Genomic DNA, 57060 nt, shown 5'->3' with positions numbered 1-57060 from the left:
CTCCAGAGAGATATGATCGGCCTCGACCATCCCCGGCGCACGGATCAGGCGCAAAATGGCGCGTCCGGTCATGGATTTGCCCGAGCCACTCTCCCCGACAATCCCGAGCCGCTCGCGTCCGAGCGTGAAGGACACGCCGCGCACCGCATCAAAGACGCCATTGCGGGTGGGAAATTTCACCCAAAGGTTTTCAACATCAAGAAGCGTGGACATCAGTCACCTGCTTTCGGATCAAGAACATCGCGCAGACCATCGCCCAAGAGGTTGAAGGCCAGCGAAACTGTGAAAATGGCAAGCCCCGGCATGGTGGCAACCCACCAGTGATCAAGGATGAACCGGCGTCCTTCGGAAATCATCGCGCCCCATTCCGGGCTGGGCGGCTGTGCGCCAAGGCCGAGAAAACCGAGCCCCGCCGCCGCGAGGATGATCCCCGCCATGTCGAGCGTCACCCGCACGATCAAGGACGAGATGCACAGCGGCCAGATGTGTTTGGTGATAATCCGCAGCGCGCTTGCGCCCTGAAGTTTGATGGCGGCGATATAGTCCGACGACCGGATGGTGAGCGTCTCCGCCCGCGCAATCCGTGCATAGGGAGGCCATGCCGTCAGGGAAATCGCGATCACCGCGTTTTCGATGCCTGCCCCGAGTGCGGCCACAAAAGCCAGCGCAAGGACAAGACGTGGGAAGGCCAGAAAGATATCGGTGATCCGCATCAGGACCGTATCGACCCAGCCGCCGACATATCCCGACACCGTGCCGACCAGAAGCCCGACCACCGGCGCGATCAAGGCGACCAGAGCCACGATGTAGAGCGTGATCCGCGAGCCGTAGATCAGGCGGGACAGGATATCGCGGCCAAGACTGTCTGTGCCGAATACATGACCCTCGCTGCCCAGCGGCAAGAGGCGCTGGCCAAGGTTCTGCTCGAACGGGTCATGCGGCGACAACCACGGTGCCAACACTGCGATCAGCACCAGCGCCACAAGGATCAGCAATCCGATCATGGCCATCGTGTTCGAACGGAAGGACAACCATCCATGATAGAGCGCCGAGAGTTTCGCATGTCGGCGCGAGGTCGGCGTCTCGGTGAGCAGCCAGGCCCTAAGACTTTGTGTATCTGACATTATTTCGCCCTCGGATCGAAGATCTTGTAGAGCAGATCGGAGAATATATTGAGCAGGATAAAGATCAGGCCCACGACCACCGTGCCCCCCAGAACCGCGTTCATATCCGCACTCAGAAGCGCAGTGGTGATGTAGCTGCCGATGCCCGGCCAGCTAAAGATGATCTCGGTCAGCACCGAACCTTCCAGTAGCCCTGCATAGCTCAGTGCAATCACAGTGATCAGCTGCACGCGGATGTTCTTGAACGCATGTTTCCAGATCACATCCCATTCCGACATGCCTTTGACCCGCGCGGTCGTGATATATTCGGCGCTCATCTGTTCGAGCATGAAAGAGCGCGTCATGCGGCTGATGTAGGCCAGCGAATAATAGCCCAGCAGCGAGGCCGGAAGGATGATGTGGCTGAAAGCATCCTTGAACACGTCGATATTGCTATCAAGCAGACTGTCCACAAGGATCATCCCCGTCACGGTCGGCACGATATCGACATAGAAAATACCCACACGCCCCGGCCCTCCGACCCAGCCCAGAATGCCGTAAAAGATCAGAAGACCCATCAGGCCCAGCCAGAAAATCGGCATGGAATACCCGACGAGCGCAACGACACGGGCGATCTGGTCGATCCACGACCCTTTGCGCACGGCGGCCAGAACACCCAGAGGCACACCGATCACAACGCCGAACACGATGCCCAGAGAGGCCAGTTCAAGCGTTGCTGGGAAAACGCGGGCAATGTCTTCAGACACCGGACGCGCATTCAGCAGCGACGTTCCGAAATCGAGATGCAGCACGTCCCATAGGTAATAGAAAAACTGGACAAGCAGCGGCTTGTCGAGACCGAGCTGATGATAGACAGCGTCATAGGTCTCTTGCGATGCCCGTTCACCAACGATGGACAAAACCGGATCGATCGGCATGACGCGACCGATGATAAAGGTGATGAACAAAAGCCCCAAAAGCGTCACCGCAACGGACCCGAGGGTGCGCAAGACGGTTTTGAGCGTGGGCCACAGGCTATGAGAGAGAGGCGCCCGCTTCGGGCGCCTCCCCTTCGAGATGTCGTTCACGGACATTTACTTGGTCACCTGCCAGTATGCAGCAGCCGTCACAGCCTGACCGGTGGAGAAATTGGTGACATTCTCCTGCATGGCCGATTGTTCGATCTGCTGGAACATGACGACAAAGGGCGACGTTTCGCGGAATTCGGCCTGCATGTCCTCATACATCTTGATCCGTGCCTCGCGATCCGTCTCCGTCACGGCGGCTTCGACCTGTTCGTTCAGATCACCCGGATACCAAGCGGTCCGCCATGCCAGAAGACCCGTGGCATTGGCTTCGTCGCTGTTGTCGGGGTTATAGGCAAAGGTGCCTGCGTTGGTTTGCGGATCAGGATAATCCGGCCCCCATGCGCCGAGGTAGACGTCCAGATCGCGGGCACGGTAGCGGGCAAGGATCTGTTTCGCGGTGCCAACGGTGATGTTGAGCTTGATCCCCACCTGCCCCAAGGTGTTTTGCAGCGACTGGGCGATCTCGATACGCTCCTGCGCCTCACGCACACCGACTTCGATTTCCAGTCCGTCAACACCGGCCTCGGCAAGAAGCGCCTTGGCTTTTTCGAGGTCGAGCGAGAACGGGTTCTCGTTCGTTGCCCCGAGGTAGGTCGCCGGCAGGAAGTTCTGGTGGATCGTATACTGACCGTTCAGGAAGCTGTTCACCATGCCTTCGTAATCAACGAGATATTTGAAAGCTTCGCGCACTTCCGGCTTGGACAATTCCGGGTGCTTGCCATTAAGCGCCAGATACATCAGACGGCCCTTGAGTTCGTCAACGACCTTGATGTCCTCGTTATCGGCCAGACCCGCAATGTCTTCGGGGTTCAGGTTACGGGCGATATCAATGTCACCGCGCTCCAGAAGCAGACGCTGCGACGCGCTTTCCTGAACGTGGCGCACGATCACGCGTTTCATTTCCGGAGCACCGCCGTAATAGTCCTCATAGGCGGACATGGACACGCTTTCGTTGGGCTTCCAGCTGTCCAGCTTGTAAGGCCCCGAGCCCGCAGTATTGGTTTTGAGCCATGTGTTGCCCATATCGCCATCGACCTCATGGGCCATGACTTCCTCTTTGTCGACGATCCCGCCGATGGTGGCGGTCAGACAGTTGAGGATAAAGGATGTGGCGTATTTCTTATCCGTCGTGATCAGGAGCTTGCCATCTTCGACGCGGATCATTTCTTCCACGTTTTCAGGGGTGAAGCCGAATTGCGACAGGATGAACGCCGGTGTCTTGTTCAGAATGACCGCACGCTGGAGCGAAAACGCCGCATCTTCTGCACGCACCGGATTGCCGGACTGGAAGGTCACCCCTTCGCGCATGGTGAAGGTGATTGTCTTGCCATCCTCGGACACTTCCCAGCTTTCCGCCAGATCGGGTTTGTAACCTGCTTCCAGATCAAGCGGGTCGAGATACACAAGGCGGTTGTAGACGTTGCGGCTAATGTCCGCGCCGGCGAATTCAAAGCTTTCCGCCGGATCCAATGTGGTTACATCGTCAATACGGTTCGCAATCACCAACATATTGGCAGGCGTCTCGGCCCAAGCGCCAACGGAACTCACGCTGACGGCAAGGCCAAGGGCCGCACCACAAAGCAATCGATTCATGACATTCATATTTCATCTCTCCTGTTAAATTATATTTAACGCATTCTGATATCTGACTATTTTTTCCAGATTTTGCCCAGAACACGCAACCAGTTTTCATGACACAGCTTGGCAATCAACGCCGCGTCATATCCGTGTTGTGCCATGGCCTGTCTCAATTTGGGCAGGCCCGCACATGTCGTCAGGTCCGGCGGCACAACGGCCCCGTCATAGTCGGAGCCCAACCCCACCCGATCTTCGCCCAGATGTTCAATTAGGTGGTCGAGGTGCCGCAGCATCTGTTCCAGTGGAACATCCGGCACCATACGTCCGTCATCGCGCAGAAACGCCACGGCGAAGTTCAACCCGACCATCCCGTCACTCTCGCGAATGGCCGCCAGCTGTTTGTCAGTGAGGTTCCGGCTGTGCGGGCAAATCGCGTAGGCGTTCGAATGCGTGGCCACAAGCGGGGCATCCGAGAGCTTCGCCACATCCCAGAACCCCGCCTCGTTGAGATGGGACAGATCAATCATGATCCCCATCTCGTTGCAGGCCCGCACCAACCGCTTTCCGGCTTCGGTCAGCCCCGGACCGGTGTCGCCGGTGCTGGGGTAGCGGAAGGGCACGCCGTGTCCGAAAATGGTCGAACGGCTCCAGACCGGCCCGAGCGAGCGCAGCCCCGCCTGATACAGCACCTCAAGCGTGTGAAAATCGGGATCAATCCCTTCTGCCCCTTCGATATGGAAGATCGCGGCCATCTTGCCTGTCGACAGGCACGCGCGAATGTCTTGCACCTTGCGGCAGATTTTGAGCGCCCCGCGCTTTTCCAACTCGAACAGAATCGCGGCCTGCGCCATGACGACGGGAATCGCATCCGCCCAGCCAATCGGGTCGGGCAAGGGCATATCATATGTCGCCTGCGTCATCTGGTCGAACTTCATCTCCCGATCGACCGGAGACGGAACATAGACCGCAAAGAACCCGCCGCCGAATCCCCCCGCCTTGGCGGAGATGGCGTCAATCGCGCCCTCGCGACCGGTCAGAAAGCTGTCGACAGCCTCAAGCCCCCCTGCATTGTAAAGTTTCAACAAAACATCGTTATGTCCGTCAAAGACGGGAGGAGTTGTATCAAAGGGCATATGATTATCTTTTTCTTTTGTCTTTCTCCCATCATAGTAGGAAATGAATTCTCATATAAAACAAAAAAATATATGATAATAACTCATATAATTATGAGTTAAGCGGATATACTTGATGCCCCCAAAAACCTGGCACAGCTTGCCTGAATATCAGGCACTTCGCGCAATGATGGAATGCGGAACAACCTCCGAGGCGGCGAACCGTCTGGGGCTGTCGCAGTCTGCCGTGAGCCGGTCCATCGCCAGTCTGGAGGCGCGCACAGGGCGGATTCTCTTTGAACGTGACGGGCGGATGCTGCGCCCCACGAATGAGGCCGCGCAACTCAACATGCGTCTGGATGCGCTATTCGAAGCCTTGGAAAAGCTGGAAGGGCCGCCGGAACTGGAGCAAGAAACGCTTCAGATCATCGCCCCGCCGACCTATGCGCACCGCTATCTAGTGCATCACATCGCAAGTTTTCTCAAAGCCAATCCGCATTTCTTTGTGGGGCTTGAGGTGGCCTCCTCCGATATGGTGATCCGCGGCATACTCGACGAGCGTTTTGATCTCGGCTTCCTCGGCGTCGAACTGCCGCGTGACGGCGTCAGACTGACCCCGTTTCGTACCTCCCACGCGGTTTGCGCCATGCCGCACGGGCATGTTCTGGCCGATCAACAGATTATCCACCCCGAAGACCTCCACGGACAGGCGCTCATCGCCCTGAGCCCCCGCCACGCACGCCGTGCCGAGCTTGAGAAAGTGCTGCTGGCCTGCCAGAGCGAGCCAAGGGTGGTGGCCGAAGTCTCCACCTCCTTCGCCGCTGTCGATCTCGCCCGCGAAGGGCTCGGGCTGTCCATCGTCAACCCCTTCCCCGTGGTGCATTATCGCGCACAGGACGTGGTCTTTCGCCCCTTCGCCTCCCAAATCCGCTACAGCACCTATTATGTGACCCCGAAACGCCGCGCGACCACAGCAATCGCACGGGCCTTCCTCCAGCACCTGCAACTGCGCACCGCGCGAGACCCGTTTTCCGAAAAGGCCTGACGTCGCCGTGACCCAAGTTTCGGGTGGAACCCGCCACGCCATTCAGGCTATTTTGACGGTCACTTCACCTTGTAAACGGGAAATGTTTCATGAATCTTAAAACACAGATCGCCACATCCTGCCTCGTCTTGGCCTTGTCCTCTGCCGCAGCCTTTTCCGAGGACACGGTCGAATTGAAAGACGAGAATGCCAAATACACCATGCAGCTTGGTGGAAACATCGCGTGGGACGCCGATGTTGATCTGACCGGGCCGCAATCCACCCTCGTCGCGCGTTCTCCCGAAGGGCATGAACCACTCACAGTGGTATCAGGCATGACCTATCTGAAAAAGAACCCGATGGTGATGCTTGGCGATGAGGTCAAGAAAAAGACCACTGAAGGTTTCTTGGAAGGTCTTTGCGAGAACTATAAATGCGCGGATATTTCCGCGCGCAGCTATGAGGATATTGGCGGTCGCATGGCTTGGGTTGTCACGACCAAACTGGATTTGCCCGCATATATCGATATGGGCATCCCCGAGGCCGTCCTGATCGCCGCCTCAACGCCGGACGGGTATATGCAGTTGTTTTCCCTGCATACCGCCGATGGCAAGGCAGACGAGCTCAAACCCATCCTGATCGAGGCATTCAAATCCGTCACACCGTTTGAGTGACGCCCTGTTTGAGTGACGCCATCGGGGCTCTGCCCCGAGGCTCGGCAGCACGATAATACCGGTGGCGCAGAACCCGCGCCACCGGCTCGTCTTACGGCAAGACCGCCGCGATGTCCGGAAGACACCGTGTCGGCAGGATAATCGGCTCTTCACGCGCAAAATTACGGGCATTGACCGCCGTCACCGTGACGAAGGTTTCCGCACTGTCCTCCAGCCCCGCCTCCTTGATGAGATCAAACAGGTCCTTGGCAGAGAACCGCGTCGTCTGCGCATAGGTCAGGTTCTGCCTGGGCGTAATCACGGTCGGACCATCCGGCCCGAGCACAATGATTTGCACAGCCACCAAATAGGCCGCAGCCGGCGTTTTCGGCGAAACCGAAATCTGCGCAGCGCAGGACACGTCAACCAGATCGTTCTCAAAGCTCACCGGCGTGCCATTTTCCACATCCGGCGCAGACTTCAGATAAAACGTGCCTTCGGGCGCGATGTAATACTGGATACAGCCATCAACGCGGTTGAATTGTTTGCCTCCGTCAACCGTGTAGTCGCCCGCGATGACGCCATCTGACTGCACCTCACCGGCAAACGCACCGCTTTGTTCGGTCTGGTCGACAGTGCCGGACCAGCGCCCCGTCAGATTGCCTTCGGTCTTCATACCGTCAATATGGCCGATATTCCGCGTCTGGCAGCCAACAAAGGAAAAGCTCATCTCTCCGGAAAACGCGCCACCGTCCGAAGGAAGCACGAAGCTGATACTGCCGAAGGTCGGATCTTCCGGATTGGACGCGGGATCTTCGAAATACGCACCGTGATAGACATCAAATGACTTGTCATCATCGGCCTGCGCCGCTGTCGAAAAGATGCAAAAAACCAGAATAAGCCCTGCAAGATGTTTCAATTCAAACCTCCTCACTGATGTAAAATATCCGAGGGGCAATATGGTTTTTACAAACTGATTTATAAAGAGAAATTATTTTAAAACGTTCCGGGAAAGACGTTGTCCCCTGCACCTTAGCGATCCTCTATAGCGCCCCGAGACGATGGGAATAGGAATGGCAAAGGGCAACACGCAAAACAGCTATTTCTGATTGTTTTGTTAAATGGTGCCCGGGGGCGGAATCGAACCACCGACACGAGGATTTTCAATCCACTGCTCTACCCCTGAGCTACCCGGGCACCGGGAGCGATTTCTCGCTGAACGACGTATCGTTCGGGTAGCGGGTTTCTAGTCGGGGGGCGCGGGCGTGTCCAGAGGAAAATGAACGCTTTAGTGAGGTTTTTTTCCTGTCGCTTCAAACTCGTCGCGCAAAGCCTCTTCGATCGCGTTTGCGATCTCTTCCGGATCCTCCTCACGACCGCTGGGAACGGCATATGCACCGTTCATCCAGCGTCCCAGATCCACATCCGCGCAGCGTTTCGAACAAAACGGGCGGTATTTCTGAACCGTTTCCCCGCCACAGATCGGACAACTCATCGCAGAACCTCCGCAATCGGCACCCGTTCCCGTTTCTTCTGGATTTCAAAATGCCCGAGCGGCGTCCAGCCGGCCAGAATCGTATCGTGGCCTTCGGGTTTGAACGCGGCCTTGAGGCTATGTTCGAACTGGCGGCGGTCCTTCTTGGCCATCGGCGCGAGATCAAGTGTGATCTGGCCAGCCAGCCCGCGCACACGCAACTGACGCGGCAGGTCTCGGGCGAGCGCGATATTGGCTTTCAGGCCAGACGCGGTGGAGAAATCCCCGCCGGTGTTCACATCGACCGCAACCAGCGCACGGGTCGGTTCGATATACATGGACCCCGCACCTTTGAGCGGCACATAGGGATCAAGGGCGGCATCAATCAGCTCATGGACGCCATGATTGTCAAAGGCCGCATCGCTGTCGTCGAACATATCGGCCTTGGGCCAGTCGCGCCATGCCACTTCCCATGCATCCGCCCCGTCAACCAGAAGCTCCGGCTCACCTGACAGGTCGGCCAGAACAGCCTCGCACAGGCCGCGCATGGCGGCGATGTCTTCGGCGATCACGTCATCCGTGGCACCTTCACAGGAGGAGCGCAGAATCAGGCCGAGCGTCTCGTCGGCGGCCTCCATCCCCTGCTCTGCCAGATCGTGCAAACGGATAAGCTCCTCGTCTTCGGTGATCTGGCGGGAGATATTCAACCCTGGCGCATCCGGTGTGACGATGGCATATTTGGATTTGAACAGCACGCGGGTGGTGACGGGAACCGCTTTGCCTTCTTCGGCAATGTGCGTGACCTGCACCAGCATCGGCGCGCCGGGCTTGAGCCCCTTGTTGCCGCGCAGATAGGCTTTCGCGCCACCGGGCAAATCCAACAACGCGCCCCCCATGCCTTTGAGGCTGCGCCCGCCTTTGGCACGGAATATCGCGCCCGGCGCAGGAGGTGCCCCCTCCCCCGCATCAACAAGGAAATCATCCAGCACACCGTCGCGGATCATTGCCGCGGCCCGTTTGCCTTGAACTTCGCCCAGTGCAATCACTGTGCCCTTCATGTGTGATCTCCATAAACCGGATAGCCTGCGGCCATCAAAAGATTGGCGGTCTCAGCCACGGGAAGTCCCATGACGGCAGAATAACTGCCTTGTATCCACGGGATAAAGGCCCCTGCGGGCCCCTGAATGCCGTAGCCGCCTGCTTTGCCGCGCCAATCGTCAGAGGCAAGATAGCTGTTCAGTTCGATATCCGAGAGCCGCTTCATCTTCACCGTGGTGACGACATCGGCCTCCCAGATACGGTCTCCATGTGCCACGGCCACCGCCGTGATCACTTTATGACGTCGCCCCGACATGGCCAAAAGAAATTCGGCACATTCCTTTGCATCGACGGGTTTGCCCATGATGCGCCGCCCCAAAGCCACCGTGGTGTCGGCGCAGAGCACGACCTCCCCCGCAGCACGCGGCACGGCCATCGCCTTTTCGCGCGCCATACGGGCACAGTAAGGACGTGGCAACTCGCCTTTGCGCGGGTCTTCGTCGATGTCGGGAGAACGAATGTCGTCGGGGGTAAGGCCAAGCTGCGCCAGAAGTTCCTTCCGGCGCGGGCTGCCTGAACCGAGAATAAGCTTCATGTGGAAGCCAATACCGCTCAGCGGAAGCGGTAGTTGATCCGACCCTTGGTCAGATCGTAGGGGGTCATTTCGACTTGCACTTTGTCGCCAGCGAGAACGCGAATGCGGTTTTTCCGCATTTTACCTGCCGTATGCGCGATGATCGTATGGCCGTTTTCCAGCTCGACCAGGAATGTCGCGTTCGGCAGGAGTTCCTTAACGACACCGGGAAATTCGAGCATTTCTTCCTTGGCCATGGTCACTCCGTAATTGTTTCACCCACCAGTATGCAGGCGCGCTAGTAAATGCGCTTTTCACGGTGCAGATTCAAGGATCATTTAGCGCAAATTCAGCGTTTTGACCGCTTTCTGGGGCGTTTCGCTCTCCGGCCAGTGGGTTTTTACGCTCACAGCCCCCCCTTTTCGGGCTTCGGCGACCGACTCGCCCAGTGTTTCGAGCGTGGCGGTGCTCTGGAAATGTTTGGTGCCGGTGGCCAGAATGCCCGTGGCGGGGAAGGCCCCGTCCGGCGGGCCGAAAATCGCGGCCTGACCGAAATTCACGTCGATCACCTCGCAGTCGGGGACTTCGCCGACAAGCGGGGCCATAGCGACGATCATCTGCCCCTCAAGCGCACGGGCGCGACAGGCGATCTCCACCCGCATCGCGCCGTGTTCGGTATCCGTGCAGGACGGCACCAGAAGGATGTCCGCCCCCGCTTCGGCATAATGGCGCGACAGGCGGGGAAACTCGCTGTCGTAACAGATCAGCCCCGCGACCTTCCCGAACCGTGTCTCGAAGAGCGGCGAAGCCTCCCCTGCCGACAGGTCAATGTCGCGTTCATAGAGCGTGGGCGTGCGCTTGTTGATATAGCCCTCGCCCTCGGGCGCACAAAAGAGGGCGCGGTTGATGATGCTGTCGCCCACGCGGGCAAAACCGGACCCGCCCAGAATCGTCGCACCGGTTTCTGCCACCAGCGTGCGGATGCCGTCGCAATAGCTCTCGAAATGATCCGCACCGCGTGTCATCCAGCCGCGCGCATCCAAATTCACATCACCGTATAAAGCCGCCTCCAAAGCGGCATATTCGGGGAAGACCACCAGAGACTCCCGATCCGCTTCCGCGACAGACAGTGCCGCGCGATAGCGATCCAACCAGTGGTCTGGTGTTTGCGCCCAATCAGGCTGCCACGAAAAAGCAATCAGTTTCACAGTGGTTTTCCCCAGAATTGTAAGGACTTGTCAGAGATTTCCGCCTCATCCACGTCTTTCCACGCAAACCGCGCCACAACGCCCTCAAGGGGCCGGTATCCGCGTTTGCGCCAGAATACATCATGACTGCGTGCGGCTTCGGGACGCAAGGGGTGATTTTCAGGACGGATCACGGAGCAAAAGGCCGAATAGCCCACCCCCAGAGCGCGGGCATGGGCTTCGCGCCCGTCAAAAAACGCATGTCCCGCGCCTTGGCCGCGATATTCCGGCAGGAGCACGGATTCCGCACAATAGAACACGCGCTCCAGCGGCAGGTCGCTGCCGGAGAAAGCTGCGGCGAAGTCTTCCGCGTGATCGGCCAAGGGCGATCCCGTGGCTGCACCGACAAGCGTTGCGCCCTCGAATGCAGCAATCAGCACCGCACGCGCATTGCCGATATAGCTGGCCATATAATCGCGCTCATAGTCCAGCGAGCCGTCATAGAGATAGGGCCAGTCCCGAAACACCGAAATGCGCAAACGGGCCAGATCGTCGAGCGCCGCTTCGATCTCGGCGCCGCGCAGCGTGCGAAAGGTCAACGCCATAAGTCCGCCTTCATAGGTCAGTCTTCATACATCAATCCTCACGCGGCGGTCCGAAACGGGCCTGCATCCGCGTGATAATCTGGTCGCGCGCCTGACGATAGGCGTCGAGCTTGGCCTCGCGGCTCTCCCCGATCCCTGTCGGGTCCATGATCGGCCAGTATTCCACATCAAGGTGGTAATAACGGGTGAGTTCGAGCGCCTGACGTTGCGAAGCCGGCGAGAGCGCAACGATCAGGTCATAGGAGGAAATATCATCACCCCAGTCCTTGAGGTCTTCAAAGGAACGGGCGCGATGGCGATGCAACTCGACCCCCATCTCGTCACAAACCGCAACGGCAAACCCGTCCACATCGAGATCGGAGCGCACGCCTGCAGATTGCACATAGACCTCGCAGCCGTAGAACTTTTTCATCAACCCTTCGGCCATGGGCGAGCGCACCGCGTTATGGTCGCAGCAGAACAGAACCGAATGAGGGAGATCTGCCGCCACGCATTTACCTCCAGTGCAACACGCATATCAGGGTAAACAGACGCCGCGCCGTGTCGATATCCACATCCGCCTTGCCTTCAAGACGTTCCTGCAAGACCCGCGCACCTTCGTTGTGAATACCGCGCCGCGCCATATCGATGGCTTCGATCTGGCTGGGCGGCATTTTCTTGACCGCATCGAAATAGCTTTCACAAATCTGGAAATAGTCTTTCACGACCTGCCGGAACGGTCCGAGAGAAAGGTGGAATTCCGCCGCTTTCTCTCCCGTCTCGGAGGTCAGGTCAAACACCAGCCGCCGTTCGCGGATCGCCAGACCCAGCTTGAACGGTCCCTCCGGCACCGTACGATCCTCGCGTGCAGGCAAGGAAAAGGAATTGTCTTCCAGAAGATCGAAAATCGCGACTTTGCGCTCCTGTTCGATCTCGGGGGTCGGCGGGGCCAGCCCCGTGTCGTCAATCTCGACAGAGATCAGTTTACTCATCACACGCCCCATCCGCACCTGCGTTCAAACGATCCAGCCGCGCCCGCACGGACAGCCCGTGCGCTTCGAGGCTTTCCGAGGTCGCCAGACGCTCCGCCGCCGGACCAATAGCCTTGAGCGCCTCCGGAGACATCTTGGCAAGTGTTGTGCGCTTGAGAAAGTCCAAAACGGACAGACCCGACGAAAACCGTGCCGAGCGCGCCGTGGGCAGAACGTGGTTCGGGCCGCCGACATAGTCCCCGATGGCCTCCGGCGTCCATGCTCCGAGGAAAATTGCCCCCGCGTGATGGATTTTCGCGGAAATCGCATCCGGATCCTCGACACAAAGTTCAAGGTGTTCCGGCGCGAACCGGTCCGACAGCATCGCCGCCTCGTCCAGATCGCGCACGGTGATAACAACGCCGAAATCTGCCCAGCTTTTGCCCGCAATCGCACGGCGCTCCAGCGTCTCCAGCCGTTTCTCGACGGCCTTCACCACGGCAGCACCGAACTCCGCGTCATCGGTGATGAGAATCGATTGGGCGCTCTCGTCATGTTCGGCCTGAGACATCAGGTCCACAGCAATCCAGTCCGGATCATTGTGCTTGTCGGCAATCACCAGAATTTCCGACGGGCCCGCGATCATATCGATCCCCACCTTGCCGAAGACGCGACGCTTGGCAGCGGCGACAAAGGCATTACCCGGTCCGGTGATCTTGTCCACGGGCGCGACCGTCTCTGTCCCGTAGGCCAGCGCGGCAATCGCCTGCGCGCCGCCGATGCGGTAAATCTCGTCCACGCCCGCAATACGCGCCGCCATGAGCACCAGAGGATTGGCCACCCCGTCCGGTGTCGGCACACAGATCGCCAGACGCTCGACGCCCGCGACCTTGGCCGGAATGGCATTCATCAGGACAGACGACGGGTAAGAGGCCAGCCCGCCCGGCACATAAAGCCCCGCCGCAGACACAGCCGTCCAGCGCCAGCCCAGCGTGGCCCCGTCGGGATCGGTCCACATCTGGTTGTCGGGCATCTGACGCACATGATAGGCGCGGATGCGTTGGGCGGCGAGTTCCAGCGCCTCGCGATCCGCCGCAGACACTTGCGCACACAGGGATTCGATCTCACCTTCAGAAAACCGCAAGCCCTGCGCAGTCAGCTCCAGCCGGTCGAATTTCGCGGTCAGTTCCAGCACAGCCGCATCGCCACGACGGCGCACATCCGCGATGATCCCCGCCACGGCCTCGTCCACATCCGGACTATCCTCACGCTTCATGGTCAAAAGCGCAGCAAAGCGGGTCTCGAAATCGGTATCCGTTGTGGACAGGAAATGGGGCATATCGGTCTCCTTGATCCTTTCGCCATACAGCGCCCAAGGGCACCGGACAAGCGCTCAGGCCTCAGTCGTCGTGCGTTGGAATATGTTTGGACGGAGCCACATAGGGCCGTGTCACATCTTTGAGCGTCACGTCCAGCGCCTCGACATCAAGAGCGATCTCTCCATCTCCGGCCAGCGTGATCTCTACCGTGCCCATACCGTCCTCGGCAGGAATAAAGGCGACTGCGAGAATCGACAGGATCATCTCCTTGTCATCCGCAGGCACGCCCGAAGACCGCGCTGCCATCACATCCTCAAAGACCAGCACCGCTTGCACACGTTCAACCGGTCGGCCCCGTTTTTCTGCGGCTTCGACATCTTCCCAACGGAAGCGGTTGACCAGAAGCGCGAAGCGGCGGCGGCTGGCGTCATAAGAGATTTCCCCCATCGGCACGACCGCATCCTGCGCCAGCGCGGAGATCACCGTCAGGTCATCTGCATCCAGCGCCTTGAGAAACAGCGGACGTTCGCCGCCATCTTCGAACTTTGCATCTTCGACCATCAGCTTTTGATCCTTTCGACCTGCGCCCCGATGCCGGATAGTTTGCGCTCGATAAACTCGTAGCCGCGATCAAGGTGATAGACCCGCGAGACCACGGTTTCCCCTTCGGCGGCCAGCCCCGCAAGGATAAGCGATACGGAGGCGCGCAAATCAGTGGCCATCACCGGCGCACCTTTGAGCTGTTCAACACCATGCACCGTGGCATGTCCGCCATGCACTTCGATATTCGCGCCCATACGGATGAGCTCCGGCGCGTGCATGAAGCGGTTTTCGAAAATCGTTTCTTCCAGCACGGATGTGCCCTCCGCCGTGCAGAGCAGAGCCATCATCTGTGCCTGCAAATCGGTCGGGAATCCGGGGAACGGCTCGGTGGTCACATCGACCGCCTGCACCCGCCCGTTCTTGCGTGACACGGTGAGGCCGCGTGCGTTCTCTTCAACCGAGACACCAGCCTGTTCGAGCTTTGCCACAAAACTCTCCACCAAGGACAGCTTGCCGCCCAAACAGGTGACTTCACCACCACAAATCGCAGGGGCCAGCATGAATGTGCCCAGTTCGATCCGGTCGGTGACAACGGGATGGGTCGCGCCGTTCAGCCGGTCCACCCCCTGAATTTCGATCCGCGAGGTCCCTGCCCCTTCGATCTGCGCGCCCATTTTATTGAGGCAATCGGCAAGATCGACGATCTCCGGCTCGCGCGCGGCGTTTTCCAGCACCGAGGTGCCCTTGGCCAGCGATGCTGCCATCAGGAAGTTCTCCGTCGCACCAACAGAGGGAAAGCGCATCTTGTGAACCGCGCCTTTCAGACGCCCCCCCGCAACCTTCGCGTGCAGATAGCCGTCTTTCAACTCGATCTGCGCCCCAAGCGCCTCCAGCGCCGTGGTGTGCAAATCCATCGGACGCGCACCAATGGCACAACCGCCGGGCAGCGACACAACCGCATGTCCCAAACGCGCCAGCAATGGCCCGAGCACAAGGTTCGAGGCCCGCATCTTGCGCACAATTTCGTAGTCGGCCACCGGATTGATCTCACCGTGACACGACATGGCCTGCACCTTGCCCTCCTGCAAAGAGGACACCTCCGCCCCTAATGAGGCCAGAAGCGCCGTCATTGTCTTGATATCCGACAGGCGCGGTGCGTTGGTGAGCGTCAGCGGCTCATCAGACAACAACGTCGCCGGCATCAAGGCCAGACAGGCATTTTTCGCTCCGGCAATCTCGATATCGCCACTCAGAGGCCCATTGCCCCGCACCAGAATTGAATCCATGCCCTTGCCTCACTCGTCTTTATCGGTCTTGTCGATTGCTTTTCGCGCACGCGCCTGTGCCTTGCGTCGCTGAAGATTGGCCTTCAGAGCCGCCTTTAGCCTGTCTTCGCGGGCATTCTCCGGTTTTCCGGGGTTCCGTTTGGGATCAGTCTTGTCTTTCATGGCTCCCCATGTAGCCAAAGCACCGCGCCCCGTCCAGCCTTAGAGGCATGGCACACTAGGGTTTCCCCACGCCACCGCGCACCGGCCAAGACCCGCGCCCGCCCGCTTGGAAACAGGGCGGAAGAAAGAAACTTTGCCCAGATGCAAAATTTTCTCGAAAATCCGCTTGCGCCCCCGCCCGATCACGTCTAATTAGCCGCCCACAGCAACGGTGACACACCAACGCACCCGGCGCTGCTGTAGCTCAGAGGTAGAGCACTCCCTTGGTAAGGGAGAGGTCGAGAGTTCAATTCTCTCCAGCAGCACCACAAAATCCCACAAAAACAGCGACTTACGGAACACAAGATTTTCCGCCCGTCGCAAAATGGCAGAACATGGCAGGAACAAACCCTGCTTTGGCGCGCCATTTGCGTACAAACCCCGCACAGCCCGAGCCGCCCGAGTCGCGTAAGACACGAAAAAACCCCGGTGCGCTGGCGGGCGCAACCGAGGTCAAATCGCTTAGGAAAACGGCTCGTTTTCTGGCCTCAAATTACCGCAAAGCCATTCCGGCGGCAAGCCTTAACAGTAACTTTGTTGGGGAGGTGAGCCATGCATAATGCCGCGACCGTTCACCCGCTGATCTGGCTTAAATTGGCTCTAAGGGCCGATGTAACCGCCACCGCCAAAAATATTGCCTCGGCTATGGCCGTCCAGTTCGCCAACCGTGACACTGGCCTGATCTGCCCTTCTGTGCCGACGCTGGCCGAGTTCCTCGGAATTTCTGAGGCCGCAGTCAAACGCGCAATCAAGGCGCTTTGCCAAGCCCGCTTGCTTCACCGCACCGAAGGCCGAGGGCGGGGCAATCATACCCGCTACAGCCTTCTTATGCCGCGCAATGTCGTGCCCTTCCGCACGTCTAAACCCAAGGTCGAAACTGCCGATGATATGCCCGCAGACACCCCTGAAAAGGGTGCAGAAACGGGCCAGAAAAAAGGGTTCACAAGTGAGCCTTTAAACAGGAATCCGCAGACCGAAAAGGGGTCATTCATGACAAAAAAAGGGGTCACTAGTGAGCTTTCCCGTAATATAACTAAAAATATAACCAATACGCGCACGGATGCGCGCGCGAGGCTCGACAACCCGCCAAGCTCACGGCCAATGGCACACCTGAGGGCGTTTGTGCCTGTCGGATCTGACTTTGAGCGGGAATGGACGCAATGGCTGGAACGCCGTGACCTGCCGAGCCTCTCAGCCTTTGCCGATATCATCCGCCAACACGGCCAAGACGGGTTTGACCTGCCGTGGAAGACACCCCCCAGCGAACACAACGGCACGGCTACGATGATGGCCGAGCGGTTTGTTGCATGGGGTCTGGCCCGCAAGGCGGCCCGTGTTGCCCCGACCTACATCGCGCACAGCGCCACAGCCTAAGAGGATTACCGCATGTCACAGACACCGGACACCACCGAAGCCGAACAAGCCGCGACCGAATTGCGCGCCTTGCGTGATCGACTGCACGCCGATGGGATGCCGCACGCGGCTATCCTCGCAGGGTTTCACGCTGAAATCGTCGCAGCCATGACGGCAACCTATGGGCCACAGGCCACGATTGAACGCATGGTCAACGCCGCTGACAGGCTCGAAGCCCTGCCCGCGCTGGATTTCGTCGCCGCAGTCGTCAGAGGACCGGCAGGGCGGGCCTGATTGCGCTGCGCCGTGGGTCCTTCTGGCGCTGAACGTATGCGGGGGGCGAAGGCGCGACGTGTAAAGCTCCGCAAAAAAATGTAATGGGGTCAAATACCTATGAGAATTGTGCAAGAATTACCGCTAGAAGGTGACGCGCCGGCGCATCGCATTGACGGTGCGGGCCTTTGCGCCTTGCTCGGGGTCACACCCGCAGTTCTCACAGAGCTTAAACGCAAGGGCATTGCGGTGCATTGTGGCCGCGACGCATGGGACCTCACAGCAACCGTGTCGGGCTATTGCGCGCACCTGAGGGGCACCGCCTCAGGCCGGGGCGGTGAAGAACACGTCACCACGTTAACAGCCCAGAGGGCTCGCCTCGCGAAGGAACAGGCCGACGCTCAGGCGCTCAAGAACGCCAAGGCGCGCGGTGAGTTGATCGAAGCCGACGCCGTGACTCGGGAATGGGCTGACGTGCTCAGGGGCGTTCGTTCGCGGGTTCTGGCCGTGTCCTCAAAGATCCGGCAACGGCTGGGGCACCTGACCTCGGAGGACGTGGCCGAGCTTGACGCGCTTCTCAGAGAGGCTTTGACCGAAGCCGCACAGGAAGGGGCAGAGCATGGCACTGATTGACCAGATCCGCCGAGAGGCGCTCAAAGCGTTGATCCCGCCGCAAAGGCTACGCCTGTCTGAATGGGTAGAGTCGGAAATCCGCTTGCCCGAGGGCGTGAGTGCGCAGCCGGGGCCGGTGGAGCTTTGGCCTTTCCAGAAAGAGATTGCGGACTGCATGGGTGATCCGCGTTATGAGCGGGTCACTGTCGTGAAATCCGTGCGCATTGGCTATTCGATGCTCTTGGCGTCAACCGTCGCTTCTTTTGTCTCGAATGATCCCGCGCCGATCCTTGCCCTATTGCCGACCGAGGCCGACGCGCGGGATTTCGTGGTATCCGACCTTGAGCCGACATTCTCCGCCTCGCCTATGGTGGCGTCTGCCCTATCCGAAGAACAGGACGAAGCGGGGCGCAATACGCTTCTAAGCCGCCGCTTTCCGGGCGGTTCGCTCAAGGTGGTGGCCGCCAAGTCTCCCCGCAACCTGCGCCGCCATAACGTGCGCGTGCTGGTGATCGATGAAGCCGACGCGATGGAACAAACGCAGGAAGGTAGCCCGATCACGCTGGCCGAGCGCCGCACCCTGTCTTTCCCTGATCGTCGGATCATCATGGGAAGCACACCGACCTTTGAAGAAACAAGCCACGTTATACGCGCCTACGGCAAAAGTGACGCCCGCGTGTTCGAGGTGCCTTGCCCCGAGTGTGGCACCTTCACGGAAATTCAATGGCGCAACATCGAATGGGACGAAGGGCAACCAGAAACGGCATATTTCCGGTGCCCGCATTGCGCCGCGCGGATCGAAGAACGGCATAAAGCTGAAATTGTGCAAAAAGGCGCTTGGCGGGCCACACGGCCCGAGGTGCGCGGGCACGCGGGCTTTAAACTGAACGCGCTTGTGTCACCACACGCCAATGCCTCATGGGGCAAGCTGGCCACCGAGTTCCTGAGTGCCAAGGATGATCCGACGCTTTTGCAAGTGTTCGTGAATACGATTCTGGGCGAAGGATGGAAAGGCGAAGGCGACGAATTGGCCGAGGACGAGCTTGCCGCCCGTGCCGAGGCTTGCGGGCTTGACCAGATACCCGAGGACGTTCTTGCGCTCACTGTCGGAATAGACACGCAGCACGACCGACTAGAGGCCACGTTTTGCGGCTGGACCGAAGCTGGGGGCATGGTGGTGCTCGGGCATAAAATCCTTTGGGGCAGCTATGAGGACGAAAGCCTTTGGCGTGATCTGGATGATCTGCTGCGCACCCGCTTTGCCCATGCGCTCGGGGGCAAGCTGGCCGTGGATGCCGCCTGTATCGATGCAGGCGACGGCGCGTCTATGAAAGAGGTTATGGCCTTTGCAACGCCAAGACTCCGCCGCAAGATTGTGCCGATCAAGGGCATGGCCGGAAACCGCCCTATCCTTGAGCGGGGCGGCAAAACAAAAACCGGCGGCAGGATTTGGATTTGCGGTGTTGATACCGTCAAAACCCAGCTATTCGGGCGCGTCATGTCACCCTCAGCCGTGCGCTTCTCTGATGATCTGCCCCGAGCATGGTTTGAGCAATTGGCCTCAGAGCGCGCCGTGGTGCGCTACCGCAAGGGCCAACCCGTGCGCAGTTTTGAGCGCGTGCCCGGACGCCGTGCCGAGGCGCTGGATTGCACGGTGTATGCAATCGCCGCGCGGCAGATTGTGAATTTCGACGCCGACCGCCGCCGTGCCGAGCTTGCGCGGCCCGAGCTTGTCGCCAAGCCGCGCAAACCAGTGCTTAAATCAAGCTGGATTGGGCGTTAATCAATTTCTCGGTTTAGTATCCTCTAGAACCGAACCTGAACTTTTTTAGCCGACGCTTTGGGGATTTCTCTCACTACCAAATTTACATCGGGTCGGTCGTCTCCGCTTTCTTTTTCATAAAGAAAAATACGTTCAGTGACTTCGTACGGCCCCTTAACTCCAAAAAATACTGTTTCACCCTTTTGAGGCAAAACAGTACTTGAAAATTCCCATTTTTGAATAGTTTCGCCGTTGTGCTTTTCGCTTGCTACAATTCGCATTGCTTTTCCTTTCGAAAAAAAACGTGGTTCCCTTATAGAGCTTTTTGCGCATCAAATAAACGAGACGGAATACAAAGCTATAGCTTACAAACGCATTCGGTGACGCCAAACCATATTAAGGTATTCTTGCGATAGTATCGAAAGATAGTGACTATTGGCTGAACTACCACAGCACCGAAATCACTCTTAAAATAAACTATAGGTAGCTTAACAACCATCTACCAAAAAAATTGACAGCAGAGACTGCTAGGACAAACACCCCAGCCCAAATCAGGATTTTCAACTGTTCTTTGCGTTGTTCTCTGGATAATGGACGGTTCCCGCCTACCCCCGCTCTTTTATGGAAAGGTAGACCCTTATTCTCTTCTTCAATCTGGCGGTAAAACTCATCCTCGTGATCCAACCGTTCATTTCTATCGCGAATCTTCTCTCTAATGCCCATTGGTCACTCCTGAAAATCTTAAGCAGCAAAAATCAGCCTACAATATATGTATCATCATGGCGAAAAACACAAAAAAATCGCCTTTCAAAACCTGCGCCAAGCTGCACGGAAAATGCGCCAACCTGCACAAACCTGCACGGCAAATGCATAAAGATACAAGGTAAGGAATTTTCCATAAACTATTGTATTAAAAAGATTTATTGACTCATCTTTTGCGCTGATTGCATCTTATCTGCAAGTGATAACACAGATAGGTGTCAGGGCATGTATGCAACGAGAATTGAGCGGAAACTGAACGCCGCGACCATCGCCGCTTTCGGTGGCCCGTCGCGTGCAAGTCAAAGGCAATTTCGTATCGCCGGTATTATGCCGCCGGTCGAAACCAAGCCGCCTCACCCCGCCATGCACGGCTTTCGTGAGTTCTGCCAGATGTTACTTATGGGCAAGGTTTTGGCGTGCGGCATGTCCCGCAAAGGTGCGCGCGATCTGGCCGAGCTTTGTGTGTGGCCGTTGGAACATCGCCTTGAGGCTTTGCCGGGGGTCACAGAGGTGCCGGGGCACGATCTGACTGCCGAGCAAATGCACGCCGTGCGGGAATCTGTCGGGCGTGCGGATCTCGGTCCTCGCTACTGCTACTTTGTATTGCCTGAGGTCGATGCGCCCGAAGTCTCCGCCCATCTTTTTAACGATCTGGCGAACATGCCGAAGGTGAGCACAACCGGCCTTTTGATTGACTTCCAACAAATGGCTGAGGACACCGCCGCGTTGATTGACGGGCCTTTGATTTCTTACCGCCTGTCAGAGTGCGAAGAATGAACCTCAAAGCCCGCATATCCGGCCTTTTCAAGCGCCAGATCGAAGCCGGGGGTGGTGGCTGGCGCTGGCAGGGTGCGCCCATGTTGGCCGCGCCTCAGGCGTCAACTCTGGCCGCGCGTGGTCCCGCCAAGGCCCGCGCCTCTGCGCTGTCCGTGAACAATCCGATTGCAGCCCGCGCCGTGGAAGCATGGTGCGCGTCCCTTGTGGGGCGTGGCTGGCAAGCCCAAAGCCAACACCCCGACCGCAGCACCGCCCGAGACCTTAACGCCGCTTTTGAGGCGCTTATAGGGCCATATCTGCCCATGATTGCCCGCGCCGTGGTGCGCGATGGTGAATCATTTGTTCGACTGCACCCGCGTGTGGACGGGTTCAAAATCACAGTTCTCCCCGCCGACCAGATCGACCCGAGCTTGTCCCGCGACCTTGGCAACGGTGCGCGCATTGTGGCCGGAATTGAATTTGATGCCGAGGACACCGTGACCGCCTATCACGTTCTCAGGGATGCCCCCGGCGCGCCATTTGCGGCCTATGGGGAAACGCTCCGCATTTCCGCAAGTGAAATCCTGCATGTGTTCGACCCGATTTTTCCGGGTCAAGCGCGCGGAATATCTTGGCTGTCTCCGGTGCTTTTGAAGCTGGCAGATTTCGACGGGGCAAGTGACGCTTTGCTCATGAACCTGCGCACGCAATCTCTATTCTCGGCCTTTATCACCGATCCCGAAGGCGGCAACGCTGGATTTGACGGTGAGACCGGCGAAGGCGGAGAGGTCAATCTGGCACTTGAACCGGGTGCAACCCGCATTTTGCCGCCCGGTGCTGACGTGAAATTTGCGCAACCGGGCAGCGGCCTTTCCGATCAGGTGGCTTTCCTGAAGCAGCAACTGCATGAAATCGCCACGGGCCTCGGCCTGACCTATGCGCAGCTTTCCGGCGATCTGTCGCAAACGTCCTATTCATCGTCCCGCGTGGGAATTTTGGAGCACCGACGCCGCGCCGAAATGTTACAGCGCCAATTGATCGAGGGGCAGCTTTTGCGCCCACTCTGGCGCGCGTGGATCAATCACCGCGCTTTGTTGGGCGAAATCCCGAGCAATGCCCTCTCCGATCATCACGCCGTGCGCTTTGTGCGCCCCGGATGGGAGACCATCGACCCGCTTAAAGAGATCAATGCCGAAATCGCCGCGATCGATGCAGGGCTAAAGAGCCGCGCCGAAGTTATCGCAGCCCGTGGCCGAGATGTGGCCGAAGTGGACGAAGAACGCGCGGCCCATCCGGCAATCACAGACGAAGGAAAGCCCGCATGATTCACCTCCGCGCCCTCTCCCCGAAACCTTCCACGCTCAACGCTGAGGCCCGCACAGTCGAGGCCATTGTATCGACCGGAGCCGATGCGCCACGACCGGGCTTTATTGAGCGGCTGAACCTCAAAGGGGCTGACCTGTCACGCCTCATTGGTGGGCCGGTATTGGACGGGCACCAAAACCAAAGCACGCGCGACCAATTGGGCGTGATCGAAGCCGCAGAGGTGCGGCCAGAAGGGCTTTGGGCCCGCATTAAGTTCCGTAGCAATGAAGCCGCCCGCGCCGTAGTGCGCGATATTGCAGACGGCACCCTGCGCGGCCTGAGCGTCGGATACAGCGTGCAGAAATGGCGTGAAACAACCGAGGGCGGGCAAACGGTCCGCACCGCAGAGAAATGGACGCCGGTTGAGGTCTCAATTGTGCCGATTCCGGCAGATCCTGCCGCACACTTTAGAAACGGAGAATACACCATGCCCAACAACGAAACCCAGAGCACGGTTGAAACGACAACCGAAACCGCAACCCGCGCCGATGCAAACCGAGAGATCCGCAGCCTTGCCACACTCGCAAACCTCGGAGCCGAGTGGGCAAACGCTCAGATCGATGCAGAGGCGACCGTTGAGGCCGCGCGTGCCGCAGCCTTTGAGGCAATGGCGCAACGGCAAAATGAGACCCGCACCCGCAGCGCCCGCGTTGAAATCGGCACGGATCACACGGCGCCGGATGTTGTCGCAACACGGGCCGGTGAAGCCTTGTTTGCCCGCGCAAATCCGACCCATGAGATTTCCGCCGCCGCCCGTCAATATGCGGGGCTCACCATCCCCGACCTGGCGCGCGATTGTCTCCGTCGCAGCGGGATTTCCACGACCGGCGCAACCGTTGACACGCTGGTGACGCGGGCTTTGCATACAACCTCTGATTTCCCGTTGATTCTGGGCGATGCCGTGAACCGTGAATTGCGCAAAGCCTATCAGGCCGCACCCTCGGGCATTAAGCAAATCGCACGCCAAACCACGGCCCGCGATTTCCGCGCGAAATCCGCCGTGATGCTGGGCGAAGGCCCCGAGCTTGAGAAAGTAAACGAGGGCGGTGAATACAAATATGGAACGATTGCCGAAGGGGCCGAAAGCTACAAAGTCGAGACCTTTGGCAAAATCTTCTCTATCAGCCGCCAAGCCCTGATTAACGATGATCTCGGAGCCTTCACCCGCGTGCCCGCGATGCTGGGCCAAGCCGCCGCAGCTTTCGAGGCCAAGACGCTGGCCGGATTGATCGAAGCCAACCCAACTATGTCAGACGGCAATGCAGTCTTTTCCGAGGCACATGCCAACGTGACCGAGGGCAGCGTTGTCGGAAAGCTGGGCCTCTCCGCCGCGCGCCTTCTCTTGCGCAATCAAACGGGCCTCGGGGGCGGCAAGATCAACGCCACACCGCGCTTTGTCCTTGTCTCCCCTGAGCGTGAGACAGAGGCCGAGCAGGCGCTTGCAGAGATCACCGCGACCACCACAGACGCGGCCAACCCCTTTGCCGGTCTCGGCCTTATCGTGGACGGATATTTGAGCGAGAGTTCGCCGTGGTATATGGCCGCCGATCCTGCCGTGATCGACACCGTCGAGTATGCCTATCTCGAAGGTGCGCCCGGTCCGCAGATCGAAAGCAAAGCCGGGTTCGAGGTCGATGGAATGAGCATCAAGGTGCGTTTGGACTTTGGGGCCGGTTGGGTGGACCATCGCGGCATGGTGAAAAACCCCGGCGCTGAGAGTTCGGAATGATTGCCGCCGATGAATTAAAGACCATGCGCGATGCCCTGTTAAGGGCACGCGCGACCGGCACCCGATCCGTGGAATATGACGGGCACAAGATCACCTATGCCACGGACTCGGAAATGGCGGCAGCTTTGGCCGACCTTGAACGCCGGATTGCAATTGCGTCCCGCACGCCGTCCCGTGCGGTGCGCCTCATACCTTCTAAGGGGGTGTGAGACGGCAGGTGCCGCCGCGCCTCGGCAGGCAAATGGCACCCCGTTAGTCATGAGTGGGCAAACCATGACAGGGCACGGCGGCAGTATCGACCTTCTGGCCGCGCGGTGCCCGTTTCTGTTTCGATTCGTGGAATGGTTTTGGGCCATGATATTTCAAAGGCGGCATGAAGCGCGTTTAGACGTGGTTTAGTCGGCTTTGAACGTGGCTTGCACGGCAATTTTTTGCACGACAAAACAGGCTGTTAAGCGGATACTTAATTAACAGATACAGTAACTTAACAGGCCGACAAATGCCAGAACAACCGTTGATCCCGAAAACACCGGAAGAGGTCGCAGAGGAATGGCGCGCCTCCCCGCGCCGGATACGCAGCAAGGCCCGCGAGATCCACGCCTTTGCGCTTATTGGCAACAAAATGAGACTTTTCCCAAAGCATGTTGAGGCTTTGGCAAAGGCGTTCGAGGTGTAGGGCAATGGAACAAACCGGAAGCCGTATTCTTGATTACGGGCGCACACCTCAGGAATGGGAAAGCTATTTTTCGCAACGCGGCATTTCAATTAAGGCCGATACGATCCGCAAAAAAGCAAACGAAATGGGTGCGCGCCACAAACTTTTCGGGCAAGTTCTTATCACTGGCGAACAAATGGACCAGATTGCGGAGGACGTTGAGAAATGCCGCTCAAACCATACAAACGAGGAAGCGTCTATTGGGCGCAAGGACGTGTCGAATATAACGGACGGCCTATCACAAAATACATCCGAAAAAGCACTGGCTCACCTACAGAAAGCGGCGCGTGGGACTTCATCAAAGCGTTCGAGGAAGCCGCGCGCCGTCGTTACGTCGTTGGAGACGAAGCATCGGAAGTAGTCACGTTTGAAATGGCGGTTCTCAAATACAAGCCCAAACCGGCAGATGCGAAATTTCTTGCGCGTATCCTCAAGGAAAAGCCGTGGGTCGGAAAAAAAGACATTCGGACAATCACCGGGCGTTTTATCAAGAACCTCGGCCTTGAGCTGATGCCAGACGCAGCCACAGATACCGTATGGCGGCAGGTGGTTACACCCATGCGCGCCGTGATTAACAACATGCACGACCTCGGCAAAGGCCCGCACCTCAAGGTGAAAGCCTTTACCGAGCGCGAGCGCATTGCCCGCGACATAGAGCGAGGCAAGCAAAGCCGCCGTCCGCGCGGATACAGCACAGCCGAGTGGATGGACAAGTTTTGCGCCGTGGCCGATCCATACAACGCCGCATTGGCGCTATTCATGCGCGAAACCGCCGCGCGCATAGATCAAGCCGTTTCACTCCGCCCTAAGGATCTGGACCTTGCCAACCGCCGTGTGCGCCTCAAGGCTCAAAAGGGGCACCCTGAGCAATGGGTCACGATCTCAGAGGAAATGATGGTGACGCTGGCCAACCTTCACCCAAAGCAACCCAAGAACCGCAACACGGGCGAACGCTTGGAGCCGCGCGTGTTCGGATATGCCACGAAAACGGGTTACGTCAAACGCTGGCAAAGAATCTGCAAAGAGGCAGGAATAGAATCACTGACCGCACACGAAGTGGGGCGGCACGGATTCGCCACCGAGCTTTTGGTAAAACAAGGCCGAGATCCTGTCACAGTCGCAAAGGCTGGCCGGTGGAGTTCGCCGCAGTTGGTGCTGTCTACATATAGTCACGCTGACGATTCAGAGGACGAAATCAGACGTTCATTCTACACAAATCGGGAACACCCTGATACAGTGAAAACATCTAACTACTAGTAACCTATAGAGGAAAATGAAAATGCATACGGTCTTGGTAAGGGAGAGGTCGAGAGTTCAATTCTCTCCAGCAGCACCATAAATTCCCCTTATTTCTCAAATACTTCAGAGAAAACAGGCCTTTAATGAGGTTGGCGTGCGAACAAAGGTGTGACACATGGCTTTTGCTATGCCCCATCCCGTCCTACGAAAAAAGTGGTGTCTCGATCTTCGCAATCCTGCGGGTGTGGTAAAGACTGGCCCCATTGATCTTGGTCGAGAGTTCTGAAACGCTGAGGCTCCAAATATAGCGATGAGATGAGTGATTGCTGGCTATGAGGCCCGGCCCTAAAAAGTTGGCGGAGTATTCACCCATAGAATGCGGGTCGTGCCGTCGAAAGTATTCCGGTACCGATGTGGAAGCGCAGAAGCGAAGTAGAAAGAGTCGCCCTGCACCAACGGAATAACCTCACCGTTCACGCAAAGTTCGGCAGCCCCCTCGAGAACATACCCGATTTCTTCGCCATCATGACGAATGTCTCCGCCACTGTCCGCTCCGGGTTCGAGAGTGTGAATATTCGCATCAAGCATTGTGCCTGCATAAGTCGGGGAGAGGCGCTCAATGTAGATAGCCGGTTGGTCACTTTGCCGCCTCACCACGACCGAAGGCCGTTCTCCGTGGCGATAGAGGCTGACATCCTGACCGCCCGCCTCCCTGAACAGTTGTAAAATAGACGTGCCCAGAGCCGCCGTAATCTGATGTAGTGTTTTAAGAGACGGAGATGCCTGTTCTGTTTCGATTTTTGAGAGCATGGAAAGCGAACAGCCCGCCCGGTCAGCCAGCTGTTTGAGCGTAAGGCCTTTATTTTGACGCTCCGCACGCAACCGTGCCCCGAGGTCCTGAATCGGCATTTGTCCTTGATCAGAGTCTTCCATGACTGGCCTTCGATCTTCAGCGGTTTCTTGGTTTTCTGTATGAACAATATGGGGCGGTTTGCAATCCGGCATAAAGTCGTTCTTCTCCAATGGGCATTTGAATGACAAAAGGGTGATTAATCGCCCATATTTTCACCAAAATAAAAATATCTCTCAATTAATTGGAAATTTTCCAACTAATTTGAATGTGGTTCAAATTTTTTCTCCATACAGACACATGAAACGTATCAGTTGGCACCTTTTAGCCTACTGCAACCTTATAGAATGAAAAGTGGGAAAACTGTCATGACACACTCCGGAAACCGGCGCACACTCATCTCCGCTGCGCTTGCAGCCTCTCTTTCCCTAAGCTTCGCAAACGGGGCACTGGCCAAGGACACCGTAAAGGTCGGCTTCATCGGCCCGCTCACCGGCGGGGTCTCCAGCATTGGACTTGGCGGCCGCAACTCTGCCGAACTTGCTGTCGCGCTGCGCAATCAAGACCCGGATGCCAAATACGAATATGAACTGGAAGTTCTGGACGATGAATGCAAACCCAACGTCGGCGTGCAAGTCGCCACAAAGCTCGCCGCAAGCCGCGATGTTCTTGGTGCTGTGACACACTATTGTTCTTCTGTCGCCATGGGGGCCGTTGATATCTATCACAAGTTCAACTTGCCTGTGATTGTCTGGGGGGCTGTGCTGCCCGACATTACCTACGGGAACGACTATACCGAAGTGCACCGTATCAACGGGACCATGATCAACCAGAACGAAGCTGCTGCCAAGTTCATGACCGATCAAGGATATAAAACCTGGGCCATCATTCATGACACAACGGACTATGGCAAAGGTCACAACGAATATTTCTCCAAATATCTGACCGAAAATGGCGGCGAGATTCTTGGCACATTCGGCGTGACTTCGGATCAACAGGATTTCACGGCTGAGCTCACCAAAATCAAACAGATGAACCCCGAAGTGGTTTATTTCGGTGGCCTGACCCCTCTTGCCGTTCGCATCCGTCAACAAATGGACAAACTGGGCATCGAGGCTCAATTCCAAGGTGCATCCGGTCTCAAATCTGAATCCTACTTCACCGGTTTGAGTGGCGATCTGGCTGAAGGCACCGTCACCTTCCTTGAAGGCGCACCGGCTGAAAAACTTCCGGGCGGTGAATACTTCATGGCCGAATATGAAAAAGAAGGATATGGCGAGTCATTCGAAGCCTACGGGCCTTTCTCCTTCGCGGCTATGAACCTGCTCATGGATGCCATTGAAGAAGTCGGTGCGGATCGTAAAAAGGTGACAGAATATCTTGCAGATGTGCAGGAGCACGCCTCCATCACCGGTCCTGTCACATTTGACGAACACGGCCAGAACACCGTTGCCCTGATTACGCCATATGTTGCTCAGGACGGTGAATGGGTTGTCTGGTCAGATAGCGCATATGCCGATGGCACGCGCACACTGACAGGCAAGTAATTCATAGGAACTTATCGGGGCGGGCCGCACATTGCAGCCTGCCCTCTTCTCTTGTTGGAGGTACCCGATGGATATCGGTCTCTTTGGTCAGTATCTGGCCAACGGTGTCATGTTAGGAACAATGTACGCCCTCGTGGCTGTCGGTTTCACACTATTTTTCGGTGTGCTTGATGTGATTAAGTTTTCCCATGGCGACGTCCTTATGCTGGGCTCGTTCACGGGATTTACAGTTTATATCGGTCTCTTGTCTCTCGGGATCGAAAACCCTTGGGTCATGATTGCCGCAATTCTGGTGGTGTCCATTATCACCACTGCCGCTCTTGGCGCGATCATCGCACGTTACTTGGTGTTGCCGTTAAAGTCGGCGCCGCCCCTCAACATTCTTCTCATCACCCTCATGCTCGGAACAGCCATTCGCGAGGCTGTGCGGTTGTTCTACCCCGACGGGTCCAACCCCAAAGCCTTCCCCGCCCTGTTGCCTACAGCTTCGGTTGACTTGGGTGGTTTTGCGTTACGCGCAGACAGTGTCATCCTTGTCGCCGCAGGCATTGCCGTGATTATCGGATTGAATCTGGTGATCAACCGGACCCGTTTGGGCCTCGCAATCCGTGCGGTCGCACAGGATGAGGAGACCGCAAAAATCATGGGCATCAATTACACGATGATTGTGCTGGTCACCTTTGCAATTGGCTCGGGTGCTGCGGCTTTTGCCGGAATCATGAATGGCCTTTACTACAATGAGGTCAATTTCGGCATGGGGTTGTTGTTGGGCCTCATCGGGTTTTGCGCCGCCATCATCGGTGGTCTGGGCAATATCTACGGTGCGATTTTGGGGGGCTTCCTCTTCGCAGGCCTGCAAACCATTGGCGCCGTCGCATTGCCTTTTGCCAGTGCATACAAGGACGTCTTCGCCTTTGGTGTGGTCATTGCGCTGATGGCCTGGAAACCAACCGGGCTGATTGCCGAACGCAGCAGCGACCGAGTTTAAGGGCTTTTGACATGCAAAACAAAACAATACCTGACACACGCTGGATGGGCCTTCCGCATTTGGCCGTTGGTCTCATCGTTATCGCCGCCATCGCACTCTTCGGGTGGCAATTCCTGTTGGCCGACTCTGAAATCGCCGTGCTCGGCATGGTCGCACTCGCGGCTATGGCGGCGTTCGGCGTGGGCAAAACCGGTCTGAACAAGAGCATGTCTGCGGCCATGCGCAACCATGGGCGCAGCATGAACATTGCTATTCTCCTGGCTTTGGTCTGTGTGATCTTTTTGCTAGGCGGGGAACATTTCCCGCTGTTAATGCTGACCACGACGCTGCTCTACATGACTGTCGCCTTCGGGTTGAACGCACAGTTTGGCTTGACCGGTATGGTCAATTTCGCAGGCGCTTCCTTCTTCGGCGTCGGCGCCTATACCGCCGCAGTTCTGACCAATCACAGCGCCCTGCCCCCCATCCTCATTCTGGTCGCAGGCGGCGTCTTCTCCGCATTGATCGGATGCTTGTTGATCGTGCCCGTTGTGCGCACCGCCGGTCACTACTCTGCCGTGGTGACCATCGCGTTCAGCGTCATGTTCAAGACATTTCTCGAGGTCAATGATGTGCTTGGTGGCCCACAAGGCCTGATGGTCGGCCCCATGAAAACCTTTGGCTGGGATTTCAACTCAAGCCCTTTGCTAATGGGCATGGAACTGTCCTTCTACGTCAACTACGCCCTTCTCGGCGCAGGACTGGCCGCGCTTGCGTTCATGTTCGTGCAACGGCTTGAGCGTTCATGGATTGGTCTCACCCTCGACAGCGTCCGTCTGGATGAAACCGCATCTGCCTGCTTTGGCTTGAACGTGGTTCGCGCCAAAGTTCTGGCGTTTACATTCGGCAATATTCTCATCGGTATAGCCGGCGCACTTTACGGCATGATGATCAGCTTCATCGCCCCCAATAGCTTCAGCTTTTCCGACAGCCTCTTGATGGTCGCGATCGTTCTTCTCGGCGGATTGGGAAGTCTTTGGGGCACAGCCCTCGCAGCCGTCATCGTCGTTCTTTTGCCCGAGAAACTGCAAATCCTTCAGGAGTATCGCTTCTTGCTCTTCTCCGTCGTTGTGATCCTCATGCTTCTCTTCCGGCCTGAAGGCTTGATGCCCCGCAAAGTCCGCAGCTACTTCCCGAACTGGAGGCCTGAACAATGAGCGAAGTGCTTCTCGAATTTAAGAACCTTGGTAAAAACTTCGGGGGTGTACGCGCTCTCGACGGGTTCGACATGCAAGTCAAACGCGGCGAAATCATCGGACTGATCGGCCCGAACGGGTCCGGCAAAACCACCAGCTTCAACCTGATGACAGGCATCTATGCCCCAAGTCAGGGGGAAGTGCATTTTGACGGGGCCGACATTACCGGCATGAGTGCGCGCAAGGTGTATGAGGCCGGCATTGCAAGGACATTCCAACGCTCGCGCCTGTGCCTGCCCTTGTCGATCTTTGACAACATCATGATCGGCAACCACGCACGGCTGAATACCGGCCTGTGGTTCAACCTGTTCCAACGTCGCGCCCTCCGTGGCCAAGTCGAAGAGTTTTACACGCAAGCGCGGGACCTCGTGGCTGGCTTCTCCGAAGATCTGGCGGGCCGGATGTTCGATCCAGTCGGCTCTCTTCCCATGATCGAGCGCCGCCGGATCGAAATTTGCCGTGCATTGATCTCCAAACCCAAGTTGCTGTTGCTGGACGAACCTTCCGCAGGGATGACACATGACGAAACCGCCCAGATGATGGATGATATTCTGGCCGTGCGTGACCGCATGGGGGGACTGTCGATCATCATTATTGAACATGAAATGGGCGTGATCGAGCGTTTGTGCGACCAATGTGTCGTGCTCAGCTATGGCCGGAAGATCAGCGAAGGCAGCTATGCGCATATCGCTGCCGATCCGGAAGTCCAAAGCGCATATCTGGGGATGGATTGATACAATGAGTTCTATCAAAATAGAAAATGTCTTCACCGCCTATGACAAGGCGGATGTCCTCATGGATGTCTCGCTTGAGGTGTTCTCCGGCAAGATCACCTGTTTGCTCGGCTCGAACGGAGCTGGCAAGTCGACATTGATCCGCTCCATCCTCGGACTGACACCTCCACGATACGGTCGTATCCTCGTAGACGACAAAGACATCACAGGCACCGCAACCCACAAAGTCGTCGCGGAAGGGATCGCATGTATCCCCGAAGGCCGGAAAATGTTTCCGAAACTCACTGTGACAGAGAACCTCCGTCTCGGCGCGTTTCAGGTTACGGACGAAAGCCTCATTCGCGAGCGGCTGGATACTGTCTTCACCACATTCCCTCGACTTGCGGAACGGCGGGACCAGCTTGCCGGCACGATGTCCGGAGGCGAGCAAGCCATGGTGTCGATTGGCCGCGGCTTGATGGGAGGGCCGCGTATCCTGTTGATCGACGAACCGTCTCTGGGTCTGTCTCCGCTTTATGTCAAAGAAAACTTCAAGATCATCGAGGGGATCCGTGACAGCGGCATCACAGTGTTTCTGGTGGAGCAAAACGTGCGCCAAACACTTGCAATTGCGGATTATGGCTACGTTTTGTCGGGTGGCCGTGTGGTCGCTCAGGGCACGGCTGATGCACTAAAGGAAGACGAGGAAGTTTATGCAGCCTATTTCGGATAAGCTCGGCGAACAGCAACATAATATGGATGTTATTGAATTGACCCGACGACTGGTTCAATTCGACACGGTCAACCCGCCCGGAAACGAACGCGCTTGCGCGCTGGAACTTCAGACTCTTCTTGCGGCGGCAGGATTTGAAACATCCCTCACCGACATGGGAGAGGGCCGCGCCAATTTGTTCGCATATCTTGGAGATGGTTCCGGCGCGCCTCTGGGGTTCACCGGCCACCTCGACACCGTGCCTTTGGGAGCACAGGATTGGCAGCACGATCCCTTTGTCGGCATCATTGAAGACGGGCGGCTCTATGGGCGCGGCACAACCGACATGAAAGGCGGCGTGGCGGCATTTGTCATCGCCAGCCTGAAACAGGCCGACATATTGCGAAACGGCCCTGGAGTTGTTTTATTAATCACAGCGGGCGAAGAAACCGGCTCTGACGGGGCCAAAGCCATGGTCGCGCAAGGTGTGCCCCATATCCCCGGCGCATTGGTTGTGGCCGAACCCACATCAAACCGACCGCTTGCCGGACATAAAGGGGCCTTGTGGCTGCGCGTAATCACCGAAGGTAAAACTGCGCACGGGTCCATGCCTGAACAAGGCGTGAATGCCGTCGTCATCGCCTCCCGTGTCATCCAGAAACTCGTTGCCTTTGATTTTCAAATTCCGCCCCATGCCGACATGGGCGCGCCGACATTGAATATCGGGACAATCTCCGGTGGGCTGAACCTGAATTCCGTGCCGGATCGCGCCGAGATCGGTGTGGATATTCGCAGCGTGAGCGGACAGAAACACGAAGACCTGCGCACAGCTTTGACTGATCTTTTGGGGGCTGATGCCCGTATCGAACCCATCATCGACCTGCCGCCTGTTTGGACCGACCCTGATCACCCTTGGCTCGGGCAGGTCTGTGAAACGGTTGCGAAAGTGACCGGAGACACACACACGCTTGGATGCGTCAGCTATTTCACCGATGCTTCCATTTTCACCCCTGCTTTCGACACCCTGCCAACGGTTGTTTTGGGACCAGGAGAACCGACCGTGGCGCATATGACCGATGAATATTGTGAGGTCAAAAAGCTGCAAGACTCGGTTGAGATTTACGCCGCACTCATACGGCGCTGGAACACCTCGGACACACGATCATGACCAGCATTCCTCAAACCGCGCTTGAAGTCCTCGCAGCATTTGACGCGGAAACGCTAACGCCGGAAGTCTATCTGGACGCCCTTTTGGACCATTGCGCACAAACCGAACCCGATGTGCGCGCATGGAGCCATCTCGACCCAAGCGCCGCAAGACGCGAGCTTGCGCAGGCGCAAAGAACGGGCACATTGCGCGGTTTGCCTCTGGGCGTGAAAGACCTCTTTCATGTCACATCCATGCCGCGCGGCTGTGGCTCTCCGATCTATACAGGATATGTGTCAAGCGTGGATGCCTCTGTTGTGGCCTTGGCCCGACTTGCAGGCGCATATGTCATGGGCAAAACCGAGACCACCGAATTTGCCACATACAAGCCCGCCCCGACTCGTAACCCGACATCTTTGGCGCACACCCCGGGCGGCTCCTCCAGCGGGTCGGCCGCCGCCGTCGCTGCAGGTATGGTGCCATTGGCATTCGGATCACAAACGGCAGGGTCTGTCATCCGTCCAGCAGCCTATTGTGGCGTTGTAGGCTACAAACCCAGTTTCGACCTAATTGACACGTCCGGCGTCAAAGGACTGTCTCGTAGCTTTGATACCATTGGCGTCTTCGCCCGCAGCGTCCCCGATGCGGCTCTTTTGGTGGAATCTGTAACTGGACAGCCCTTTTTAGAAGCAACACAGAACGTCTCGCCCCCCTCCATGTTAGGCCTGTGCCAATCTCCTGCATGGGATGAAATCGAACCGGAGATGCAAAGCGCATGGGATCACCTGTGTGCCCGCCTTCAAACCAAGACCACCACCCGAGACATTGTTCTCCCCTCGCCTTATGCAGACGCTTTACAAGCGCATCCCATGATTATGGCGCAAGAAGCATTTCAGGCATTGGCCTATGAATGGCAGGCTCACCGCGACCATCTAAGCCCCGCTTTGCGCGATATGCTGGCCAACGGACAAGCCCGCACAGGCACCGCACACAATGATGATCGCGTGATGATTTCAACATTGAAAGCGCGCTTTGAAGCCGACTTGGGCAACACGCCCATTTTCATCACCCCGTCCGCCCCCGGCGCCGCTCCCGGCTACGAGACAGGGACCGGATCGCCGGTGTGCAGCCGTCTGTGGACTCTTTTGGGCGCACCCTGCGTCAACGTCCCCGGCCTCAAAACATCAGACCAGCGTCCCCTTGGAATACAGGTTGTTGGCCCTATTGGGCGGGATGCCGAAGTTCTCAATGTGGCAACATGGCTTTCGGACATCTTGATGGATGATGGTTAGAATTCAGATTTACGGAAATGAATTGGACCACATTTCGCTGTAATATCGCGTGCTTTCATTAACACCGTTGAAACCTCAATGAGCTATAACTACTGCCCGAAGCCGCTCCATATCGCGCAACTTCTGGCCACCACCATTCTGATTTCGCACTATAATTCCTATATTGGCGACGGTCATCAGCACCACCAAAGATTGGTGCGCGCCCGCGCCACCGCGTGACACAGAACCCCCGAAATCGGAGACAAATGCAGGAGCGTGACAGGCGCAATTCCCGCTGATACACACTTTATGTTAGAAGAAATCGGCGCTTTCATTATGATCCGAGACATATAGTCAGTCCATTACCTCAGGCATCTCCAGTGATGAAAATCCTCCACACCGCCGACATCCACCTCGATTCACCCTTGCGCTCTCTGGCCCTGCGCGATGCGGAGTTGCGGGAGACGGTGATGGCGGCGTCGCGCAAGGCCTTCAGCCGACTTGTGGAGGTTGCCCTCTCCGAGCAGGTGAGCGCGGTACTGATCGCGGGAGACCTCTTTGATGGCAGGGAGCGCAGCGCGCGGACCGGTGCCTATCTGGCCGGCGAACTGGACCGTCTCCGCGCGGCGGGGGTCAAGGTGTTTTACATCAAGGGCAACCACGATGCCGAAAACCCGATCACAGGGTCGCTTGACCTGCCCGACAATGTGCATGTCTTCGACGCTCGCGGCGGCAAGGTTCAGTTGACAGGCGAGGTCTGGGTCCACGGCGTCAGCTTTGCCCAGAAACACGCCCCTGACAGCTTGTTGCCGCGTTTCCAGCCCCCCGTGGCGGGGGCAGTGAATATTGCCATGTTGCACAGTTCTCTGGCCGGCGCCGAGGGCCATGACGTCTACGCCCCCTGTCGCGTGGCCGATCTGTGCGCGATGGGGTTTGACTATTGGGCGCTCGGGCATATCCACAAACGTCAGGTGCATAGCGAGGCCCCTTGGGTCGTCATGCCCGGTATTCCGCAGGGGCGAGACATTGGCGAGGCGGGCCCGAAATCCGCAAGCCTTCTGACGATTGAGCACGGCACGATCACCGTGGAAGAGGTGCCGACCTCTGTGGTCGAATTCCGGCACAGCACTCTGGACATCTCCGGCACAGAGGATGACGACGCGCTGCGCAAGTTGCTGCACGGGCATCTGTCCGACCTTCGCCAGAGCATTTTCGCACCCACCGGCGTGGTGCGCCTGACGCTGACGGGGCAATCCAAACGCTACTGGCAAATCCTGCGTGATCGCGATGTCTGGACTGAACAGCTTGGCGACATGATGCGCGCGGCGGGGGATCTCTGGCTCGACAAGCTGGTGCTCGACATTGCGCCTCATGAAATCGACGCCACCAATACCGCAAAGACCTCTGACGCCATTAGCGAACTATCCGCCACGATGCAGGCCATCAGCTCAGAACCCGGATTTATCTCCATCGCCCGAGAGGAGGTCAGCGCCGTGTTGCAAGACCTGCCCCCTGCCCTGCGCGCACGGCTCATGCCGGATGAGGCCGCGCGGGATGCCCTGACGCAGGAGCTGGCCCAAGGCGGCGTCAACCGTGTGCTGGCCTTGATGAAAGGGGTGGAAAACACATGAGACTCCAACGCCTCGACCTGGAACGTTTCGGGCATTTCACCGATCGCAGCTATGACTTCGGCACAGGTCTCTGCGCGGATGGCGACCGCCCTGATTTCCACATCATCTACGGGCCGAACGAGGCCGGCAAAACCACCACGATGGAGGCCGCGCTCCGGCTGTTCTACGGCTTCCCGATGCGCGAGGGGTATGCATTTAAACATCCGCGCAACAACCTTCAGGTCTCCGCCACGCTGGAGATTGACGGAACGGTGCGGCGCTTCACCCGCCTGCCCAAGCGCAGCGGCGCACTGATGGACGAGACCGGCACGGTCTTGCCGGAGGCCGCACTTTCGGCCCATCTGGCGGGGCTTTCCGAAGAGGACTACCGCCAACTGCTATGCCTTGACGACGAGACCATCGAGCGCGGCGGTGAAGAAATCGCCAATGCGCAAGGCGACATTGGCCGACTGCTGTTTTCCGCCGCCGCTGGTGTGGCCGATCTCAGCGGGGTGCTTGATGGCGTGCGCGAGCGGGCCGATGCGCTCTGGAAGAAACGTGGCCGGACCACGCGCATCGCCGAACTGAAGCGTGAACTCGCCACAATCGAAAGCGAGATACGGGAAAGCGATGTCACCGCCAGCGCATGGAAGGGGCTGAAACAAGCGCTGTCTCAGGCGCAACACGCCGAGGACGAGGCCCGCGCCACCCGCAACGCGCTCTTTGCCACCAAGGCACGGATCGAGGGCCAAAGACGCGCCCTGCCCCTTATGGCGGAGATCAGCACGCTGGAGGCCCGTATCAACGCCCATCCGGACACACCGGTTCGGCTTGATTTCGATCCCGAACGGCTGATTGCGCTGCGCACCGATCATGGCACGGCCACCGCCAATATCGAACGCATCACCAAAGAGATCGCCGCACTTGAGACGCAAATAGCCGAGATCACGGTGGACCCCGAACGTCTGGAACTTGCCGAAGATCTCGACGCACTCCATGACCTCAGCATCCGCGACAGAGGCGCACAGCTGGACCTGACCCGCCGGAAAGACGAACTCCGCGCGGCAGAGGCGGCGATGTTGCGTGCAGCGCAGGACTTGGGCGCAGCGCATGACGTGGCCCCGCAGAGCCTCGCCCTGTCACAGGCCGAGATTGCGCAACTGGAACAGGCACGGGACGCCCTCATTGACGCCCGAAAATCGGCCCTCAATGAGGCGCGCGAACTGGCCGATCTCACGGAAAAACACGACGCGGCGCAAGAGGCGCTGGAAGCCACCGAGACCACGTCCGAGACCGCAGATGCGCCGCGTGTCACCGATATCCTCGCCCGTTTCGACGTGGACCGCCTTGCCCCCGCCCATGCCTCCGCACTGCAAACCATTCACGCCGCAGAGGCCCGCGCGCGCAAATCCCTCTCTGCGCTTCGGATGGGCGCGGTCACATTCGAGACCCTGCCGCCCTGCCCCGGCACGCAGACGCAGGCGCAGCTTTGGGCCGAACGCCACAATGAGCTCACCCGCGCCGTGCAGGACGCCCGCGAGAAATGCGCGGAACATCGCGAAACGCTGGCGGCCCTGACCGCCCGCGCCGAAGCCCTGACCGCAGGCGGCACCGTCACCTCCGACCGTGAGGAAGAGACGCTCTTTGCCGCCCGCGAAGCGCGTTGGGCCGAGCATTTGGGCACATTGGATGAGGGCAGCGCACGCGCCTTCCGCGAGGCCCTGCTCCAACATGACACCGCGATGAAAACCCGTGTAGCCCATGCCAGCGAGCTTGGCCAACTGCGCCAGATCGAACAGGATAAGGCAGAGGCTCAAACCCGAGCCGAACACGCCGAGGCACGTTTGAAAGAGGTGCAGGCCGAATGCGCAGAGCTTGAGGCCAGCGTGACAGCACTGGCCGAGCAAGCGGAACTGCCCACACCGCTGACGCCAGCCGAATGGCTGGACTGGGTAAACCGCCATGCCACCGCCGAGGAAGATGCCGAAGCCCTCCGCACCGCACAAGAGACCCATCGCAGTACGCTTGAACGCGCCAAGCGCCTCTGCGCCGCCTTGGCCCCCCTCCTGCCCTTTGAACCTGTTGATCTGGACGAGGCCATGACGGCCGCGCGACAAATCGCGGAAGCCGAGCGGCATCAGGCCGAAACTGAGGCAAAGGCCAGAGAACACCTCGCACAAGTGCAGCGCGATCTCGACAAGCGCAAAGCGAAACATCAAACCGCGCAATCCGCAGAAGCTGAAGCGCAGCAAAACTGGCAGGCGCTGGTTGCGGCGCTCTTGGGGGATCAAGTCCAGCCCGACACGGTGATGGCCTCACTCGCCCCGCTGCGGGACTTGCGCGAACAGGAAAAGGCCCGCGCCACGGCCTTGCGACGGGTGGAGGCAATGGAAGCCGACCAGACCCGCTTTGCCCAAGAAGTCACACGTCTGGCCGAGGCGCAGGGGCTGGAGCTCCGCGACAGCCCCGCCGAGACCTATGCCGCGCTGAAAGACCTCTGCGAACAGGCCCGCACAGCCCATGAGAAGGCCAAAGACCTCTCTGACGCCATCACGCGCGCGCAGGCTCAACTGTCCGCCAACACCGACCGGCTGCGCGAGATAGAGCATGAGGTTGCCACCATCGCCGCCGCCTTCCCTGATCCCGACGCCCTGACCGATATCGACGCGCTGCGCCAGCGGGTGCAACAGGCCGCGCAGGTCATCGCCGAGCGCGAGGAACTGGCGAGGCTGCGCCAGACGGTCATGGCCGAGCTGGATGTGCCGGACATGGACACCGCCCGCACGCGTCTTGCCAACCTGTCTCTTGCGGAACTGGACGCCGCGATGGAGAGCAATCAAGCCGATCTGGCCCACGCGGAGGAGGCGCTGACACAAGCCATCGAGCGCCGCAGCACCGCCGCCGGAGCGCTCAAACAGGTCACGGGAGATGCCGACATCGCCACGCTGGAGGAAAAGAAAGCCACGCTGGAACTGGAGCTCGAAGAGGCCGCCCGCGCCCATCTCGAACTTTCACTGGGGCATTATCTGGCTTCAGACGCCATCCGCCGCTATCGCGACAGTCACCGCAGCGGCATGATGGCCGCTACGGAACGCTGCTTTTCCGACCTGACCCACGGTGCCTATCCGACGCTGAGCACCCAGCCCGACCGAGATGCCGAAGTGCTCATGGCCGTGGCCGCCGACGGCACAAGCAAACGCGCCAGCGAGATGTCAAAAGGCACACGCTTCCAGCTCTATCTGGCCCTGCGCGCCGCCGCCCATGAACAGCTTGTCGCCCAAGGCACCTGCCTGCCGTTCTTTTGCGACGATATTTTCGAAACCTTCGACGAAACCCGCACCAGCGCCGCCTGCCGCGTCATGGAAACCATCGGGCGCCGCGGACAAGCCATCTACCTAACCCACCACCGCCACGTCGTCGACATCGCCCAAAAGGTCTGCGACACACCGCCCGTGGTTCATGAGATTTAGACATATCCACGAACCATCGCTTGAATGTCGCTCCACACAATTGCGCAGATACACACACTGAGGTTCCGCAACAGGCCACACAGTTCGGAAATTCTTCCTCGCGTCCTGTTCTCTCGCCACACCCGGCTTTCAATGGTAACTGAAATAATGTGCGATTTCATCCATACCACACCCCGCTCCTAACAAAACCGCAAGCAGAAGACGGGACTTAATTGCGCTCAAGTCTCCCGCGAGACAGGCGCCTACATCGACGAGTGTCACCCCGCCGCTGTCATTGCCGTAAACCGCATGGGTACGCCCCTCTTGGCAACGGGAGGCCACGATCACAGGGATGCCCTGTGCGACCAGAGCCTCAACCTCAACGGCGAAACCTTTTGGGGCATTGCCCCGACCGAAGGCCGACAAAATAATGCCACTCGCCCCCTGCGCTGCTGCGATTTTCATTACGCGCGGGGACGAACCAAGACCGAGCGCGATCAGTTCGACATCGGGATCAATACGGCTGGCGGAAATGGCGGGACGCGGTTGTGCGGGCTTCCGGTAGAGATACACCCGCCCCATATCGACCTCGCCGAGCTTCCCCAGCCCGACAGAACGGAAGGTATCGACACGGGCGGTATGGGCCTTGGTCACATAGCGGGCACCGTGAATATCTCCCTCAAACAGGATCACCGCCCCCACGCCATGCAGCGCGGGACTGGCCGCAACACGTAAAGCATCAGCAATATTGCGCGGCCCGTCCGTGTCGGTCTGCCCCGCGTGACGCTGTGCCCCCGTAAAGACAACAGGTTTGTCGGAGGCCACAAGACACCAAGCGAGAAAGGCGCTTTCTTCCATCGTATCCGTTCCGTGAGTGACAACCACCCCATCCACAGCAGGATCGGCCAGAACTACGTCAATACGTGCGCAAAGACGGTGGATCGTTTCCAGATCAAGCGCATAGCTGCCTGCTGCCTCGAAATTCTCGACACGAACCGAGATGCCCTCTGGCGCCTCGTGGAGACTGGCGAGGAGGTCCTCACCACTGATCCCCGCCGTCACCGCGCTGGCATTCGCGTTTTTCGCGGAGGCGATCGTGCCTCCCGTGGCCAAAAGCGTTACATTCTTCATCGGGATCATCCTCAGCTTACGCGTCGCTGGACGCGGTGTTTTTGCGCAGCCAGCGCCACCAGTTCTTTCCAGCGGCGAACGACGTAATTGTGTTCGTCCATCGTGGTATTCCAAATCGCAATATTGCGCCCTCGCGCCTTCCACGACCCGCCCGCACGGATATGCCCCGCCTTAATCGCAACGCGGCCTTCGACATCCGTCAAATCCTGACGCGCGGGCAGCCCCTCATACCAGTAATCCCAATACTCGGCTGGCAATTGCTCCTTCACCGGCCCGGATGCGGACATGTAATAGCCCTGCTTGGCCACAACTGCCCCCGCGTATCCACCAAGATACCAGTTGAGCCACTCATAGGCCTGATCCAGACGCCGCCCGGCGAGATGCCGCGACAGGCACATGCCTCCGTGCCACGCGCGATAGCCCTCCTTGGGGTGCGCTTGACGTGCGCGAATGCCTTTGCGTCGCATCTCGACAATGGTTGGAGACCAGATCGAGGCCAGTTTTAACTCGCCATTCTGGAACCGCTCAACAGGTTCGTCGGCCCGCAGCCAAAAAGGGCGTAAATGCCCGCGTGCGACAAGCGCTTTTGCTTCGTCAATCAGGCGGTCGATTTCCGCGACAGTCATATTGCCCATGTCCTTGAACTGAATCCGACCCGCCGCAGACAGAGCCATGGCAAGGTCAAACAGGCCAATAGCGGGTTCATCAACCAAGGCCACCTGACCCGCCCAACGCGGATCGACGAGCGCGGCCCAGCTGCCGATATCCTGATCCACGTCCAGCCCCGTCGTCTCGACGCCAAAACTGTCGAAATTGTAAAAGGTTGGCAGCATTGAGATATAGCGGCTTGGCAAGTCCGCAAGCGTCGCATCCCGCTGCACATAAAGCCGCGATGCAGGCACATCTCCCGCCGCGCAGGTTCCTTTCTCAGGCAGGATGCGCGACAGATCGTCAAGCGCATCCCATTTCTCGATTCTCTGGGTATCAATGGCCTGCACCGCGCGCCAATACCAAACGATATCGAGGTTATGGAAACACTGATCGTAGACATCGAAACTTTCGGGCGCGAAAGCAGCTGTGCGCTGTGCGCTATTGAAATCCTTTTCGATGAATTCCAGCGGGAACCCCAAATCTGCTTCCGCACGCGCCTGAAAACTGCGCCACGGCTGGATTTCAGTGGTCAGGATACGAAGCGGCTTGGTCATTATGCAACGGCTCGCACGCGATCAACGCCCATGAATGCCTCGAACGAACGTCGAATGCGTTCGGGTTCGATGCCTTCGAGAATAAAGACAAGCCGCGACTGCCTCTGGGGCTGCCCGTTCGCGCCGACAGGCCAATTCTCCATATGCGTGGGCGCATGCACCAAGTGCTGGACGCCGTGGATCGCAACGGGGCGGTCCTCCCCTTCGATCACCAAAATGCCTTTCACCCTAAAAATCCTGTCGCCGTAATGATGTAACAATAGCGTAAGCCAAGTTCCGAACATTGTCCAATCTATACCATCATCAATTTGGAGGAAAAAGATCGTAACACCAGGGGTTTAGTCGTGATGACTATGGGTGTCGTGTGCGTGGTGGTGATGAGCGTGACTGTGATGATCGTGGTGATCGGGTTTTCGTGGCTGTAGCCGTGAACGCCGATCTCGTGACCGCGCTTGGCGACTTCGGCCATTTGCTCGGGGAAAGTTTCCGCAGAGTGGCCCGGAATAAACCAAGTTGTCTTGATGTCCAGTTTATCGAACAGATCCAGAAGCCGCATCGCGCCGACCTCGCCGGCGAAAACACCGCGGGAAATGTCGTCGGGGCTGTCCTCGCCGCCATAGGAACCGAGCCAGCCGGCGACGGCGTCCACATCAATGCCGAAACCTACAAGAATTTCTTTTGTCATGGGGTAGTCTCCTTTTTAGATGATCAAGCGTGAATGAGAATGACGGAGGCCGGATCGACACCAAGCGTCACCGGCGCACCAGGTGAGAGCGCACGAACGTCCTCGCGGTCAGCTTGCACTTCGACGGCCACCTCGCGATGTTCATCAAGACGCACTTTAGGGTGCCCCACAGAACCAACGATCTGGCGGCTGGCCAGCGTCCCGTTCAAGTGGATTTTGCCTGAGGTCAGCGCTTATGGGACCAAATAGCGGTATATGCTAAGAGAGTGTTCTTGGCTCATCGTACCCACCGAGGAGTGGACGATGAGAAAGACAACGAAGAGCCCGGGCGAGAAGATCATCAAAGACATCAAACGCGCGACACGCAAGCACTATTCTTCTGAAGAGAAGATCAGGATCGTCCTAGATGGCCTGCGCGGCGAGGACAGCATTGCTGAACTATCCCGCCGTGAAGGTATATCACAGGGCATCTATTACAAATGGTCCAAGGACTTCATGGACTGCTGCGGGAACGCCACCGGTTCGAGTGACCGATAGCAGGGTAAGAAGCGGCTTGCTGGGGACACGGCGCGTGCTGCAAACACCGATGTGGTGAAGGAACTGCGTCGAGAGGCAAAGGGCCTCAAGGAAGTGGTTGCGGAACAAACGCTTGAACTACGTCTGCTCAAAAAAAGCATGTACGACGGTGGGGGCGACCACGAATGAGACACCCTGCATCTGAGAAGCTTGAGATCATCCGGTTGGTTGAAGAGAGCCATCTGTCGGCCCGTCTAACATTGACCAAGCTGGCATTCCCCGCACCACGTTCTATCGCTGGTACGACCAGTATCTTCAGCGCGGCGAGGCTGGCTTGCAGGATCAGTCTCCCAAGCCCAAACACGTCTGGAACCGTGTGCCCGACGAGGTGAAGCGCAAGGTTGTCGACCTCGCCTTGCTGGAGACGGAACTGTCACCGCGCGAGCGGGCCGTGACGTTCACGGATCTGGAACGCTATTTTGTCTCAGAATCCACTGTGTATCGGGTGCTGAAGGCGCATGATTTGATCACCAGCCCGGCATTCATCGTGCTCAAGGCAGCGAACGAGTTCAAAGACAAAACGACTAGGATCAACCAGTTGTGGCAGACTGACTTCACCTACATCAAAGTCCTTGGTTGGGGCTGGTTCTATCTCAGTACAGTCCTCGATGATTACAGCCGCTACATCGTCTCCTGGAAGCTCTGCACCAACATGCGGACTGAGGACGTTACCGATACGCTTGGCCTCGCATTGCAGGCATCCGGTTGCGACCAAGTTCACGTCGTTCATAAACCGAGATTGCTTAGCGACAACGGATCCAGTTACGTCTCGGGCGACTTGGCGGAGTGGCTGAAAGACAAGGGCATGAAGCACTCACGTGGTGCGCCGTATCATCCACAAACCCAAGGCAAGATCGAACGATGGCATCAGACCTTGAAGAACCGCATCTTGCTCGAAAACGACTTCCTGCCCGGCGATCTCGAAGCGCAAATTGAAGCCTTCGTCGATCGCTATAACCACCAACGCTATCATGAGAGCATCAACAACGTCACACCCGCAGATGTATACTTCGGGCGTGACAAAGCCATTTTACAACAAAGGGAAAGGATCAAACGCAAGACGCTCGAAACGCGCCGTTTGCATCACCGCCAGCACGCTGCATAATCTAACCAACCAGATGAGCCAAACTCTCTCTTAGTTTAGGCCGCCTCTGGTTCCAAAAACTCTGACGACAGACAGCTGCTGGCACAGGAGCATCGCCGCCATCATCCGACACCACGATCGGCGCAAAACAAAAGTCGTTCTCTTCAACTGCGGGTAAAACCAACCTGCCGTCACGCGCCCGACGGCGCCATTCCGACAGATGGTTTGCCCGAAGCCCATACCGCGCAGCAACCCCGTTCACCGTCGCCCCGGGCTTTAAACTCTCAGCCGCGATCCGCGCCTTGACCTCATCCGGCCAGCGTCGCTGACCATTGGTCCGTATGTCCACCCCGTAGTTCCTGAGAAACTCCACCGTAGTCGCCATCGCGAAAATCCTACACCGATCTCCATCGGACACGGCATCGCAGATCAGACAATCGAGCAAAAGGTGAGCGCCAGCGAACGCTTACCGCTTACCGCTTACCGCTTACCAGATTGTGCGCTTCAAGGTTTCTGAAGGTTTTTCACCGAAACGTTTGCGATAGGCCTTCGCGAACTCTCCCATATGTATATAGCCCAAACTTGCTGCAATCTGGCTAACTGTGTGCTCTTGATCACTGGAGAGAAATTCACTGCGCGCAGCTTGTAACCTTTGCTCCCGAAGAAACTGACCTGGCGTGCAGCCACGGAATTTCTTGAAGTTCATTGTGAGGTTGCGAACGCTGATATCAACGTTTTGCGCAATTTCTGCCAGTGTAGGCGCATCAGCGGCGTGTTCAATAATGTATTCTTCGGCCATCCGAATGATGCGCGGAACAATAATGTTGTTTTCTTCAGAGAGGTTGATACCGGATTGTGCCGCCCAGTTTTCAAGCAGATTTGCGCACAGGGTTTCTTCGATGTGCTGTATGTTGCGGTTCGACAACGGATGTGACGTCTCGGCGATCAACCGCATGATGTAGGTTAAGCAGGCATACCAACGAGTCCCGCGCCCGCCAAAACGGGTCTTGGTTTGCCACGTTTTGTTTTCATGGATATTACCGAACCAATTGCGACCGACTTCGTTCAACAGTTTAGGGTCTATGGCCAGTTGCATCTGCACGTTGTCTTCACTTAACTGCGTGCGGTGAGACCCCTGAGACAGATCAGAGACAAAGCTCATGTCAGGGCCGTTCACAAGATCTTCTTTGCCCTGCAGTTCCGGAATTGAGTGGCCGCGAATATTTGTGGAGACGATAACGGGTGCGCCAAAACATTCTTCACCACTTACAAGTGTAGCCTTTCCATACATAGAGCGTGAAATTCCGATACGCCCCACACGCATAGAGTGGAAAATGCCATTGGGAAGTTCTGTGTGACCCAATGGTGTCATGGACACCGAAGTGATGTTCCCACTGGCCCATTCAGACAATTCGTCCCAGTTTTGTACTTGTAGTTCATGTGCTTGGCGGATTTTCGATGTGGTGACGTCCAGAAAAGGGGGAGCTTTCATAAAAAGCTACCCCGGATGACATTTTCTAAGCGTCTCTTATTTCCACAACGCCGCAACTCTTTAAGGCCAAGCTCGATGCTATGCTTTTGCACGAACGGCTGATTGTTCTGAATATAAACCAAACTTCGCAAGCCCCCATAAGCCTAAGCGCGAATCCAACTACATGCTGCTCAATCTGAGAGCGACTCCTTATGTTTCTGGGATATAGTCTTTCGGAGGTGGATTGGAGGCTAATGATAGATATACCGAACATATTTGCCCTCAACAGATATGCTCGTCCTTTTTACGACAAGCTTGAGCATCCATTTGAGTTATTAATGAGCAACAGGGCGATGCAATGCGCGTCAAGCGCGTGTGTTTTCTTTCATATCAACTTTGAGCGGGGGCCTATGAGATGGATCGCGCGCAATAAAGTAACGAATTTCGCATGATCAATACATCTCACTCTTGGGCGATAGTAATTTCAAACGCGGGCGGCTCAGAGCAAGTCCGCATGGCACCACTTGAAGGTGCATCAATGATGCGAAAAAATGGTGCCTTTTGTATGGAGGCATTGTCTTTGCTCAATACTGGCAAAGACGTTTTTTTGTCTGTTTCTCCAATCGCCCTGCAATCGACAGTGATCCGCCAAGCAGGGGAAAAGGGCCTCGAAGAAAACGGTTTAGGGCATAAATGAAACATCATGAGGCAAATCAGTTCTCCGACAGAGGCGATACGAAAAGATACTTTCTCACCGGTCTGCGACCTTTTTCGATCATAAATACCGGTGGCCGCCATATGGCTGCCTCGGACATCAGATCTGGTATGAAAATCCAGTTGAATGATGGCCGCCAATCTACGGTTTTATCAGTGCGCGCCTATTTGACCGATGTGCCGTGGGTGAATGCCAGCACGGAGCTTGGCGAAACCTCTCTATGTTCCGAAGCATATCTCTCCTGCTCTCACGCCCTATGTGAATTGTATTTCGGCAGTTCAGAAGTGGCTTTTCCGGTCAAATCCATTGTCGGCCATGTTCCTGCATTTTCGTGGCAAGCGTCCACGGGGTTTTCGGAATGTGTGGCACTTGAGCTGGATGCGTTTGGTTGGCTGCAGATAGATGACCTGAATGTCTTTCTTCCTCCGTTACCGTCCGATGACACACATGGATTATGGGATAGGAACCGGACGTCAGATGTGCATGACGACCTGCTCTATATTCCCCCACAAGATCGCTTGCTTCTTTCGCCGGAGGAAACTCTTGTCCTAAGCAGTTTCAACTGCACATTTGCGGATTGCACCCCGCCACCGCGCGTAAATTCTCGTTACGCTTCCGGTCTGCAGGGAGGAGCACGATGAGATTTCCTTTCACAAAGCCCTGTGTTCGACAGGCAGTCCCCACAGAAGCGACAATCTCTCGGAATGTCTGGTTTGCGCAGCGCGAGAGTTCGCAAATACTGTTTGAGGATCAACAGATATATATCGGCCCTTATGGCGATATCGAACTGCGGTTTGATGGTACCTTGGATCTCCGCATTCACGCCGGTTTGAATGACGGGTTTCGACCGCACAAACAGCACCTTCGCTTTTATGTGCCGTTCATCACCAAGTTTTCCTCACCTCCCGATATTCTGTTCTTATCCTCGAAAACCAAGGCCAAGCGCGACGTGCGCGCCACGGGCATAACCTGCGAAGGGTTTATGCTTGAAGTGGTGATACCTTCCGGAAAGACCAACATGCGAAAAACACGTGTTGCATGGCGGGCAGCGGGCGCCCCTGCAACTCAAACAGGTTGGATGCAGGAAAGAGAGCCGATTGACCTTTCCACTGTAACACCCGGCACAGAATGTCTTTCTACACAAATAAGAACGGATAACACGATGAATGACACATGGACCGCCGTAATGTTTTTGGCAGAAGCGGATCCAATAGTGGGCATTCCACAAGGAATTATCTCTTGCGATGGCCTTTATCCAGTCGATTTCGCAATAGATCAGGCGCGCAAAGAAGGTGCGTCCCGTGCTGCAATTGTACTTTTTGCTGAAGATGAAACCGAGCACTTCAACCCGCGTCGGACCTACGGACATTTACGTTGCATACAAAAGAGATGGCAAAAGGTTGGCTTTGACCTCAAAATCCAAACTTATACCTGCCTTGAAGGGTGGCTCGACCATCATGTGGCAGTTGAAAGCCACTGGGATATTGTCAGCCTTCCCTCAGCCACCGGGTCTCGCCAAACTGTAGATACGGATTTGCCCGATCTCGGAATCGCTGCACAATCAACACCGGACGATGTTTTTCATCTCACGGATGTCCATCGCATTGATGAAAACCGCCTCATTGCGTAACCGCAAGTAGGAACACTGTGTTTTTGCGTCTGTGTAACAAGATATAACAACAAGAAAAGGAAACCTTAATGATCCGTACATCACGCAGGTTGTTTCTCTCATTGGCCTTGCTCGGCCTTGCTGGCTGTAGTTCGGCCTTCCTTGTCGATTACAAGACGTTGCCGCCTGAGGTCTCACGGTCATGGCATGTCAAAGACATCATTGTCACGGTGCCCTATGATCTTACAGTGAACACCGAAAATTACATGATCCCGTCAGAAGATATCGTCTGGTATGGCGAACAGACCGGCGACACACGTCAACAAGTGGCCGATATTGTCAAAGACGGATTGAAAGAAGGAAGCGCGTCGCTCAAAGACAGTGTGCCTGTAATTTGGGATGTTGAATTGATCAAGTTTCACGCACTTACTCCCAAGGCCTTCTACAGAGCACCGTCCGGCACGGGCGTGGAAAGCGTCCGCTTCAAAATCAAGGTTCTGGACGCTCGAACCCACGCGGTCCTTGTTCCTGAACAAATCATCGCCGCTGACGGGCCTGCAAAAGTCGCCGCAGATGGCGGATCACGAGGGTATATGGAGCGGAAACGGATTGTGCTGAAAATTGCGGAGACCACACGAGGGTGGCTTGGCATCGGGTATGACAACCGTCGCACATTTCAACGCCTGGGCGGGTAAGACACCTTACAGCCGGACTATTGCTAAATTCTATCGGCCAGTTCGTTAAGGACTGGCCGTTTGTCGTGTTGTTCTGCGATCTGGGATATTCCCAGACAAGATTCGCAACTCGAAAACCGTCGGCCATATAGCGTGCCAACCTCGAAATATGCCTTCTCAGCGCAAGGCCTTTGGCGCGACAAATATCGGAAAAAAGACACCGATATCGCTTTCCAGCAATTATCAACATCGCGTCCACTGAGAGGCTTTCTTTTGGCAAGACAGATCACATGGGTTCAGCCAAAAAGTCTGTATGTGGCGTTCAAATAGCAGGGCTAACAATTCCCCCCTTTGCCCTCTGAGCGCCATCACGTGAGTTGGTATTGGTAAAGGAAGAACAATGGCAGACGTATCTCTTCACTTTACTCCCCTCACGGATGCTCCAGAGGGCATTTACGACGCGGAAATCCTGCCCCTCGTCCTACCCAGGTCCTCTGAGAGATTTCCGCTCTGTCCGCGTGTCTCGGACAGAGCGGAGTTTTTTGGACGAACCACGTCAGTGGGACGTCTTAATTCACAAAACTATGCCTTCTCGTCTTTACCTGAATATACCAAAGGATTTCAGATATGAGTGTTTCATTGATCGCGAACAATAGCTTGTATGCTTACAATGGAACTCTGCTGAACCTGCTTGGAATTGATGTCGCCTTTAGTGTCGAGGCCAGTGTTTCAGGCGTCATTACAGACGATGACGGCTCTCTAGCCCCTGGCGAAACTGCCTCCGTCGCGATCGAAGGCGGAGCCGACGAGGCTATGACCTATATCGGTTCGGGAACTGCCAGTGGTTTGTTGAGTTCCACCAATATCATGGCTTTTTCTACAGGCTCGGGCACCGACACGCAGATTTACATCTACGCTCCTGATGGCTTCCCTCTGCTTTCAGGTGTTGTGGTTTCTTTGAACATTGATGACACTGCCTCATTTGATCTGGCTCCGAGCACACCGGGCGTTGTTGACGGGACATCCGGCGATGATGACATGGATGTATATGAAAACGACGAAGATTATGAGGATGACGACGGGGATAGAATCACAGACTACAAATTTTTGGTGCAATCCGGCAATGACACTATTTACGGGTACGCAGGCAACGACACAATTCACGCCGGAAGCGGCGATGATGAGATCTATGGTGGCACCGGTAACGACATCATTTTCGGCGGCGACGGCGAAGACATCATCTCAGGCGGTGACGGAAATGACACCATTTACGGCGGCGAGTTGGGGTTCGGAGGCATTGAGGACGAACATCAGGACCGGATCGATGGCGGTGCAGGAGACGACACGATCTTTGCAGGAGACGGCGACAATATAGTCTATGGCGGAGATGGCGACGACACCATTTATGCGGGGGACAATAATGACTATATTGTAGGTGGCGAAGGCAACGACACAATTACTTCCGGCGACGGTGTAGACACTATCTACGGGGGCGCAGATGACGACATCATTGATGGCGGTGACGGTGACGACACCGTTTACGGCGGCGCAGGCAATGACACATGGCTGGCGGGTGAAACGACCAGCGGCTCCGATAACGTTTTCTTGGAAGATGGCGATGATACCGCCGAATTCGGGTATGTTACCGTCGGAACTGACGAAAACGTCGACGGTGGAGATGGCAACGACACGCTTTCCCTAGATGCGGACGTCATGGCGGGTCTGGACCTTGATGTTACGCTTATGGAGGGAGGTGCCGCAGCAGATATCGACATCGGAGGTAGCGATACACTCGGCAACTTCACCAATTTCGAGAACATACTCGGCAATGACGGAAGCAACACTCTCACAGGCAACTCTGAGGCGAACAAGCTTTGGGGCGCGGAGGGTGCCGACACGCTTGATGGTGGCGCCGGCGACGATATCTTGGACGGGGGCGCGGGCTCAGACACCATAAGCGGCGGCGATGGCGATGACACCTTTATCATCGGTTCTGCTGCCGAGGCGGGTGGTGATAGCATCACCGGTGGTTCAGGGCCGGATGACACGACAGATATTGATACCGTCGACCTCAGCAGCATTGATCCTGACAGCTACACGATTAACGCCACAGAAGATCCTTTGGATAGTGGCGCACTGACAGGCACGGTAAATTTCGACACAGGAGAGGTGCTGAGTTTTAGCGGGATCGAGATCATCTGTTTTACCAAAGGCACGGAAATCATTACTTCTGAAGGCCCCGTCGCCGTTGAAAACCTCAAGACCGGCGATCTGGTCATGACAATGGACCACGGGATGCAGCCTCTTCGCTGGATGGGGCGCAAGAAACTCAATTCAATAGATTTGGAGGCATCTCCCAAACTCAAGCCGATCAAAATTGCGGCCGGTGCGCTTGGAAACGGCACGCCCTTGAACGATCTCATGGTCTCTCGACAACACAGAATACTCGTGCGCTCCGCGATTGCAGACCGTATGTTCGGCGTTCAAGAAATTTTGGTTGCCGCGATCAAATTGGTTGGGCATCCGGGGATTGAAGTTGTTGAGGACGCCGAAAGCGTGGAGTATTTCCACATGCTTTTCGATCAGCACGAAATTGTTTTCTCGAACGGAGCTGCGACTGAAAGCCTTTTCACAGGGCCAGAAGCACTCAAAGCAGTCTCAGAAGATGCTCGGGCTGAAATTTTGGAGCTTTTCCCTGATATCGCAACGCAAACGGCCCTGCTTCCCGCACGTCATATTCCTCAAAAGGGAGGCATGGTGAAACGTTTCGTGGAGCGGCACGCGAAGAACAACAAGGCACTGATGAGTTGAGCTTACAAACCTGTGATAAGTCGTAGCGCAAAATACATGTTATTCAACGGGTGGCTCAGGAAATGATTTACCCATAGCAGCGCACGAAAGCAATTTGAGGCATTAGACATCCGGATATTCGGTCCTTGAACAACTTCTTTTGACTTTCATGATTGGGGGTGCGAACTGATTCAGTGAAGGTCCGAATTCCGCTTGGCCCAGCATGCTGCAAGTGCAAGAAGCTAGAACTTACATGTCGTGTTTTGGGCTGGGACTGGACAAAAGGTTAGGCGTGCAGCAGCGCCGCAAGTCCGCTTCGTGTCCAAGTCAACCGATGCTGCACTATATGTGGATGGACGCTTTGGTGAACGTGAGCCGACCTTTGATCGGCTACGTAGAGCAGTCCCTTCGCTGCCGCATGCTCTATATGCTGCGACATGCATTTTAATCTTCCTATCACCACTAATACTCAGGGTTCTCTATCCATGGTCGATAGACCTGCTGTATGCTTGTCCTTTGCAAGACTTTATCGGCGATGCGCTTGGTATTCGGAAATTCGATTATTGTTGGATGCCCCTTTGCAGGACGCAATCAGGTGGCAAGCATGAATAGGTAGATATCGGCTGCACTGAACTGATCCCCAAGAATCCATTCCTTGTCGCCAATCTGTGTGTCGATGACCGCCCAAGTCTCCCGCAGTCTCCGGTTGCCGCGCTGCTGAGCACTTGGCTCATCCTCGGGTGTATCAACAAACCGGTCAGGGTAATAGGTAAGCTGGAAGGCGTTTTGCACCGAGTTGGAAAAGTAGACCAACGTTTGGAGAAATACTGCGCGCGATGGGTCGTCTATGGCGGGTGCCAACTGTGCTTCGGGATGACGATCTGAATTGCCCCGAGTTTGTCGGAGACCTATAGCTTCATTTCACGCGACCATATCGAACACGTCGCGCTGTGCATAGAAGTTCTCTTCGGCCTCGGCTGGTGGGATATTCCCAATAGGGCCAAGCAGGCGGCGATTATTGAACCAGTCGACCCATCCGAGAGTGGCCATTTCCAGATCCTGCATGTTGCGCCAAGGCCCTTGGCGATGAACGAGTTCGGTTTTATAGAGACGGTTAATCGTCTCGGCGAGGGCGTTGCCGTATGAATCCCCGACGCTGCCGACCGATGGTTCAATACCAGCTTCGGCTAAACGTTCAGCATAGCGAATGGACAAATATTGCCCGCCGCGGTCGGAATGATGGATCAACCCGCTTTCATGAACAGGTCGTCGATCATGCAAGGCTTGCTCCAACGCATCGAGAACAAAGTCAGTTTTGGCTGAACGTGAGACCCGCCAGCCCACGATGCGATCGGCGAATGTATCAATGACGAAAGCCACATACACGAAGCCTTGCCATGTCGACACGTAGGTGAAGTCGCTGACCCAGAGCAGATTGGGCGCCGAGGCCCGGAATGCACGGTTCACTTTGTCGCGCGGACTGGGTGCTGATGTATCAGGAACGGTTGTTTTAACTACCTTGCCCCGCACAGCCCCACGGATGCCAATCTGTTTCATCAACCGTTGCACCGTGCATCTTGCAACCCCAAAGCCCTCGCGTCTCAATTGGTGCCATGCCTTTCGGACGCCATAGACCTGATAATTTTCATCCCAGATCCTTTTAATCTCTGGCCGCAGCTCTGCATCCCGTTGGTGTCGCGCTGATGCCTTGGAAGGATCCGCGCGACACGCGAGGCGGTGATAAAATGTTGACGGCGCGATCGGCAGCACCCTGCAGATCGACTCGACACCGTAAACGCTACGCTGATCTTCAATAAAGGCAATCATCGCTTCAGTGGGCGGTCGAGTTCCGCCTGTGCTAAGTTGAGCCCGTCACGCCACTGGTACGAGTGGCGGGTGAAACGCTGACGCCTTGCGTAGTATCTCATTGGCTTGGCGTAGCTCCCGGTTTTCCCTTTCGAGGGTTTTAATCCGGTCACGTTCTTCAGTCGTCACGCCGTCGCGCATACCACTATCCTTCTCGGCCTGCTTGACCCATCCGTTCAAGGTCTGGGGAATACAGCCGATCTTGGGTGCAATGGCCGCAATCGCGCCCGCCTGCGTTTCGTAGGAGCCTTGATGCTCAAACACCATTCGGACCGCACGTGCGCGGACCTCAGGCGAGTAGCGATTTGCCATTTTACTTTTTGTCATAACCATCATCTTTACTTAAGTTGATGGTCTCCGGCAAACTCGGGGCAATTCAAAAGGCCCTGCCATGCGCGGGGCTTATTTTACATTCTGTCGTATGGTCTCATCAATTTCCGGCAAATATCCAAGCGCAAATCGTATGGCGGGTCTATTGGCGGGTATGCCTTCAATGTTCATATATTTTTCAATGGAATCAAAGGATAATGGCGGAGAGGAAGAATGTCTCCTCATCCCCTCAAAAAACAACAATAGACCTCAAAGAAAACCTATAACAAATTGTTTTTCATATAGTTTTTCCGTCACCAGACGTCAGAACTCTTCAGGGGCGGTTAGAACAGTTCAGTGCCGATTGGTACCTTGTTGTCAGTTCAAGAAACGGACTGGAGTGACCTCATGCCTTTAACCACGAAACAGATCGAAGCCGCCAAATTTGGTGTATCGAAAGAACGCCTTCCTGATGGTTTGGGCCTCTACGTACGTCTCTACAAAAGCGGAACAAAAACATATGAAACCCGCGTGACCTGTAACGACAAACGCGCATGGGTTCAAATCGGACATTTCCCCGACATGAGCCTCAAACGTGCCCGTCAAATTGCAGGTATGGTCCAAATCCGGATTGAGGAAGGGCTATCCCTCAAGCAAGTAAGGGATGCGCTCAAGGCTGGAGATCATAGCAAGATTGAAGATATGGTGCCAGCTTCCCCCGGAACTGTAGTGATTGAAAGCTTAACGTTTCGTGAATTGGCAAAGCAATGGTTTGATCAAAAGAAGCTTGGTTTGCGGAATGGTAAGCATATTCAGCAGAACTGGAACACCCTCGAAACATATATCTTTCCCTATTTTGGCGACCGTCCCGTAACGGAAGTTAAAGTCGGTGATGTCATCGATGCAATCCGCCCGATTTGGCATGATAAACACGAAACTGCCAAGCGTGTGCTCGGCCGGGTGAAAGAGATTTTTGCCCTCGCCAAAATCCATGAAATGCGCCCGGACAATCCGGCTGATTTCCCTCCGAACACCGCGTTGGGGGCTGTCCGCAAAAAAACAGTTCACTTCGGAGCCCTGCCATTTGAAGACATACCGGCACTTTGGGAGTGGCTTTTGACAGCAAACTGCGACGAACAAACCCGCCACCTCGTAATGCTGATGATCTTGACCGCAAAACGTTCTAAGGAGACACGTTTCGCACGTTGGGATTATTTCGACATGGGAACCAGCATTTGGACGACCCCTGAGAGCCTGATGAAGATGTCTCGTCTGCATCGTGTTCCGCTCAGCCGTCAGGCCTCCGCGGTCCTTACTAACATGCGGATGTTAACAGGAGACGCGCCATTTGTGTTTTACAAGCCCAAGAGCAAGTCGCGCGTGATCTGTGAAAACGCGGCCTGTAATCTTCTTAAAAAGTTTCGGTTGGGGATTACCGCTCACGGTTTGAGGGCGGGCTTTCGCAGTTGGGCGCGCAAACAGGGAAAATACTCTCACGATGCGATGGAGTTCGCCCTGGCACATGAACAAAATTCCTTGGAAGCCGCCTACCAACGTGAGGATCTTATCGAAGAACGCGCAATCATGATGCAGGATTGGGCCGATTATGTGACAGGTGGTGCTAATCCTCTAAATTTTTCACCTGAAGAATCTCAGAAATAATACAGCTACGGCGGGGAATTTGCCCCGCCGTGCCTATCACTATGCTTCATTCGCAAACCCCATAGTCGTATGCCCGCGGCAACTGCTTGATAAAGCGGACGACTTCGTCATACCTCCACCGGATACTTCCCCGCCCGAGCCGCAAGGGCTGAGGAAAGTCCGGGTCCTCACGCAAACGGCGATCAATAGATGCCTCACTCCAACTCAGAACTTTCATAAGCTCCATTTTGGTAATGAGACGAAATTCCAACAGCGGGTTATCCAACCTCTTATCCATGCCTTCTCCTTTGTTTTAAAGCGCCCGCGCCGGGCCTTTTGATGGAGGCATTTTAAAATATTTAGAGGCCGCAAAGATGGACAAATATGATGTTTCCATTGTGCGAATGCTGCTTTTTTGTGGATAACCCCGATGTATCGACCTCCGAGAAAGGCGCAACGGATGAAAATTTGCACCAAGGCGGCGAATTGGCAAACTCTCATATATGAAATCCGGATTTTTGTCCGGATGCCACTCTGTTCTCAAAATTTGCATGGAGCAGAGTGATGAATGTTGAGAAGATGGCATATCATGACGATAAAGATTTATGCCAAGACCGACAACGTTGTTGCTCGCTATGCGAAAGTGACCTGATCACGGGCAACGCCGTGACCTCCCAACACAGTGCCACGTCTATATCTAGTATATCTGGAACGACGTTGCCTGACGTCTGTGAGGTACCTCGCCTTCTAAATATTTCACATACTTGTGATCAGAAAACGCAACCCATCCATAGACGACCGGTCTAATGGAGCCTATTTAACAGGTCATGGAACACCAAAACGACACCCGCTCTCGGATATTGACCACAGGACGCCGCCTGACAGCCCAGCAGGGCTATACAGGCGTTGGCCTGAGCACACTTTTGAAAGAGGCGGGCATTCCGAAGGGTTCGTTCTACCACTACTTCGCATCGAAAGAGGCATATGGCTGCGCGCTGTTGAGCGAGTTTATGACAGAGTATAGCCATCGCCTGAATGCCTCTCTCGCGCATCCAGACATGAATGCACGGTCTCGGCTCTTGACCTATTTCGAAGGGTGGCGCGAAAAACAACTCAGCCCGCACCTTGAGGATCGGTGTCTGGTGGTTAAACTGTCGGCAGAAGTTGCTGACCTATCGGAGAACATGAGCAACATCTTGCAAAAAGGCGTGTCCGACATTGTCGCGCATCTGACGAAGACCATAGAGCAGGGGCAGAACGAGGGCACGATTGCATCGATCGAAAACCCTCAGACCTTGGCGGAAATGATCTATCATATGTGGCTCGGGGCCAGTCTCGTTGCGAGCATCTCGCACAGTGCTGCCGCTCTTAATTCCGCAATGGATGCGACAAAAGTGCTTGTTCCAGCACCGTAACTCTCAAAAATTTTGCCCCCACGAAAGACGACCGGTCTATTCGCAAAGGAAAATCATGAAAATTTT

At 56.5% G+C, this 57060-nt stretch carries 59 protein-coding genes, 2 tRNA genes, 2 pseudogenes and 1 other annotated feature (1 of these 64 only partly in view); of the genes and pseudogenes, 31 read left to right on the top strand and 32 right to left on the bottom strand.

Translation table 11 applies throughout. The features are described from left to right. The 5 genes in view from BM152_RS02005 to BM152_RS01985 are tightly spaced (at most 47 nt apart) and all read right to left on the bottom strand, a layout consistent with a single transcriptional unit that may run on beyond the window. Positions 1-213, bottom strand: partial view of an ABC transporter ATP-binding protein gene (locus BM152_RS02005; RefSeq protein WP_066605833.1) — the beginning only. It extends 645 nt beyond the left edge of the window; the window shows 213 of its 858 coding nt (coding positions 1-213); the start codon lies at positions 211-213; the stop codon falls past the left edge of the window. Continuing rightward, entirely contained in the window at positions 213-1124 is a 912-nt protein-coding gene (gene nikC / locus BM152_RS02000; RefSeq protein WP_066605831.1) for a nickel transporter permease, read from the bottom strand. The genes BM152_RS02005 and nikC overlap by 1 nt, the downstream gene beginning before the upstream one ends. Continuing rightward, complete coding sequence (locus BM152_RS01995) at positions 1124-2197, bottom strand: ABC transporter permease (RefSeq protein WP_066605829.1); 1074 nt, start codon at positions 2195-2197, stop codon at positions 1124-1126. The genes nikC and BM152_RS01995 overlap by 1 nt, the downstream gene beginning before the upstream one ends. Further along, complete coding sequence (locus BM152_RS01990; RefSeq protein WP_066605828.1) at positions 2198-3793, bottom strand: ABC transporter substrate-binding protein; 1596 nt, start codon at positions 3791-3793, stop codon at positions 2198-2200. 47 nt (positions 3794-3840) lie between these two features. Then, the gene (locus tag BM152_RS01985; protein ID WP_066605825.1) at positions 3841-4902 is read right to left on the bottom strand and encodes a dipeptidase; all 1062 of its coding nucleotides are present in this window, start codon (positions 4900-4902) and stop codon (positions 3841-3843) included. A gap of 115 nt (positions 4903-5017) precedes the next feature. On the opposite strand from BM152_RS01985, the gene BM152_RS01980 reads away from it, so the two are divergent. Together BM152_RS01980 and BM152_RS01975 are read left to right on the top strand one after the other, a co-directional pair. Next, positions 5018-5926, top strand: a complete 909-nt coding sequence (locus BM152_RS01980; RefSeq protein WP_066605823.1) for a LysR family transcriptional regulator — start codon at positions 5018-5020, stop codon at positions 5924-5926. An 89-nt stretch (positions 5927-6015) separates the two neighbouring features. Then, positions 6016-6579 carry a hypothetical protein gene (locus tag BM152_RS01975; RefSeq protein ID WP_066605821.1) on the top strand — a complete coding sequence of 188 codons (564 nt, stop codon included), beginning with the start codon at positions 6016-6018 and terminating at the stop codon, positions 6577-6579. A gap of 91 nt (positions 6580-6670) precedes the next feature. Here BM152_RS01975 and BM152_RS01970 read toward each other — a convergent pair whose 3' ends face one another. The 14 genes from BM152_RS01970 to BM152_RS19150 all read right to left on the bottom strand — a co-directional run bounded on the left by BM152_RS01970 (position 6671) and on the right by BM152_RS19150 (position 15696). Continuing rightward, positions 6671-7477, bottom strand: coding sequence for a hypothetical protein (locus tag BM152_RS01970; RefSeq protein WP_066605817.1), 807 nt, complete (start codon positions 7475-7477; stop codon positions 6671-6673). Positions 7478-7680: 203 nt separating this feature from the next. Then, positions 7681-7755: transfer RNA gene (locus BM152_RS01965), tRNA-Phe, on the bottom strand. Between the two features lie 91 nt (positions 7756-7846). Further along, on the bottom strand, positions 7847-8053 hold the full coding sequence (locus BM152_RS01960; RefSeq protein WP_066605814.1) for a DNA gyrase inhibitor YacG: 207 nt from the start codon (positions 8051-8053) through the stop codon (positions 7847-7849). After that, positions 8050-9090, bottom strand: coding sequence for a ribonuclease E/G (locus tag BM152_RS01955; RefSeq protein WP_066605812.1), 1041 nt, complete (start codon positions 9088-9090; stop codon positions 8050-8052). Before BM152_RS01955 ends, BM152_RS01960 begins: the two co-directional genes overlap by 4 nt. After that, a complete protein-coding gene (locus BM152_RS01950) occupies positions 9087-9665 on the bottom strand; it encodes a Maf family protein (RefSeq protein ID WP_066605810.1) in 579 nt (192 codons plus the stop codon). The genes BM152_RS01955 and BM152_RS01950 overlap by 4 nt, the downstream gene beginning before the upstream one ends. 17 nt (positions 9666-9682) lie before the next feature. Next, a complete protein-coding gene (gene infA, locus BM152_RS01945) occupies positions 9683-9901 on the bottom strand; it encodes a translation initiation factor IF-1 (protein WP_009573923.1) in 219 nt (72 codons plus the stop codon). Between the two features lie 81 nt (positions 9902-9982). Continuing rightward, complete coding sequence (locus BM152_RS01940) at positions 9983-10852, bottom strand: nitrilase-related carbon-nitrogen hydrolase (RefSeq protein WP_066605807.1); 870 nt, start codon at positions 10850-10852, stop codon at positions 9983-9985. After that, a complete protein-coding gene (locus tag BM152_RS01935; protein WP_066605806.1) occupies positions 10849-11436 on the bottom strand; it encodes a GNAT family N-acetyltransferase in 588 nt (195 codons plus the stop codon). The genes BM152_RS01940 and BM152_RS01935 overlap by 4 nt, the downstream gene beginning before the upstream one ends. A 31-nt stretch (positions 11437-11467) precedes the next feature. Beyond that, entirely contained in the window at positions 11468-11926 is a 459-nt protein-coding gene (locus BM152_RS01930) for an arsenate-mycothiol transferase ArsC (protein ID WP_066605805.1), read from the bottom strand. A 4-nt stretch (positions 11927-11930) separates the two neighbouring features. After that, positions 11931-12407 carry a UPF0262 family protein gene (locus tag BM152_RS01925; RefSeq protein WP_066605804.1) on the bottom strand — a complete coding sequence of 159 codons (477 nt, stop codon included), beginning with the start codon at positions 12405-12407 and terminating at the stop codon, positions 11931-11933. Continuing rightward, the gene (gene hisD / locus BM152_RS01920; RefSeq protein WP_066605803.1) at positions 12400-13725 is read right to left on the bottom strand and encodes a histidinol dehydrogenase; all 1326 of its coding nucleotides are present in this window, start codon (positions 13723-13725) and stop codon (positions 12400-12402) included. The genes BM152_RS01925 and hisD overlap by 8 nt, the downstream gene beginning before the upstream one ends. A 61-nt stretch (positions 13726-13786) precedes the next feature. After that, positions 13787-14266 carry a DUF2948 family protein gene (locus BM152_RS01915; RefSeq protein ID WP_066605802.1) on the bottom strand — a complete coding sequence of 160 codons (480 nt, stop codon included), beginning with the start codon at positions 14264-14266 and terminating at the stop codon, positions 13787-13789. Further along, a complete protein-coding gene (murA, locus tag BM152_RS01910; RefSeq protein ID WP_066605801.1) occupies positions 14266-15534 on the bottom strand; it encodes a UDP-N-acetylglucosamine 1-carboxyvinyltransferase in 1269 nt (422 codons plus the stop codon). The genes BM152_RS01915 and murA overlap by 1 nt, the downstream gene beginning before the upstream one ends. Positions 15535-15543: 9 nt before the next feature. Next, on the bottom strand, positions 15544-15696 hold the full coding sequence (locus tag BM152_RS19150) for a hypothetical protein (protein WP_170125640.1): 153 nt from the start codon (positions 15694-15696) through the stop codon (positions 15544-15546). A gap of 233 nt (positions 15697-15929) precedes the next feature. On the opposite strand from BM152_RS19150, the gene BM152_RS01905 reads away from it, so the two are divergent. The 5 genes from BM152_RS01905 to BM152_RS01885 all read left to right on the top strand — a co-directional run bounded on the left by BM152_RS01905 (position 15930) and on the right by BM152_RS01885 (position 19756). Further along, positions 15930-16004 (top strand) — tRNA-Thr (locus tag BM152_RS01905). 283 nt (positions 16005-16287) lie between these two features. Beyond that, on the top strand, positions 16288-17109 hold the full coding sequence (locus BM152_RS01900) for a helix-turn-helix domain-containing protein (protein ID WP_066605798.1): 822 nt from the start codon (positions 16288-16290) through the stop codon (positions 17107-17109). A 12-nt stretch (positions 17110-17121) separates the two neighbouring features. Beyond that, a complete protein-coding gene (locus BM152_RS19145) occupies positions 17122-17382 on the top strand; it encodes a hypothetical protein (RefSeq protein WP_066605796.1) in 261 nt (86 codons plus the stop codon). 99 nt (positions 17383-17481) lie between these two features. After that, a complete protein-coding gene (locus BM152_RS01890; RefSeq protein WP_066605793.1) occupies positions 17482-17994 on the top strand; it encodes a DNA packaging protein in 513 nt (170 codons plus the stop codon). Further along, complete coding sequence (locus BM152_RS01885; protein ID WP_066605790.1) at positions 17981-19756, top strand: phage terminase large subunit family protein; 1776 nt, start codon at positions 17981-17983, stop codon at positions 19754-19756. The genes BM152_RS01890 and BM152_RS01885 overlap by 14 nt, the downstream gene beginning before the upstream one ends. A 23-nt stretch (positions 19757-19779) precedes the next feature. Here BM152_RS01885 and BM152_RS01880 read toward each other — a convergent pair whose 3' ends face one another. Beyond that, positions 19780-20016: a hypothetical protein gene (locus BM152_RS01880; RefSeq protein WP_066605785.1), complete on the bottom strand. Its 237-nt coding sequence runs from the start codon at positions 20014-20016 to the stop codon at positions 19780-19782. 196 nt (positions 20017-20212) lie between these two features. Then, positions 20213-20458: a hypothetical protein gene (locus BM152_RS01875; protein WP_066605783.1), complete on the bottom strand. Its 246-nt coding sequence runs from the start codon at positions 20456-20458 to the stop codon at positions 20213-20215. Positions 20459-20722: 264 nt separating this feature from the next. On the opposite strand from BM152_RS01875, the gene BM152_RS01870 reads away from it, so the two are divergent. The 6 genes from BM152_RS01870 (at position 20723) to BM152_RS01850 (ending at position 26319) form a co-directional block, all read left to right on the top strand. Beyond that, complete coding sequence (locus tag BM152_RS01870; RefSeq protein WP_066605781.1) at positions 20723-21274, top strand: hypothetical protein; 552 nt, start codon at positions 20723-20725, stop codon at positions 21272-21274. Then, positions 21271-22578, top strand: a complete 1308-nt coding sequence (locus tag BM152_RS01865; RefSeq protein ID WP_066605779.1) for a phage portal protein — start codon at positions 21271-21273, stop codon at positions 22576-22578. The genes BM152_RS01870 and BM152_RS01865 overlap by 4 nt, the downstream gene beginning before the upstream one ends. Further along, positions 22575-24347, top strand: coding sequence for a prohead protease/major capsid protein fusion protein (locus tag BM152_RS01860; RefSeq protein WP_066605777.1), 1773 nt, complete (start codon positions 22575-22577; stop codon positions 24345-24347). The genes BM152_RS01865 and BM152_RS01860 overlap by 4 nt, the downstream gene beginning before the upstream one ends. Further along, positions 24344-24556 carry a phage head-tail joining protein gene (locus BM152_RS01855; RefSeq protein WP_066605776.1) on the top strand — a complete coding sequence of 71 codons (213 nt, stop codon included), beginning with the start codon at positions 24344-24346 and terminating at the stop codon, positions 24554-24556. Before BM152_RS01860 ends, BM152_RS01855 begins: the two co-directional genes overlap by 4 nt. A 290-nt stretch (positions 24557-24846) precedes the next feature. Continuing rightward, complete coding sequence (locus BM152_RS19140) at positions 24847-25023, top strand: hypothetical protein (RefSeq protein ID WP_156444369.1); 177 nt, start codon at positions 24847-24849, stop codon at positions 25021-25023. A gap of 204 nt (positions 25024-25227) precedes the next feature. After that, positions 25228-26319, top strand: a complete 1092-nt coding sequence (locus tag BM152_RS01850) for a tyrosine-type recombinase/integrase (RefSeq protein WP_066605775.1) — start codon at positions 25228-25230, stop codon at positions 26317-26319. A 327-nt stretch (positions 26320-26646) separates the two neighbouring features. Here BM152_RS01850 and BM152_RS01845 read toward each other — a convergent pair whose 3' ends face one another. Continuing rightward, positions 26647-27234, bottom strand: coding sequence for a cupin domain-containing protein (locus BM152_RS01845; RefSeq protein WP_074913929.1), 588 nt, complete (start codon positions 27232-27234; stop codon positions 26647-26649). A gap of 285 nt (positions 27235-27519) precedes the next feature. On the opposite strand from BM152_RS01845, the gene BM152_RS01840 reads away from it, so the two are divergent. From BM152_RS01840 to BM152_RS01800, 10 genes are all read left to right on the top strand, one after another. Beyond that, on the top strand, positions 27520-28698 hold the full coding sequence (locus BM152_RS01840) for a branched-chain amino acid ABC transporter substrate-binding protein (protein WP_066605773.1): 1179 nt from the start codon (positions 27520-27522) through the stop codon (positions 28696-28698). 67 nt (positions 28699-28765) lie between these two features. Continuing rightward, complete coding sequence (locus tag BM152_RS01835) at positions 28766-29686, top strand: branched-chain amino acid ABC transporter permease (protein ID WP_066605771.1); 921 nt, start codon at positions 28766-28768, stop codon at positions 29684-29686. 11 nt (positions 29687-29697) lie between these two features. Continuing rightward, a complete protein-coding gene (locus BM152_RS01830) occupies positions 29698-30882 on the top strand; it encodes a branched-chain amino acid ABC transporter permease (RefSeq protein WP_082715414.1) in 1185 nt (394 codons plus the stop codon). Continuing rightward, on the top strand, positions 30879-31655 hold the full coding sequence (locus tag BM152_RS01825) for an ABC transporter ATP-binding protein (RefSeq protein WP_066605769.1): 777 nt from the start codon (positions 30879-30881) through the stop codon (positions 31653-31655). Before BM152_RS01830 ends, BM152_RS01825 begins: the two co-directional genes overlap by 4 nt. Positions 31656-31659: 4 nt before the next feature. Next, positions 31660-32367: an ABC transporter ATP-binding protein gene (locus tag BM152_RS01820; protein ID WP_066605766.1), complete on the top strand. Its 708-nt coding sequence runs from the start codon at positions 31660-31662 to the stop codon at positions 32365-32367. A gap of 22 nt (positions 32368-32389) precedes the next feature. Then, positions 32390-33514: a M20 family metallopeptidase gene (locus BM152_RS01815; protein ID WP_066606454.1), complete on the top strand. Its 1125-nt coding sequence runs from the start codon at positions 32390-32392 to the stop codon at positions 33512-33514. Next, complete coding sequence (locus tag BM152_RS01810) at positions 33511-34785, top strand: amidase (RefSeq protein WP_066605764.1); 1275 nt, start codon at positions 33511-33513, stop codon at positions 34783-34785. Before BM152_RS01815 ends, BM152_RS01810 begins: the two co-directional genes overlap by 4 nt. A gap of 78 nt (positions 34786-34863) precedes the next feature. Next, entirely contained in the window at positions 34864-35004 is a 141-nt protein-coding gene (locus BM152_RS19135) for a hypothetical protein (protein ID WP_156444368.1), read from the top strand. 143 nt (positions 35005-35147) lie between these two features. Further along, the gene (locus tag BM152_RS01805) at positions 35148-36395 is read left to right on the top strand and encodes a metallophosphoesterase family protein (protein ID WP_074913927.1); all 1248 of its coding nucleotides are present in this window, start codon (positions 35148-35150) and stop codon (positions 36393-36395) included. Further along, positions 36392-39844 carry an ATP-binding protein gene (locus tag BM152_RS01800; RefSeq protein ID WP_066605762.1) on the top strand — a complete coding sequence of 1151 codons (3453 nt, stop codon included), beginning with the start codon at positions 36392-36394 and terminating at the stop codon, positions 39842-39844. The genes BM152_RS01805 and BM152_RS01800 overlap by 4 nt, the downstream gene beginning before the upstream one ends. Positions 39845-39973: 129 nt before the next feature. Here the strand turns inward: BM152_RS01800 and BM152_RS01795 are convergent, their stop codons facing one another. The 5 genes from BM152_RS01795 to BM152_RS01775 are packed head-to-tail and all read right to left on the bottom strand — an operon-like array spanning position 39974 to position 43053. Then, positions 39974-40954 carry an asparaginase gene (locus BM152_RS01795; protein ID WP_066605759.1) on the bottom strand — a complete coding sequence of 327 codons (981 nt, stop codon included), beginning with the start codon at positions 40952-40954 and terminating at the stop codon, positions 39974-39976. An 11-nt stretch (positions 40955-40965) separates the two neighbouring features. Next, entirely contained in the window at positions 40966-42159 is a 1194-nt protein-coding gene (locus BM152_RS01790; protein WP_066605758.1) for an ABC transporter substrate-binding protein, read from the bottom strand. Continuing rightward, positions 42159-42443 (bottom strand): GTP-binding protein, encoded by a 285-nt coding sequence (locus BM152_RS01785; protein WP_074913923.1) that lies wholly within the window; start codon positions 42441-42443, stop codon positions 42159-42161. Before BM152_RS01785 ends, BM152_RS01790 begins: the two co-directional genes overlap by 1 nt. Before the next feature lie 8 nt (positions 42444-42451). After that, on the bottom strand, positions 42452-42844 hold the full coding sequence (locus BM152_RS01780) for a polysaccharide deacetylase family protein (RefSeq protein ID WP_066605749.1): 393 nt from the start codon (positions 42842-42844) through the stop codon (positions 42452-42454). Between the two features lie 23 nt (positions 42845-42867). Then, positions 42868-43053 (bottom strand): TOBE domain-containing protein, encoded by a 186-nt coding sequence (locus tag BM152_RS01775; RefSeq protein ID WP_066605746.1) that lies wholly within the window; start codon positions 43051-43053, stop codon positions 42868-42870. 94 nt (positions 43054-43147) lie between these two features. Here BM152_RS01775 and BM152_RS01765 point away from each other — a divergent pair. Further along, positions 43148-44525 (top strand): annotated as a pseudogene (locus tag BM152_RS01765) (IS3 family transposase). A gap of 1 nt (position 44526) precedes the next feature. Here the strand turns inward: BM152_RS01765 and BM152_RS01760 are convergent. Together BM152_RS01760 and BM152_RS01755 are read right to left on the bottom strand one after the other, a co-directional pair. Next, a complete protein-coding gene (locus BM152_RS01760; RefSeq protein WP_111481313.1) occupies positions 44527-44889 on the bottom strand; it encodes a transposase in 363 nt (120 codons plus the stop codon). Positions 44890-44991: 102 nt separating this feature from the next. Next, complete coding sequence (locus tag BM152_RS01755) at positions 44992-45996, bottom strand: AraC family transcriptional regulator (protein WP_066600347.1); 1005 nt, start codon at positions 45994-45996, stop codon at positions 44992-44994. 427 nt (positions 45997-46423) lie between these two features. Here BM152_RS01755 and BM152_RS18905 point away from each other — a divergent pair, with 427 nt between their 5' ends. From BM152_RS18905 to BM152_RS01740, 5 genes are all read left to right on the top strand, one after another. After that, positions 46424-46672 (top strand): hypothetical protein, encoded by a 249-nt coding sequence (locus BM152_RS18905; RefSeq protein WP_139222464.1) that lies wholly within the window; start codon positions 46424-46426, stop codon positions 46670-46672. Beyond that, a complete protein-coding gene (locus BM152_RS18900) occupies positions 46669-47331 on the top strand; it encodes a hypothetical protein (protein ID WP_066600345.1) in 663 nt (220 codons plus the stop codon). The genes BM152_RS18905 and BM152_RS18900 overlap by 4 nt, the downstream gene beginning before the upstream one ends. Then, complete coding sequence (locus tag BM152_RS01750; RefSeq protein ID WP_066600344.1) at positions 47328-48320, top strand: hypothetical protein; 993 nt, start codon at positions 47328-47330, stop codon at positions 48318-48320. Before BM152_RS18900 ends, BM152_RS01750 begins: the two co-directional genes overlap by 4 nt. A 68-nt stretch (positions 48321-48388) precedes the next feature. Continuing rightward, positions 48389-48994, top strand: coding sequence for a DUF6778 family protein (locus tag BM152_RS01745; protein ID WP_066600341.1), 606 nt, complete (start codon positions 48389-48391; stop codon positions 48992-48994). 606 nt (positions 48995-49600) lie between these two features. Then, entirely contained in the window at positions 49601-51784 is a 2184-nt protein-coding gene (locus BM152_RS01740; protein ID WP_066600339.1) for a Hint domain-containing protein, read from the top strand. 570 nt (positions 51785-52354) lie between these two features. On the opposite strand, the gene BM152_RS19490 is transcribed toward BM152_RS01740, so the two are convergent. Beyond that, positions 52355-52624 (bottom strand): glutathione S-transferase C-terminal domain-containing protein, encoded by a 270-nt coding sequence (locus BM152_RS19490; RefSeq protein WP_231730476.1) that lies wholly within the window; start codon positions 52622-52624, stop codon positions 52355-52357. Between the two features lie 60 nt (positions 52625-52684). Further along, positions 52685-53956: pseudogene (locus tag BM152_RS01730) on the bottom strand (IS3 family transposase). Then, positions 53516-53633, bottom strand: a sequence feature (AL1L pseudoknot). Its footprint overlaps the pseudogene before it by 118 nt. Before the next feature lie 390 nt (positions 53957-54346). On the opposite strand from BM152_RS01730, the gene BM152_RS01720 reads away from it, so the two are divergent. After that, entirely contained in the window at positions 54347-55600 is a 1254-nt protein-coding gene (locus BM152_RS01720; protein ID WP_066605250.1) for a tyrosine-type recombinase/integrase, read from the top strand. Between the two features lie 46 nt (positions 55601-55646). Here the strand turns inward: BM152_RS01720 and BM152_RS19685 are convergent, their stop codons facing one another. Beyond that, a complete protein-coding gene (locus BM152_RS19685; protein WP_066605245.1) occupies positions 55647-55877 on the bottom strand; it encodes a helix-turn-helix transcriptional regulator in 231 nt (76 codons plus the stop codon). A gap of 529 nt (positions 55878-56406) precedes the next feature. Here BM152_RS19685 and BM152_RS01710 point away from each other — a divergent pair. Then, a complete protein-coding gene (locus BM152_RS01710; protein ID WP_074913901.1) occupies positions 56407-56994 on the top strand; it encodes a TetR/AcrR family transcriptional regulator in 588 nt (195 codons plus the stop codon). Positions 56995-57060 lie beyond the last annotated feature (66 nt).

Source organism: Celeribacter halophilus, assembly GCF_900114135.1.
Taxonomy (GTDB): domain Bacteria; phylum Pseudomonadota; class Alphaproteobacteria; order Rhodobacterales; family Rhodobacteraceae; genus Celeribacter; species Celeribacter halophilus.
The sequence above is the reverse complement of the archived record's forward strand: the minus strand, read 5'-3'. Positions and strand labels throughout refer to the sequence as shown.

Coding starts and splice junctions, on each gene's coding strand:
- nikC (WP_066605831.1), bottom strand. CDS start 1,124: ATGTCAGATACACAAAGTCTTAGGGCCTGGCTGCTCACCGAGACGCCG.
- BM152_RS01800 (WP_066605762.1), top strand. CDS start 36,392: ATGAGACTCCAACGCCTCGACCTGGAACGTTTCGGGCATTTCACCGAT.
- BM152_RS18900 (WP_066600345.1), top strand. CDS start 46,669: ATGAAACATCATGAGGCAAATCAGTTCTCCGACAGAGGCGATACGAAA.
- BM152_RS01805 (WP_074913927.1), top strand. CDS start 35,148: ATGAAAATCCTCCACACCGCCGACATCCACCTCGATTCACCCTTGCGC.
- BM152_RS01985 (WP_066605825.1), bottom strand. CDS start 4,902: ATGCCCTTTGATACAACTCCTCCCGTCTTTGACGGACATAACGATGTT.
- BM152_RS01885 (WP_066605790.1), top strand. CDS start 17,981: ATGGCACTGATTGACCAGATCCGCCGAGAGGCGCTCAAAGCGTTGATC.
- BM152_RS01740 (WP_066600339.1), top strand. CDS start 49,601: ATGAGTGTTTCATTGATCGCGAACAATAGCTTGTATGCTTACAATGGA.
- BM152_RS01790 (WP_066605758.1), bottom strand. CDS start 42,159: ATGACCAAGCCGCTTCGTATCCTGACCACTGAAATCCAGCCGTGGCGC.
- BM152_RS01900 (WP_066605798.1), top strand. CDS start 16,288: ATGCATAATGCCGCGACCGTTCACCCGCTGATCTGGCTTAAATTGGCT.
- BM152_RS01815 (WP_066606454.1), top strand. CDS start 32,390: ATGGATGTTATTGAATTGACCCGACGACTGGTTCAATTCGACACGGTC.
- infA (WP_009573923.1), bottom strand. CDS start 9,901: ATGGCCAAGGAAGAAATGCTCGAATTTCCCGGTGTCGTTAAGGAACTC.
- BM152_RS01995 (WP_066605829.1), bottom strand. CDS start 2,197: ATGTCCGTGAACGACATCTCGAAGGGGAGGCGCCCGAAGCGGGCGCCT.
- BM152_RS01795 (WP_066605759.1), bottom strand. CDS start 40,954: ATGAAGAATGTAACGCTTTTGGCCACGGGAGGCACGATCGCCTCCGCG.
- BM152_RS01860 (WP_066605777.1), top strand. CDS start 22,575: ATGATTCACCTCCGCGCCCTCTCCCCGAAACCTTCCACGCTCAACGCT.
- BM152_RS01875 (WP_066605783.1), bottom strand. CDS start 20,458: ATGGGCATTAGAGAGAAGATTCGCGATAGAAATGAACGGTTGGATCAC.
- BM152_RS19150 (WP_170125640.1), bottom strand. CDS start 15,696: ATGAAAGACAAGACTGATCCCAAACGGAACCCCGGAAAACCGGAGAAT.
- BM152_RS01745 (WP_066600341.1), top strand. CDS start 48,389: ATGATCCGTACATCACGCAGGTTGTTTCTCTCATTGGCCTTGCTCGGC.
- BM152_RS01915 (WP_066605802.1), bottom strand. CDS start 14,266: ATGGTCGAAGATGCAAAGTTCGAAGATGGCGGCGAACGTCCGCTGTTT.
- BM152_RS19140 (WP_156444369.1), top strand. CDS start 24,847: ATGCCAGAACAACCGTTGATCCCGAAAACACCGGAAGAGGTCGCAGAG.
- BM152_RS01960 (WP_066605814.1), bottom strand. CDS start 8,053: ATGAGTTGTCCGATCTGTGGCGGGGAAACGGTTCAGAAATACCGCCCG.
- BM152_RS19145 (WP_066605796.1), top strand. CDS start 17,122: ATGTCACAGACACCGGACACCACCGAAGCCGAACAAGCCGCGACCGAA.
- BM152_RS01855 (WP_066605776.1), top strand. CDS start 24,344: ATGATTGCCGCCGATGAATTAAAGACCATGCGCGATGCCCTGTTAAGG.
- BM152_RS18905 (WP_139222464.1), top strand. CDS start 46,424: ATGATCAATACATCTCACTCTTGGGCGATAGTAATTTCAAACGCGGGC.
- BM152_RS01935 (WP_066605806.1), bottom strand. CDS start 11,436: ATGGCGTTGACCTTTCGCACGCTGCGCGGCGCCGAGATCGAAGCGGCG.
- BM152_RS01850 (WP_066605775.1), top strand. CDS start 25,228: ATGCCGCTCAAACCATACAAACGAGGAAGCGTCTATTGGGCGCAAGGA.
- BM152_RS01720 (WP_066605250.1), top strand. CDS start 54,347: ATGCCTTTAACCACGAAACAGATCGAAGCCGCCAAATTTGGTGTATCG.
- BM152_RS01845 (WP_074913929.1), bottom strand. CDS start 27,234: ATGGAAGACTCTGATCAAGGACAAATGCCGATTCAGGACCTCGGGGCA.
- BM152_RS01830 (WP_082715414.1), top strand. CDS start 29,698: ATGCAAAACAAAACAATACCTGACACACGCTGGATGGGCCTTCCGCAT.
- BM152_RS01825 (WP_066605769.1), top strand. CDS start 30,879: ATGAGCGAAGTGCTTCTCGAATTTAAGAACCTTGGTAAAAACTTCGGG.
- BM152_RS01710 (WP_074913901.1), top strand. CDS start 56,407: ATGGAACACCAAAACGACACCCGCTCTCGGATATTGACCACAGGACGC.
- BM152_RS01835 (WP_066605771.1), top strand. CDS start 28,766: ATGGATATCGGTCTCTTTGGTCAGTATCTGGCCAACGGTGTCATGTTA.
- BM152_RS01880 (WP_066605785.1), bottom strand. CDS start 20,016: ATGCGAATTGTAGCAAGCGAAAAGCACAACGGCGAAACTATTCAAAAA.
- BM152_RS19135 (WP_156444368.1), top strand. CDS start 34,864: ATGAGCTATAACTACTGCCCGAAGCCGCTCCATATCGCGCAACTTCTG.
- hisD (WP_066605803.1), bottom strand. CDS start 13,725: ATGCCCCATTTCCTGTCCACAACGGATACCGATTTCGAGACCCGCTTT.
- BM152_RS01780 (WP_066605749.1), bottom strand. CDS start 42,844: ATGACAAAAGAAATTCTTGTAGGTTTCGGCATTGATGTGGACGCCGTC.
- BM152_RS01750 (WP_066600344.1), top strand. CDS start 47,328: ATGAGATTTCCTTTCACAAAGCCCTGTGTTCGACAGGCAGTCCCCACA.
- BM152_RS01890 (WP_066605793.1), top strand. CDS start 17,482: ATGAGAATTGTGCAAGAATTACCGCTAGAAGGTGACGCGCCGGCGCAT.
- BM152_RS01785 (WP_074913923.1), bottom strand. CDS start 42,443: ATGTTCGGAACTTGGCTTACGCTATTGTTACATCATTACGGCGACAGG.
- BM152_RS01820 (WP_066605766.1), top strand. CDS start 31,660: ATGAGTTCTATCAAAATAGAAAATGTCTTCACCGCCTATGACAAGGCG.
- BM152_RS01975 (WP_066605821.1), top strand. CDS start 6,016: ATGAATCTTAAAACACAGATCGCCACATCCTGCCTCGTCTTGGCCTTG.
- BM152_RS01760 (WP_111481313.1), bottom strand. CDS start 44,889: ATGGCGACTACGGTGGAGTTTCTCAGGAACTACGGGGTGGACATACGG.
- BM152_RS01990 (WP_066605828.1), bottom strand. CDS start 3,793: ATGAATGTCATGAATCGATTGCTTTGTGGTGCGGCCCTTGGCCTTGCC.
- BM152_RS01870 (WP_066605781.1), top strand. CDS start 20,723: ATGTATGCAACGAGAATTGAGCGGAAACTGAACGCCGCGACCATCGCC.
- BM152_RS01755 (WP_066600347.1), bottom strand. CDS start 45,996: ATGAAAGCTCCCCCTTTTCTGGACGTCACCACATCGAAAATCCGCCAA.
- BM152_RS01980 (WP_066605823.1), top strand. CDS start 5,018: ATGCCCCCAAAAACCTGGCACAGCTTGCCTGAATATCAGGCACTTCGC.
- BM152_RS01950 (WP_066605810.1), bottom strand. CDS start 9,665: ATGAAGCTTATTCTCGGTTCAGGCAGCCCGCGCCGGAAGGAACTTCTG.
- BM152_RS01865 (WP_066605779.1), top strand. CDS start 21,271: ATGAACCTCAAAGCCCGCATATCCGGCCTTTTCAAGCGCCAGATCGAA.
- BM152_RS01840 (WP_066605773.1), top strand. CDS start 27,520: ATGACACACTCCGGAAACCGGCGCACACTCATCTCCGCTGCGCTTGCA.
- BM152_RS01925 (WP_066605804.1), bottom strand. CDS start 12,407: ATGAGTAAACTGATCTCTGTCGAGATTGACGACACGGGGCTGGCCCCG.
- murA (WP_066605801.1), bottom strand. CDS start 15,534: ATGGATTCAATTCTGGTGCGGGGCAATGGGCCTCTGAGTGGCGATATC.
- BM152_RS19685 (WP_066605245.1), bottom strand. CDS start 55,877: ATGGATAAGAGGTTGGATAACCCGCTGTTGGAATTTCGTCTCATTACC.
- BM152_RS01810 (WP_066605764.1), top strand. CDS start 33,511: ATGACCAGCATTCCTCAAACCGCGCTTGAAGTCCTCGCAGCATTTGAC.
- BM152_RS01955 (WP_066605812.1), bottom strand. CDS start 9,090: ATGAAGGGCACAGTGATTGCACTGGGCGAAGTTCAAGGCAAACGGGCC.